Source organism: Donghicola eburneus (assembly GCF_900115865.1).
Classification (GTDB): Bacteria; Pseudomonadota; Alphaproteobacteria; order Rhodobacterales; family Rhodobacteraceae; genus Donghicola; species Donghicola eburneus.
In genome coordinates, this window is sequence record NZ_FOXY01000007.1 from 111,610 (window position 1) to 165,854 (window position 54,245).

At 60.4% G+C, this 54,245-nt stretch carries 60 protein-coding genes (2 of these 60 only partly in view); 34 read left to right on the forward strand and 26 right to left on the reverse strand.

Annotation, left to right across the window (positions count from 1 at the left end; all coding sequences use genetic code 11):
• On the reverse strand, positions 1–540 hold the 5' portion of the coding sequence (lgt, locus tag BM225_RS13465; protein ID WP_072704989.1) for a prolipoprotein diacylglyceryl transferase. Its footprint begins 330 nt before the window's first position; only the first 540 of its 870 coding nucleotides appear in the window; its start codon is at positions 538–540; its stop codon lies off the left edge, out of view.
• Positions 541–636: 96 nt separating this feature from the next.
• Here lgt and BM225_RS13470 point away from each other — a divergent pair, with 96 nt between their 5' ends.
• From BM225_RS13470 to BM225_RS13490, 5 genes are all read left to right on the forward strand, one after another.
• Entirely contained in the window at positions 637–882 is a 246-nt protein-coding gene (locus BM225_RS13470; protein ID WP_072704992.1) for an accessory factor UbiK family protein, read from the forward strand.
• A gap of 298 nt (positions 883–1,180) precedes the next feature.
• Positions 1,181–1,681 carry a type III secretion system chaperone family protein gene (locus tag BM225_RS13475; RefSeq protein ID WP_072704995.1) on the forward strand — a complete coding sequence of 167 codons (501 nt, stop codon included), beginning with the start codon at positions 1,181–1,183 and terminating at the stop codon, positions 1,679–1,681.
• A 60-nt stretch (positions 1,682–1,741) separates the two neighbouring features.
• Positions 1,742–2,554 carry a pyrroline-5-carboxylate reductase gene (gene proC, locus BM225_RS13480; protein ID WP_072704998.1) on the forward strand — a complete coding sequence of 271 codons (813 nt, stop codon included), beginning with the start codon at positions 1,742–1,744 and terminating at the stop codon, positions 2,552–2,554.
• Positions 2,547–2,885 carry a tRNA-binding protein gene (locus BM225_RS13485; protein WP_072705000.1) on the forward strand — a complete coding sequence of 113 codons (339 nt, stop codon included), beginning with the start codon at positions 2,547–2,549 and terminating at the stop codon, positions 2,883–2,885. The genes proC and BM225_RS13485 overlap by 8 nt, the downstream gene beginning before the upstream one ends.
• Complete coding sequence (locus tag BM225_RS13490; RefSeq protein ID WP_072705002.1) at positions 2,879–3,832, forward strand: 2-hydroxyacid dehydrogenase; 954 nt, start codon at positions 2,879–2,881, stop codon at positions 3,830–3,832. The genes BM225_RS13485 and BM225_RS13490 overlap by 7 nt, the downstream gene beginning before the upstream one ends.
• Before the next feature lie 26 nt (positions 3,833–3,858).
• Here BM225_RS13490 and BM225_RS13495 read toward each other — a convergent pair whose 3' ends face one another.
• Positions 3,859–4,452, reverse strand: coding sequence for a thymidine kinase (locus BM225_RS13495; protein WP_092464802.1), 594 nt, complete (start codon positions 4,450–4,452; stop codon positions 3,859–3,861).
• Positions 4,453–4,582: 130 nt separating this feature from the next.
• Here BM225_RS13495 and BM225_RS13500 point away from each other — a divergent pair, with 130 nt between their 5' ends.
• Positions 4,583–5,032 (forward strand): BrnA antitoxin family protein, encoded by a 450-nt coding sequence (locus BM225_RS13500; protein ID WP_177218629.1) that lies wholly within the window; start codon positions 4,583–4,585, stop codon positions 5,030–5,032.
• 24 nt (positions 5,033–5,056) lie between these two features.
• Here BM225_RS13500 and BM225_RS13505 read toward each other — a convergent pair whose 3' ends face one another.
• From BM225_RS13505 to carB, 3 genes are read right to left on the reverse strand one after another with little or no spacing between them, the layout of a single operon-like run.
• Complete coding sequence (locus BM225_RS13505) at positions 5,057–5,503, reverse strand: hypothetical protein (protein ID WP_092464804.1); 447 nt, start codon at positions 5,501–5,503, stop codon at positions 5,057–5,059.
• Positions 5,496–6,353 (reverse strand): hypothetical protein, encoded by an 858-nt coding sequence (locus tag BM225_RS13510; protein WP_092464805.1) that lies wholly within the window; start codon positions 6,351–6,353, stop codon positions 5,496–5,498. The genes BM225_RS13505 and BM225_RS13510 overlap by 8 nt, the downstream gene beginning before the upstream one ends.
• 53 nt (positions 6,354–6,406) lie before the next feature.
• Positions 6,407–9,739: a carbamoyl-phosphate synthase large subunit gene (gene carB / locus BM225_RS13515; RefSeq protein WP_092464806.1), complete on the reverse strand. Its 3,333-nt coding sequence runs from the start codon at positions 9,737–9,739 to the stop codon at positions 6,407–6,409.
• A gap of 245 nt (positions 9,740–9,984) precedes the next feature.
• Here carB and BM225_RS13520 point away from each other — a divergent pair, with 245 nt between their 5' ends.
• The 3 genes from BM225_RS13520 to BM225_RS13530 all read left to right on the forward strand — a co-directional run bounded on the left by BM225_RS13520 (position 9,985) and on the right by BM225_RS13530 (position 12,449).
• A complete protein-coding gene (locus tag BM225_RS13520; protein ID WP_072705013.1) occupies positions 9,985–11,106 on the forward strand; it encodes an aminodeoxychorismate synthase component I in 1,122 nt (373 codons plus the stop codon).
• Entirely contained in the window at positions 11,061–11,705 is a 645-nt protein-coding gene (locus BM225_RS13525) for an aminotransferase class IV family protein (RefSeq protein WP_072705016.1), read from the forward strand. The genes BM225_RS13520 and BM225_RS13525 overlap by 46 nt, the downstream gene beginning before the upstream one ends.
• Before the next feature lie 63 nt (positions 11,706–11,768).
• Entirely contained in the window at positions 11,769–12,449 is a 681-nt protein-coding gene (locus BM225_RS13530; protein WP_072705019.1) for an FAD-binding oxidoreductase, read from the forward strand.
• A 125-nt stretch (positions 12,450–12,574) separates the two neighbouring features.
• Here the strand turns inward: BM225_RS13530 and BM225_RS13535 are convergent, their stop codons facing one another.
• Positions 12,575–12,958, reverse strand: coding sequence for a hypothetical protein (locus BM225_RS13535; protein ID WP_072705023.1), 384 nt, complete (start codon positions 12,956–12,958; stop codon positions 12,575–12,577).
• 327 nt (positions 12,959–13,285) lie between these two features.
• Between BM225_RS13535 and BM225_RS13540 the strand changes: the two genes are divergently transcribed.
• The 4 genes from BM225_RS13540 (at position 13,286) to BM225_RS13555 (ending at position 18,468) form a co-directional block, all read left to right on the forward strand.
• Entirely contained in the window at positions 13,286–13,840 is a 555-nt protein-coding gene (locus BM225_RS13540; protein WP_072705026.1) for a GNAT family N-acetyltransferase, read from the forward strand.
• A gap of 112 nt (positions 13,841–13,952) precedes the next feature.
• A complete protein-coding gene (gene aspS, locus BM225_RS13545; RefSeq protein ID WP_072705029.1) occupies positions 13,953–15,734 on the forward strand; it encodes an aspartate--tRNA ligase in 1,782 nt (593 codons plus the stop codon).
• Between the two features lie 114 nt (positions 15,735–15,848).
• Positions 15,849–17,240 (forward strand): DUF1800 domain-containing protein, encoded by a 1,392-nt coding sequence (locus BM225_RS13550; protein WP_072705033.1) that lies wholly within the window; start codon positions 15,849–15,851, stop codon positions 17,238–17,240.
• A 4-nt stretch (positions 17,241–17,244) separates the two neighbouring features.
• The gene (locus tag BM225_RS13555; protein WP_072705036.1) at positions 17,245–18,468 is read left to right on the forward strand and encodes a DUF1501 domain-containing protein; all 1,224 of its coding nucleotides are present in this window, start codon (positions 17,245–17,247) and stop codon (positions 18,466–18,468) included.
• Here the strand turns inward: BM225_RS13555 and BM225_RS13560 are convergent, their stop codons facing one another.
• The gene (locus BM225_RS13560; RefSeq protein WP_072705039.1) at positions 18,469–19,191 is read right to left on the reverse strand and encodes a response regulator; all 723 of its coding nucleotides are present in this window, start codon (positions 19,189–19,191) and stop codon (positions 18,469–18,471) included.
• 149 nt (positions 19,192–19,340) lie between these two features.
• Between BM225_RS13560 and mce the strand changes: the two genes are divergently transcribed.
• Entirely contained in the window at positions 19,341–19,745 is a 405-nt protein-coding gene (mce, locus tag BM225_RS13565; RefSeq protein ID WP_072705042.1) for a methylmalonyl-CoA epimerase, read from the forward strand.
• On the forward strand, positions 19,745–20,038 hold the full coding sequence (locus BM225_RS13570; RefSeq protein WP_072705045.1) for a DUF1467 family protein: 294 nt from the start codon (positions 19,745–19,747) through the stop codon (positions 20,036–20,038). Before mce ends, BM225_RS13570 begins: the two co-directional genes overlap by 1 nt.
• A gap of 15 nt (positions 20,039–20,053) precedes the next feature.
• On the opposite strand, the gene BM225_RS13575 is transcribed toward BM225_RS13570, so the two are convergent.
• Genes BM225_RS13575 through BM225_RS13585 form a run of 3 tightly spaced genes read right to left on the reverse strand, consistent with a single transcriptional unit; the run spans position 20,054 to position 22,485 of the window.
• Entirely contained in the window at positions 20,054–20,746 is a 693-nt protein-coding gene (locus BM225_RS13575) for an EI24 domain-containing protein (RefSeq protein WP_072705048.1), read from the reverse strand.
• Positions 20,743–21,321 (reverse strand): nitroreductase family protein, encoded by a 579-nt coding sequence (locus BM225_RS13580; protein WP_072705051.1) that lies wholly within the window; start codon positions 21,319–21,321, stop codon positions 20,743–20,745. The genes BM225_RS13575 and BM225_RS13580 overlap by 4 nt, the downstream gene beginning before the upstream one ends.
• Positions 21,322–21,372: 51 nt before the next feature.
• The gene (locus BM225_RS13585) at positions 21,373–22,485 is read right to left on the reverse strand and encodes a class II histone deacetylase (RefSeq protein WP_072705054.1); all 1,113 of its coding nucleotides are present in this window, start codon (positions 22,483–22,485) and stop codon (positions 21,373–21,375) included.
• A gap of 65 nt (positions 22,486–22,550) precedes the next feature.
• Here BM225_RS13585 and BM225_RS13590 point away from each other — a divergent pair, with 65 nt between their 5' ends.
• Complete coding sequence (locus tag BM225_RS13590; protein ID WP_072705056.1) at positions 22,551–22,805, forward strand: DUF167 domain-containing protein; 255 nt, start codon at positions 22,551–22,553, stop codon at positions 22,803–22,805.
• Here BM225_RS13590 and BM225_RS13595 read toward each other — a convergent pair whose 3' ends face one another.
• Complete coding sequence (locus tag BM225_RS13595; protein ID WP_072705059.1) at positions 22,806–23,045, reverse strand: hypothetical protein; 240 nt, start codon at positions 23,043–23,045, stop codon at positions 22,806–22,808.
• A gap of 77 nt (positions 23,046–23,122) precedes the next feature.
• Between BM225_RS13595 and BM225_RS21615 the strand changes: the two genes are divergently transcribed.
• The 4 genes from BM225_RS21615 (at position 23,123) to BM225_RS13610 (ending at position 24,779) form a co-directional block, all read left to right on the forward strand.
• Positions 23,123–23,338, forward strand: a complete 216-nt coding sequence (locus tag BM225_RS21615; RefSeq protein WP_143095391.1) for a hypothetical protein — start codon at positions 23,123–23,125, stop codon at positions 23,336–23,338.
• A 16-nt stretch (positions 23,339–23,354) separates the two neighbouring features.
• A complete protein-coding gene (locus tag BM225_RS13600; RefSeq protein WP_245780495.1) occupies positions 23,355–24,056 on the forward strand; it encodes a M48 family metallopeptidase in 702 nt (233 codons plus the stop codon).
• A gap of 69 nt (positions 24,057–24,125) precedes the next feature.
• Positions 24,126–24,380 (forward strand): DUF6455 family protein, encoded by a 255-nt coding sequence (locus BM225_RS13605; protein ID WP_072705065.1) that lies wholly within the window; start codon positions 24,126–24,128, stop codon positions 24,378–24,380.
• Between the two features lie 33 nt (positions 24,381–24,413).
• Positions 24,414–24,779, forward strand: a complete 366-nt coding sequence (locus BM225_RS13610) for a YigZ family protein (RefSeq protein ID WP_072705068.1) — start codon at positions 24,414–24,416, stop codon at positions 24,777–24,779.
• A gap of 50 nt (positions 24,780–24,829) precedes the next feature.
• Here the strand turns inward: BM225_RS13610 and BM225_RS13615 are convergent, their stop codons facing one another.
• The 3 genes from BM225_RS13615 to BM225_RS13625 form a co-directional block, all read right to left on the reverse strand.
• Complete coding sequence (locus BM225_RS13615) at positions 24,830–25,417, reverse strand: hypothetical protein (RefSeq protein ID WP_072705071.1); 588 nt, start codon at positions 25,415–25,417, stop codon at positions 24,830–24,832.
• Between the two features lie 332 nt (positions 25,418–25,749).
• Positions 25,750–27,126: a 30S ribosomal protein S12 methylthiotransferase RimO gene (gene rimO, locus BM225_RS13620; protein WP_072705074.1), complete on the reverse strand. Its 1,377-nt coding sequence runs from the start codon at positions 27,124–27,126 to the stop codon at positions 25,750–25,752.
• Positions 27,127–27,269: 143 nt separating this feature from the next.
• Positions 27,270–27,863 carry a GcrA family cell cycle regulator gene (locus BM225_RS13625; RefSeq protein WP_072705077.1) on the reverse strand — a complete coding sequence of 198 codons (594 nt, stop codon included), beginning with the start codon at positions 27,861–27,863 and terminating at the stop codon, positions 27,270–27,272.
• A 125-nt stretch (positions 27,864–27,988) separates the two neighbouring features.
• On the opposite strand from BM225_RS13625, the gene BM225_RS13630 reads away from it, so the two are divergent.
• From BM225_RS13630 to gndA, 4 genes are all read left to right on the forward strand, one after another.
• On the forward strand, positions 27,989–28,792 hold the full coding sequence (locus BM225_RS13630; protein ID WP_072705080.1) for an ABC transporter permease: 804 nt from the start codon (positions 27,989–27,991) through the stop codon (positions 28,790–28,792).
• Positions 28,793–29,017: 225 nt separating this feature from the next.
• The gene (locus BM225_RS13635) at positions 29,018–30,196 is read left to right on the forward strand and encodes an aspartate aminotransferase family protein (RefSeq protein ID WP_072705083.1); all 1,179 of its coding nucleotides are present in this window, start codon (positions 29,018–29,020) and stop codon (positions 30,194–30,196) included.
• A 92-nt stretch (positions 30,197–30,288) separates the two neighbouring features.
• Positions 30,289–31,215 carry an ornithine carbamoyltransferase gene (gene argF / locus BM225_RS13640; protein ID WP_072705086.1) on the forward strand — a complete coding sequence of 309 codons (927 nt, stop codon included), beginning with the start codon at positions 30,289–30,291 and terminating at the stop codon, positions 31,213–31,215.
• 96 nt (positions 31,216–31,311) lie between these two features.
• Positions 31,312–32,727 carry an NADP-dependent phosphogluconate dehydrogenase gene (gndA, locus tag BM225_RS13645; RefSeq protein WP_092464807.1) on the forward strand — a complete coding sequence of 472 codons (1,416 nt, stop codon included), beginning with the start codon at positions 31,312–31,314 and terminating at the stop codon, positions 32,725–32,727.
• Between the two features lie 106 nt (positions 32,728–32,833).
• Here the strand turns inward: gndA and BM225_RS13650 are convergent, their stop codons facing one another.
• Positions 32,834–33,202 (reverse strand): hypothetical protein, encoded by a 369-nt coding sequence (locus tag BM225_RS13650; RefSeq protein WP_072705091.1) that lies wholly within the window; start codon positions 33,200–33,202, stop codon positions 32,834–32,836.
• Positions 33,203–33,294: 92 nt separating this feature from the next.
• Here BM225_RS13650 and BM225_RS13655 point away from each other — a divergent pair, with 92 nt between their 5' ends.
• Positions 33,295–34,071, forward strand: coding sequence for an alpha/beta fold hydrolase (locus BM225_RS13655; protein WP_072705388.1), 777 nt, complete (start codon positions 33,295–33,297; stop codon positions 34,069–34,071).
• On the opposite strand, the gene BM225_RS13660 is transcribed toward BM225_RS13655, so the two are convergent.
• The 3 genes from BM225_RS13660 to lepA all read right to left on the reverse strand — a co-directional run bounded on the left by BM225_RS13660 (position 34,056) and on the right by lepA (position 36,812).
• Positions 34,056–34,241 (reverse strand): CTP synthetase, encoded by a 186-nt coding sequence (locus BM225_RS13660; protein ID WP_072705094.1) that lies wholly within the window; start codon positions 34,239–34,241, stop codon positions 34,056–34,058. The genes BM225_RS13655 and BM225_RS13660 overlap by 16 nt on opposite strands.
• A 76-nt stretch (positions 34,242–34,317) precedes the next feature.
• On the reverse strand, positions 34,318–34,827 hold the full coding sequence (locus tag BM225_RS13665) for a PhnA domain-containing protein (RefSeq protein ID WP_072705097.1): 510 nt from the start codon (positions 34,825–34,827) through the stop codon (positions 34,318–34,320).
• Between the two features lie 185 nt (positions 34,828–35,012).
• Positions 35,013–36,812, reverse strand: coding sequence for a translation elongation factor 4 (gene lepA, locus BM225_RS13670; protein ID WP_072705100.1), 1,800 nt, complete (start codon positions 36,810–36,812; stop codon positions 35,013–35,015).
• A 306-nt stretch (positions 36,813–37,118) separates the two neighbouring features.
• Here lepA and BM225_RS13675 point away from each other — a divergent pair, with 306 nt between their 5' ends.
• Positions 37,119–37,433 (forward strand): hypothetical protein, encoded by a 315-nt coding sequence (locus BM225_RS13675; protein ID WP_072705103.1) that lies wholly within the window; start codon positions 37,119–37,121, stop codon positions 37,431–37,433.
• On the opposite strand, the gene BM225_RS13680 is transcribed toward BM225_RS13675, so the two are convergent.
• The gene (locus BM225_RS13680) at positions 37,421–37,873 is read right to left on the reverse strand and encodes a low molecular weight protein-tyrosine-phosphatase (RefSeq protein WP_072705106.1); all 453 of its coding nucleotides are present in this window, start codon (positions 37,871–37,873) and stop codon (positions 37,421–37,423) included. The two genes, BM225_RS13675 and BM225_RS13680, sit on opposite strands and share 13 nt — an antisense overlap.
• A 54-nt stretch (positions 37,874–37,927) precedes the next feature.
• Here BM225_RS13680 and BM225_RS13685 point away from each other — a divergent pair, with 54 nt between their 5' ends.
• Positions 37,928–38,626, forward strand: coding sequence for an NAD-dependent deacylase (locus tag BM225_RS13685; RefSeq protein ID WP_072705108.1), 699 nt, complete (start codon positions 37,928–37,930; stop codon positions 38,624–38,626).
• Between the two features lie 50 nt (positions 38,627–38,676).
• Here the strand turns inward: BM225_RS13685 and BM225_RS13690 are convergent, their stop codons facing one another.
• The 4 genes from BM225_RS13690 to meaB form a co-directional block, all read right to left on the reverse strand.
• A complete protein-coding gene (locus BM225_RS13690) occupies positions 38,677–39,171 on the reverse strand; it encodes a copper chaperone PCu(A)C (RefSeq protein ID WP_072705111.1) in 495 nt (164 codons plus the stop codon).
• Positions 39,172–39,219: 48 nt separating this feature from the next.
• Positions 39,220–39,567: a hypothetical protein gene (locus BM225_RS13695; protein ID WP_072705390.1), complete on the reverse strand. Its 348-nt coding sequence runs from the start codon at positions 39,565–39,567 to the stop codon at positions 39,220–39,222.
• A gap of 106 nt (positions 39,568–39,673) precedes the next feature.
• Positions 39,674–39,964, reverse strand: coding sequence for a 50S ribosomal protein L28 (gene rpmB, locus BM225_RS13700; protein WP_072705113.1), 291 nt, complete (start codon positions 39,962–39,964; stop codon positions 39,674–39,676).
• A 138-nt stretch (positions 39,965–40,102) separates the two neighbouring features.
• Positions 40,103–41,089, reverse strand: coding sequence for a methylmalonyl Co-A mutase-associated GTPase MeaB (meaB, locus tag BM225_RS13705; RefSeq protein ID WP_072705117.1), 987 nt, complete (start codon positions 41,087–41,089; stop codon positions 40,103–40,105).
• Positions 41,090–41,186: 97 nt separating this feature from the next.
• Here meaB and hrpB point away from each other — a divergent pair, with 97 nt between their 5' ends.
• Entirely contained in the window at positions 41,187–43,622 is a 2,436-nt protein-coding gene (gene hrpB, locus BM225_RS13710) for an ATP-dependent helicase HrpB (RefSeq protein ID WP_072705120.1), read from the forward strand.
• A 132-nt stretch (positions 43,623–43,754) separates the two neighbouring features.
• Here the strand turns inward: hrpB and glyA are convergent, their stop codons facing one another.
• Positions 43,755–45,050 (reverse strand): serine hydroxymethyltransferase, encoded by a 1,296-nt coding sequence (gene glyA, locus BM225_RS13715; RefSeq protein WP_072705123.1) that lies wholly within the window; start codon positions 45,048–45,050, stop codon positions 43,755–43,757.
• A gap of 165 nt (positions 45,051–45,215) precedes the next feature.
• Between glyA and BM225_RS13720 the strand changes: the two genes are divergently transcribed.
• The 3 genes from BM225_RS13720 to BM225_RS13725 are packed head-to-tail and all read left to right on the forward strand — an operon-like array spanning position 45,216 to position 46,707.
• Positions 45,216–45,977 carry an NAD kinase gene (locus tag BM225_RS13720; RefSeq protein ID WP_072705126.1) on the forward strand — a complete coding sequence of 254 codons (762 nt, stop codon included), beginning with the start codon at positions 45,216–45,218 and terminating at the stop codon, positions 45,975–45,977.
• Between the two features lie 41 nt (positions 45,978–46,018).
• Positions 46,019–46,186 (forward strand): hypothetical protein, encoded by a 168-nt coding sequence (locus tag BM225_RS22175; RefSeq protein WP_245780496.1) that lies wholly within the window; start codon positions 46,019–46,021, stop codon positions 46,184–46,186.
• Positions 46,156–46,707: a DUF4396 domain-containing protein gene (locus tag BM225_RS13725; protein ID WP_245780497.1), complete on the forward strand. Its 552-nt coding sequence runs from the start codon at positions 46,156–46,158 to the stop codon at positions 46,705–46,707. The genes BM225_RS22175 and BM225_RS13725 overlap by 31 nt, the downstream gene beginning before the upstream one ends.
• Before the next feature lie 51 nt (positions 46,708–46,758).
• Here BM225_RS13725 and prpE read toward each other — a convergent pair whose 3' ends face one another.
• Together prpE and BM225_RS13735 are read right to left on the reverse strand one after the other, a co-directional pair.
• On the reverse strand, positions 46,759–48,651 hold the full coding sequence (prpE, locus tag BM225_RS13730) for a propionate-CoA ligase PrpE (protein ID WP_072705129.1): 1,893 nt from the start codon (positions 48,649–48,651) through the stop codon (positions 46,759–46,761).
• Positions 48,652–48,940: 289 nt separating this feature from the next.
• On the reverse strand, positions 48,941–51,220 hold the full coding sequence (locus BM225_RS13735; protein WP_072705132.1) for an NADP-dependent malic enzyme: 2,280 nt from the start codon (positions 51,218–51,220) through the stop codon (positions 48,941–48,943).
• Positions 51,221–51,418: 198 nt separating this feature from the next.
• Here BM225_RS13735 and BM225_RS13740 point away from each other — a divergent pair, with 198 nt between their 5' ends.
• The 3 genes in view from BM225_RS13740 to BM225_RS13750 are tightly spaced (each overlapping or abutting the next) and all read left to right on the forward strand, a layout consistent with a single transcriptional unit that may run on beyond the window.
• A complete protein-coding gene (locus BM225_RS13740; protein WP_072705135.1) occupies positions 51,419–51,814 on the forward strand; it encodes a cytidine deaminase in 396 nt (131 codons plus the stop codon).
• Positions 51,814–53,118, forward strand: coding sequence for a thymidine phosphorylase (locus BM225_RS13745; RefSeq protein WP_072705138.1), 1,305 nt, complete (start codon positions 51,814–51,816; stop codon positions 53,116–53,118). Before BM225_RS13740 ends, BM225_RS13745 begins: the two co-directional genes overlap by 1 nt.
• Positions 53,115–54,245 carry the 5' portion of a phosphopentomutase gene (locus tag BM225_RS13750; protein ID WP_072705141.1) on the forward strand. It continues 81 nt past the right edge of the window, so the window shows 1,131 of its 1,212 coding nt (coding positions 1–1,131); its start codon is at positions 53,115–53,117; its stop codon lies off the right edge, out of view. Before BM225_RS13745 ends, BM225_RS13750 begins: the two co-directional genes overlap by 4 nt.

A 54,245-nucleotide genomic window follows, 5' to 3' on the forward strand; every position in this document is an offset into this window, starting at 1 on the left:
GCCAAGCGGATCGGTGGGAAAGATCATCGCCCACGGCACATCGGTCGGGCGGCCCCAAAGTTCGGCATTGATAAAGTTCGCGATCCGGCCCAGCAGCAGGCCTGTGGGCGCTGCCAGCGCTAGCGCATCGGCAAGGGGCCATTTGGGAATGTTGTTACGGGCGGCAAAGAGCCAAGCGGCCACGACAACCCCCGCAAACCCGCCGTGAAAGGCCATCCCACCATGCCAAACCATCAGGATTTCGGCCGGATGGGCCATGTAATAAAGCGGTTTGTAAAGCAGGACAAAGCCCAGACGGCCGCCCACAATCACACCAAGGATGATCCAAGTCAGCAGATCCTCGACTTGGCGCGGGGTCATCGGGGGCTGGTCGTTCTGCCACAGGCTCGGGCGCTTTAGGGCGCGCACGATGAGCTGCCAGCCGATGATCAGGCCAGCGATATAAGCCAGCGCGTACCAGCGCAGGGCGAACGCGAACCCGCCGATTTCGATCGAAAAGAGTTCGGGGGAAAAGTTGGGGTACGGTATAAGTGCCTGCATGTGCGTCTGTGTGCCGTTGTCTTTCAGGCGAAGTCAAGGTTGAGCCTGACGCCGTCACGCCCCATATAGAAGTCAAATGTAACGCCGGAGACACCAATGCAAACCAAGGGCAAGATTTTCGACGATCTTTCGCAACTGATGACCAACGCCATGGGTGTCGCCCAAGGCGCAAAGCAAGAGGCCGAGACCGCAGTCAGCTCTGTGCTGGACCGTTGGCTGGCCGAGCGGGACTTTGTCACCCGCGAAGAATTCGACGCGGTGCGCGCCATGGCCCAGAAAGCCCGCGAAGAGAACGAGGCGCTGAAGGCGCGTCTTGAAGCTCTGGAAAAAGGTCAGGGTTAAGAGTCACTTACCCGACTTTTGGGCGAAAATTGGATCAAGGGGCGGCGCATCGGTGTCGCCCCTTGACTCTTTTTGGGTCTAGTGGCAGCCGGCTTGCAAGTGGGCGGATTTGGGCGATTTTCCTGATCTATCCACAACTTATTGCGACTCGGCCTGCAGAAATCGCTGGACGAACGAATCAATAACCCGCACCATATGTCGTATAGAGAGCGGCGCTATGCCGCTTTTCCTTGAGCAGGCACCTAGCGCTTGGGGCGCTGCCACGTCCCAAAGCCATCTAAAAAATCGAGGTGACGGCATGGCGGTAACAGAAGAGTTTCTGAGCGACGATCTTCATCCGATCGACCTCGTGGAAACGTTAGCTGAAAACAGGGCTTGGGATTTCGACCGGGTCGGGGACAACCAGATCGCCATGGCGGTCGTGGGGCAGTGGCGCACCTATTCGATCACCCTCGCGTGGTCAGACTATGACGAGACCCTGCGTCTGGTTTGCACCTTTGAAATGGACCCGCCGCATCACCGGATGCCGCAGGTGTACGAGACGTTGAACCTGATCAACGATCAGGTTTGGTCTGGTGCGTTCAGCTACTGGGAAAAACATCGCCTGATGGTCTATCGCTATGGTCTGCTGCTGGCTGGGGGTCAGCTGGCGACGCCTGCACAGGTGGACTTGATGATCAGCAGCGCTGTGGCGAACGCAGAGCGCTTCTATCCTGCGATGCAGCTGGTGGCTTGGGGCGGACGCGAGCCTGCGGACGGCCTGCAAGTCGCCATTGCAGAGGCGTACGGCCGCGCCTAACCTGTCCCCAAATTCAGGCGGGGCGGGCTGGACCTGCCCCTGAGAAACGGGGATTTCCTTATGGATATGAAAGACGTGGCCGAACGCGGCCTTGTTCTGCTGGGATGTGGAAAGATGGGCTCGGCCATGCTGGCGGGCTGGCTCAAGGGTGGATTGCCGAACACATCGGTGTGGGTGATTGACCCGTTCCCCTCTGACTGGGTTCAGGCCCAAGGCGTCCACGTCAACGCCGATTTGCCTGCCAATCCCGCGCTGGTTCTCATCGCTGTTAAGCCCCAGATGATGGGCGAGGCTCTGCCGACATTGGCTGCGATGGGCAGCGATACGCTGTTCGTCTCGGTTGCGGCGGGGACATCTCTGGCCACCTACGAGGCCGCTTTGGGCGCGGACAGTGCGATCATTCGCTGTATGCCGAACACACCCGCTGCCGTAGGCCAAGGGATCACCGCGCTGATCGGCAATGCCAACGTTTCCGAAGATCAACTGGCCCTGTCCGAGGCACTTTTGCAGGCGGTTGGCCAGACCGTGCGATTGGAGAGCGAAGACCAGATGGACGCTGTGACCGCCTTGTCTGGCTCTGGTCCCGCGTACGTGTTCCACATGATCGAATGCCTCGCTGCGGCAGGAGAGGCCGAGGGGCTGACGCCAGAGCTGGCGATGAAACTGGCGCAGGCGACCGTGGCGGGGGCAGGGGCCTTGGCCGAAGGAGCGGATGAGACGCCCGCGCAGCTGCGCGTGAACGTGACCAGCCCCAACGGGACCACCCAAGCGGGGCTTGAAGTGCTGATGGACGAGAACGCTGGTTTGCCGCCTCTGGTCCACGCGACCGTCAAAGCCGCCGCTGAACGCAGTCGGGAGTTGGGCCGTGGCTGAGATCACCTATGACGATTTCGCCAAAGTCGACATTCGCGTCGGCCGCGTGGTCAAAGCCGAACCCTATCCAGAGGCGCGCAAGCCCGCGATCAAGCTTTGGATCGATTTCGGGCCCGAGATTGGGGAAAAACGCAGCTCTGCCCAGATCACCGTCCACTATGCGCCCGACGAGCTGGTCGGCCGCTTGGTCATGGGCGTGGTGAATTTCCCGCCGCGCCAGATCGGCAAGTTCATGTCCGAGGTTCTAGTTCTGGGCTTCCACGACGCCGACGATGCGGTCGTTCTGGCCACCCCAGACAAAGAAACCCCAATCGGAGCGCGCCTATGCTGAAGCTGTTTGTGACCCGCCCGTTGCCCGAAAAGGTCTTGGATGCCTTGGCCGAGCGGTTTGAAATGACTGTCCGTCCCAGCGAATTGCCTATGGAATTCGATGAAATGACGGCAAGTTTAAGTGATTATGACGTGGTTTTGTCCACGTTGCGCGATCTTTATAGCGCCAAGGTATTTGACGCCGTAGATAAGCCGCGCTGCAAGCTGCTGGCAAATTTTGGCGTTGGCTTTAACCATATCGACGTGGCTGCGGCCAAGGGCGCTGGCGTTCTGGTGACCAACACTCCCGGCGCTGTTACTGATGCAACGGCAGATATTGCGCTGACTTTAATGCTGATGGTCACGCGCCGCGCTGGCGAAGGTGAACGTTTGGTGCGCTCTGGTGGCTGGACTGGTTGGCATCCCACGCAGATGCTGGGAATGCACCTGACGGGCAAACGCTTGGGCATTCTGGGGATGGGGCGCATTGGTCAGGCCATCGCACGGCGCTGCCACTATGGGTTTGATATGACGGTGCATTACTGCTCTCGGACGCCCAAAGAGGCGGTCATGGAGACGTCTTGGCACAAGTCTGCGGCAGAACTGGCGGCTGCGGTGGATGTGCTGGTTCTGGCCGTCCCAGGCGGCGCTGAGACGCGGCATCTGGTGGATACCGAGGTGCTGAAGGCGCTGGGACCTGACGGGTATTTGGTAAACATCGCCCGGGGCGATGTGGTGGACGAGGCGGCACTGATTGCGGCGTTGGAAGCTGGAGACATCGCCGGTGCGGGCTTGGACGTTTACGAAAATGAACCAGCGGTTCCCGAAACGTTAATGGCCCGCTCGGACGTTGTTTTGTTGCCGCATCTGGGCACGGCGGCGCTGGAAGTGCGCGAGGCGATGGGGATGGTCGCGGTTGAGAACCTGATCGCGTTTGCCGAAGGGCGGGAATTGGTGAATCCCGTCTGATTTGGGTATTTTTACCAAGAAAGAGGTTAAGAGGTGATGGTCGCGTCGCCCGTGGCCTCTCGGAAATGGCGGCGGCAGAGACTGATGTAGGTTTCGTTGCCGCCAATTTGCACTTGATTTCCAGAGGTTTGGACGGTGCCGTCGGGGTTTTTGCGGATGACCATGGTGGCTTTTTTGCCGCAATGGCAGATTGTGCGGACTTCTCGCATTTCGTCTGCCAAAGCCAGCAATGCCGCCGATCCGGGGAAAAGTTTTCCAAGGAAATCAACGCGTAAGCCGTAGCACATGACCGGAATGGACAGATCGTCGACAATTCGGGCAAGTTGCCAGACTTGGGCTTCGGTCAGGAATTGAGCTTCGTCCACGAAAATGCAGGTGATCGGGCCGGATTTTAGGCGGGCAAGGACCTTTTCCTCTAGGTTTTCCAGTGGGTTGAAGGTATCCGCGTCCGCGCCGATACCGATGCGGCTGGCGATGCGGCCTGTCCCTGCGCGGCCGTCGATTTCGGCGGTCAAGAGATAGGTTTTCATCCCTCTTTCCAGATAGTTATGGGATGCCTGCAGCAAAACCGTCGATTTGCCCGCGTTCATGGTGGAGTAGTGGAAATAGAGCTTGGCCATGGCGCTTCTTTTAGCGTCTGGATCACGGCTGGCAAGCGTATGGCTGACGTACAGACGTTGCGTACGGTCGGGGCAGGGCGCTTTAACCGAATTTGCGGACTGTTAGGCATCCAAGTCGATGAGGTGTGCCATGCTGATCCCCGAAATCAAAACCCCCAAACAACGCGAACACTTTGGCTATCTGATGGATGTTCTGGCCCGACTGGAGTGGGACCTGCACCAGCCAATCATTAACGACAAACGCATCCCGTCTGACTGGCGGGACATGCTGAACCGGCGCGGGGCGGGGCGGAAGAAGAAGGTGACACTGTGGGTCGAAGAGGACGTTGTTCGGTTTTTCAAGAAACAAGGAAATGGCTACACCACGCGCATGAACGACGTGCTGGTCGCCTTTATGCTGTCGAAACTGTCAGGGCTGATCCACTCGCGGGATACGACCGAGGAATTTCTGGAAAGCGATATCCAGCGTAAGGACGAGATGCGGCCGCAGTTCGGGGATTATGATCGGGCCGAGGCGGATTTCGACGAGCGGTGCCGGATTGGGACTGAGGCTTGGCGGGCGAAGCAGGGGGAGTACTAATCTCCTCCCACAGTTGCTTTTGTCTTATAATTCAGCGACGCCGCATGCTGTTCGGTAGATGTCATACATGCACATAAATAAGAGCAGGATAACCCAAACTTGCAAAGCCATTAAACCGCTTCGCACGAAAATGTTGGCAGGCTCCATGCCAATGAAGAACAGAATGGCGAACGAGCCGAGAAACCCGGAGAACATGATGTTCATGTCATTTTTGATCTCGGACTTAAGTTCGTTGGCTGCCTCTTTTGCACTGTCACTGTCTGAATAGTTGTCTTTAATAAAGCGAGTGACAGAAGTAAGAACGCCAGCAGTTGAAGCTGTCATCACACTCAACAACACGCCGAGAATGGCTATCGCGTCTGGATCTGTGAGTTCTTGTATGAATTTATTATTTGCGATCCATTCCGGCCTGTAAATCACCATGCAGGCTAAGACTGCAGCGATAAAAAAGATAAAATTAACCTTAGCCATTCAATTTTTTCCAAAGCCAGTCCGCGATGCCCATAATTTTCGTGGGCTCCGCTTGTCGGGGCATCAATGTTTCCGGCGACGGAATTATAACCCGCTCATCGTGGCTACTGTATATGGTATGCCTACCATTTTTCATAGTTGCTTTGCCGCCGCCTTTTTCAATGTAGTCGATGGCATCTGAGATGAAACGTCCTTGTGGCCGAAGTTGGCCGGCTTTGTTCTTTAGAGAATATTCGCTTATTTCCGCATTCGTGGTTTGCTTGGCAACGCGATCGACTTGCTTGAGTTTGTCCAACGCCATTTCTGCCTTGAGGCCATTCGGGGGTAAAAATTCGAAAGATATCTCAGTAATATTGCCTTCATGTTTTTTCGCGAGTTTCCAGAAGTCTACAGCACGCGACATGAACTCTAGGTCTACATGCCAAGAGAGGCTCCGGCGCTCGCGAATGAATTGTGCGAAAAGTTGGTCTAGGATGTTACGCGAATTACCAACGTCAGATCGCTTTTCGAACAGGATGATTTGTTTATCAGGTGCTATATCGACTGAAATGAATGAAGCTTTGTAGCGCTTCGTTCTGGTCTGGGCAAATAGCTCATCTGGGCCGGATGCGACTGTCTCACTCACAGATTTTCCGATGAAGCCAGATATGATTGAAACGATCTGTGTTTCTTTTGGGCCGGGTACATAGTGATACAATGACCCTGCGTAGAAGAAATCAATACGGCGGGAAAATGCTTCGAGTAAGAATTCTTGTCTTGATAGTTTAGGTTCGCGATCTTTGCGATCCTTAGCCAGATTGCCGATAGTAGGCACGCTCAGCGAGAGACGAATAGCTTCAAACTTTGGCATAAAAAAGGGGCTCCGTTAGAACCCCTTTCTGATAGTTTCGATTGTGGTTGCGATCAACCCTGAAGCGATCTCACTTCGATATCGCCTTCTTCGCGGGCCTGCATGGCCAGTACGGCGGCGTGGGCGCCGGCGGCGGTGGTGAAGTAGGGGATCTTGTCATAGAGCGCCACCGAGCGGATTTCACGGCTGTCGGCGACGGACTGCGCGCCTTCGGTGGTGTTGAAGACCAGATCGATGCCGCCGTCCTTCATGATGTCGACGATGTTCGGGCGGCCCTCATAGACCTTGTTCACCAAGGTGGCGGGCACGTCATGGCCGGTGAGCCAGTCCGCGGTGCCTTTGGTCGCGACAATCTCGAAGCCCATTTTGGCCAGAAGCTGGGCGGCCTCGAGCATCTGGGCGGTCTTGTCCTCGGCCTTGATGGAGACAAAGACGCGGCCTTCGCGGGGCAGGATGGTGCCTGCGCCCAGCTGGGCCTTGAGGAAGGCGCGGGGGAAGCTGCGATCCCAGCCCATGACTTCGCCGGTCGAGCGCATTTCCGGCCCGAGGATGGTGTCCACACCGGGGAAGCGGGCGAAGGGCAGCACGGCCTCTTTGACCGAGAACCACGGCATGTTCGGGTCCGCGAGGGTCATGGGGTCGGCGATGGGCATCTCGGTGTCCATGTCCGAACCCTCGGGGTAGGAGGGGCGGAGCGGGAAGTTCGAGAGCGGCTCGCCGGACATGACGCGGGCTGCGATGGACGCGATGGCGCTGTCGGTTGCCTTGGCCACGAAGGGCACGGTGCGGGAGGCGCGGGGGTTCACCTCGATCAGGTAGACATCGCCGTCCTTGACCGCGAACTGGACGTTCATCAGGCCGACGACGTTCAGTTCGAGGGCGAGCGCGACGGTCTGGCGCTTGATCTCTTCGATGATGTCCTTGGGCAGCGAGTAGGGGGGCAGCGAACAGGCGGAGTCGCCGGAGTGGACGCCAGCCTCTTCGATGTGCTGCATGATGCCGGTGACGTGGACATCCTTGCCGTCGGACAGGGCGTCAACGTCGATCTCGGTCGCGCCGGAGAGGTAGCTGTCCAAGAGGACGGGGCTGTCGCCGGACACAACCACGGCTTCGGCGATGTAACGCTCGAGCTGGGGCAGGTCGCGGACGATTTCCATGGCGCGGCCCCCCAGAACGTAGGAGGGACGGATCACCAGCGGGTAGCCGATCTCTTCTGCGATCTTGAAGGCTTCTTCGTCGGTGGACGCGATGCCGTTGTGGGGCTGCTTGAGGCCGAGGCGGTTGACCAGATCCTGGAAACGCTCGCGGTCTTCGGCAAGGTCGATCGCGTCGGGCGAGGTGCCGAGGATCGGGATGCCTTCTTCTTCGAGTGCGTTGGCCAGTTTCAGCGGGGTCTGGCCGCCAAACTGAACGATGACGCCCTGCAGGTTGCCGTTCGACATTTCAACGCGCAGGATTTCCAGCACGTGCTCTAGTGTCAGGGGCTCGAAGTACAGGCGATCCGAGGTGTCGTAGTCGGTCGATACGGTCTCGGGGTTGCAGTTGATCATGATGGTTTCGAAGCCCGCGTCGGTCAGCGCGTAGCACGCGTGACAGCAGCAGTAGTCGAACTCGATGCCCTGACCGATGCGGTTGGGGCCACCACCAAGGATCACGATCTTCTTGCGGTCGCTGGGACGCGCTTCGCACTCGGGCTCGCCCATGACGGGGCTTTCGTAGGTCGAGTACATGTAGGGGGTCTGCGCTTCGAATTCCGCGGCGCAGGTGTCGATACGCTTGAACTGGGCGACGACGTTCAGGTTCTGGCGGGCGCGGCGCACTTGGGCTTCGTCGCGGCCGGTCAGTTTGGCCAAACGGGCATCCGAGAAGCCGAACATCTTGACGCGGCGCAGGCCTTCTTCGGTGACGGGCAGGCCGTCTTTCTTCAGTTCGTTCTCGACCTCCACGATTTCGCGGATACGGTCGAGGAACCAAGGATCAAAGGCGGTTGCGGCTTGGATCTGGTCGTTGGTCAGACCTTCGCGCATGGCCTGCGCAATGACGCGGATGCGGTCGGGGGTTTGTTCGGCCAGTTTCTTGGTCACGGCAGCGACGTCAGGCGCGCCGGGGATTTCGATCTCGTCAAAGCCGGTCAGGCCGGTTTCCAGCGAGGCCAGTGCTTTCTGCATCGACTCGTGGATGGTGCGGCCGATGGCCATCGCCTCACCAACCGACTTCATCGCGGTGGTCAGGTGCGGTTCGGAGCCTGCGAACTTCTCGAACGCAAAGCGCGGGATCTTGGTGACGACGTAGTCGATGGTGGGCTCGAACGACGCGGGGGTCACTTTGGTGATGTCGTTGTCCAGCTCGTCGAGCGTGTAGCCGACAGCCAGCTTGGCCGCGATTTTCGCGATGGGGAAGCCGGTGGCCTTGGACGCCAGAGCGGACGAGCGCGACACGCGGGGGTTCATTTCGATGACGACCATGCGGCCGTCCTTGGGGTTCACGGCCCACTGGACGTTCGAGCCGCCGGTTTCGACGCCGATCTCGCGCAGAACCGCGATCGAGGCGGTCCGCATCATCTGGTATTCTTTGTCGGTCAGGGTCAGCGCAGGGGCCACGGTGATCGAGTCGCCGGTGTGCACGCCCATGGGATCGACGTTTTCGATCGAGCAGACGATGATCGCGTTGTCCGCTTTGTCGCGGACCACTTCCATCTCGTATTCTTTCCAGCCCAGCAGCGATTCATCGACAAGGATCTGACCTACGGGCGAGGCGTCCATGCCGGTGCGGCAGTAGTGGATATAGTCTTCGCGGTTGTACGCCACGCCGCCGCCGGTGCCGCCAAGGGTAAAGGCAGGACGGATGATCGCGGGCAGGCCGATGTCTTCCAGCGCTTCGAGCGCGATGGCGACGCCAGCCTCTAGGTCATAGTGACCTTTTTCATTCTTGGGCGCGGTCACGATGGTCGCGCGGGGGTTTTCCAGACCGATCTTGTCCATCGCGTCGCGGAACAGGGCGCGGTCTTCGGCCTTTTCAATGGCTTCGCGGTTGGCGCCGATCAGTTCGACGCCGTGCTCTTCCAGCACGCCCATGTCCGCGAGGGACAGCGCGGTGTTCAGGCCGGTCTGACCGCCCATGGTGGGGAGCAGGGCGTCGGGCTTTTCCTTGGCGATGATCTTGGCCACGACCTCGGGGGTGATGGGCTCGATATAGGTGGCGTCGGCCAGACCGGGGTCGGTCATGATCGTCGCGGGGTTCGAGTTCACCAAGATGACGCGGTAGCCTTCTTCGCGCAGAGCCTTACAGGCTTGTGCGCCAGAGTAGTCGAACTCGCAGGCCTGACCGATGATGATCGGTCCGGCTCCGATGATCATGATCGAGTTGATATCGGTTCTTTTCGGCATATCGGTAATCCCCAGGCTGGCAGTTCGGGCGCGGAGGGTGCGCAAATTGTCGTGCGTTATAGACATCGGCGACCCATCTGCAAGGGGGGATAGGGCCTAAGATGCGCCTCGGTAAAGAGCACATGGCGTAGCAGCCGCAGTTATCCGGAAAAAGGACGGAAAAAATCCCGCAGGGGGCGTTTTCTTTTCTGTCCTTGCGCGTGTAATCCCCTAAGTCCCGCCTACGGATGGCACAGGAGACCGTTTTGGAGATTCGTTTCGATCATGGCCCCATGGGTGAGGGTACCTGTTTTCAGGGCGCGCGCCGCGTGATCGAGGCGTGGTCGGCGGATCAGGTGGCTTCGGCTCTGGCTTCGGTGGATGACGCTCTGGCGGGCGGCGCTTGGGTTGCTGGGTATGCCAGCTATGAGCTCGGCTATGCTTTGGAGCCGCGGCTGATGCCCTTGATGCCAGAGGGGCGGCGTGTGCCGCTGTTGCGATTTGGCGTGTATGACGCGCCTGTGGTGCGCGATTTGTCGGGCGGTGCTGCGGAATTGTCCGATGTGGCCCCTGTGTGGTCGGCGGACCGGTACGAGGATGCGTTCGACCGTTTGCACGCCTATATCGGGGCAGGCGACATTTATCAGGTGAACCTGACCTTTCCGATGACCGCGCGCTGTTCGGGATCGCCCGAGGCGCTGTACGAGGGCCTGTCGCGGGTGCAGCCGGTGAAGCATGGGGCTTTGGTCCTGCAGGACGGGTTGCCTGCGATGCTGTCCCGCAGTCCCGAGCTGTTCTTCCGCACCTCTGCGGATGGCGTGATCGAGACCCGCCCGATGAAGGGCACCCAGCCCCGTAGCGATGACCCCGCCGAGGATGCGCGCCGCAAGGCGTGGTTGGCGCAGGATGAAAAGAACCGTGCCGAGAACCTGATGATCGTGGACTTGCTGCGCAATGACGTGAGCCGCGTGGCTGTGCCCGGTTCGGTCAAAGTGCCCGAGCTGTTCCATGTCGAGAGTTACGCGACCGTGCACCAAATGACATCGCTGGTGCGGGCACAGCTGGCCAAAGGTGTCGGCTTTGCCGAGATCATGACCGCGCTGTTCCCCTGTGGATCGATCACCGGCGCGCCCAAGGTCCGCGCGATGGAGATCATTCACGAACTCGAGCACGGTCCCCGCGACATCTATTGCGGGTCGATCGGCTGGATGGCCCCTGACGGGCGGTCCGAGTTCAACGTGGCGATCCGGACCTTGCTGGTGGACGGCGCGGATGTGACCTTGAATGTGGGGGGCGGGGTCGTTTGGGACTCCACCGCCGACAGCGAATACGAGGAAGCCCTATGGAAAGCCCGCTACGCCCGCCTGCCGACCAAGGTTTCCGCCTGATCGAAACCATGCTCTGGACGCCCGAAGGGGGCTTCCAGCGCGGGGATGTTCACCGCAAACGTCTGGCCTTTGCCGCGCGGCGGCTGGGAATTGCGCCCGTCGGGGCCGAGGCGGCGCTGGCTGCGTTCACAGCTGACGGGCCGCAGCGCGTGCGCCTGACCGTTAACGCAGAGGGCATGCCAGAGATCACCCATGCGCCCTATTCGCCCCTGCCAGAGGGGACGGTGTGGCGACTGGCCGTGGCCGAGACGCGGCTGGATGCCGATGACCCGTGGCTGGGCGTGAAGACCACCCAGAGACAGCTTTATGACCGCGACCGCGCCGCGATGCCTGCGGATGTGGACGAGTTGATCTATCTGAACGGCGCGGGCCATGTGTGCGAGGGGACGATCACCAATGTCTTTGCCGATCTGGGGCAGGGGCTGGTGACGCCGCCCATCTCGGACGGGCTGCTGCCCGGTGTGCTGCGGTCCAGTCTGATTTGCGCAGGCAAGGTGCGTATCCAGCATCTGACGCTGGATGATCTGCTGAATGCGGGGGAGATTTACGTCGGAAACTCGCTGCGCGGTCTGATAACGTCTGTTTTACAAGGCGCCTAGGGAACGCGAGCGGGGCCCAGTGCGTTGCCTTTCCAACGAGATCTAGGAAAGGAATTGCGAGTTATGGGTACGATCCTGACATTGGAAAAGAACGAAGAAGTCACGCATGACACCCGTCATCTGGTGTTCACCCGTCCCGAAGATTTCGACATCGAGCCCGGTCAGGCCGTGGACCTGACGCTGATGCGTGACGGCTGGCGCGACGAGGCGCGTCCCTTCACGCCCGTGATGACCGAGGATGCCTCGAAGATCGAATTTGTGATCAAGACCTATCCCGAGCATGATGGCGTGACCGATCAAATCCGCTCGCTCAAAGCAGGCGAGCAGGTCGAGATTTCGGACCCGTGGGGCGCGATCCACGACGAAGGCCCCGGCACCTTTATTGCGGGCGGCGCGGGCATTACGCCCTTTATCGCGATCATGCGCCAGCGCGTGCAGGACAAAGGCACCATGGGCGGGGCGACGCTGATCTTTTCGAACAAGACCGAGGACGACATCATCCTGCGCGAAGAGTTTGAAGAGATGCCCGGCCTGAAGACGATTTTTGTCCTGACCGAGCAAGGCACTTTGCCTCATGGGATGTATGGCGGCGCGATCAACAAGGACTTCTTGTATGACTACGCGAACCCCAAGTGCGCGCCCTTTTACCTGTGCGGCCCCGACGAGATGGTCGACGAGTTGGAAGAGACTCTGAAAAATCTGGGCGTGCCGGAGAAGGCGATCATCCGCGAAGATTTCTCCTAAGGCTTATTCGGACTGCAACAGATTGGGGCCCTGCGGGGCCCTTTTTTGTGGGCGCAATTGTTTGGACAAAAAGAAGCCCTCTGGCTTGGCGGCCAGAGGGTTTGAATGTCGCAAGGGGCGGCGGGTTATGCCGCGCGGGGGCGCTCCGCGTTTTCGGTAATGGCGTCGATCTGGCGCATCAGGGTGCGCAGGGGGATGCCGTCGGTGACTTCGGATGCATAGAGCGCAGGCAGGGTGGCCAGCGGGCCGGTGATCGGACGGTCGCAGATGACCAGAGCGATCTCTGCCGCGTCGCTGTCAGAGGTTTTGTAGGCACGCAATTGACGAGCAGACGAGAAATAAAGCTGCACCGGCGCCTCTAGCCGGTCAGAGACCAGCTCTAGCACATGTGCGGGCAGCGGCGGTTGCCCGTCGGCGCCTGCGATGATCGCGATGGCGCGGGGCTGCGACTGGGCGCGGGCCGGTTCGATGAAATTCTCGGTGGTCTTCTGAAAGTTCGTATGAAGCATGTCGATAACCTGGGTCTGATGCCAAAACAGCGGCGAAACTCTAGAGGAATATGTAAGTCAGACTTTGTCCTGTTTTGGCGGCGGTCGGTGCCGCTGGTGAAAAGCATCACGCGCAAAATTGGGGCTGCGCGCTCGATTATATCGTGGTCTGGGAATATAACGCAGAGACCCCGCCGTAAGTTTCAGTCACCTTGACGTGAGGTTTCTGTGACAAAGACGAGAGTTGAATTGGTTCTGTAGGCTGCCGGAAATTTGGATATGGCGATAGGACCAATCGGCTGCTAGAGCCTGCTTGCGTTTCCATGTGCGAGAGAAAGGGCCCTGATCATGCGGGATTTTGCAACAGATGTGGTGTTGACCGACGGGGTTCTGGAATTGCGCCCGCTGCGGTCAAGTGATCGTGAGGGATTGTACGCGGCGGCCTCTGATCCCGCGACCTGGGCGCAGCATCCGGCCAAGGGGCGGGCAGAGCGGGCCGTGTTCGACCCGTATTTCGACTTTTTGCTGGGGGCAGGGGGCACACTGGTCGCGATAGAGGTCGCGACGGGTACGATCTTGGGCTGTTCGCGGTTCTACGATGTGCCGGACCAGCCAGAGGGGATCGCGATCGGGTTCACCTTTTTGGGGTGCGCGTACTGGGGCGGGGCGTGGAACCGCCGGATGAAGGCGCTGATGGTTGGCCATGTGCTGCAAAGCCGCCCCGAGGTCTGGCTGCACATTGCGCCGGACAACATCCGGTCGCAGATCGCCAGCGGGCGGGTCGGGGCGGTGCATCAGTACGATGCTGATCTGGATATGGGGCAAGGTCCGGTGCCCTATAAATGCTATACGATCACAGCCCAGAGTTGGGCTAACGCCACGCGAACCCCGATCGAGGCGTGAAACAAGGCCGCCAAAGGGGCGCTTGGGGCCCGAAATTGGCGGCTTCTCTTGACTTCTGGGGCGTGGGCATGTGTATCGGCGTCAACTTGATACCACCCGTCCGGAGAGCCTGATGCACACCTATCGCAGCCACACCTGCGCTGACCTGAACAAAGACAACGTTGGTGAAACCGTCCGCCTGTCGGGCTGGGTGCACCGTGTCCGCGACCACGGCGGCATTCTGTTTATCGACCTGCGCGACCACTTTGGCGTGACTCAGGTTCTGTGCGACCCCGACAGCCCCGTTTTCGCAGAGGTCGAGAAGGTCCGCAGCGAATGGTGTATCCGCATCGACGGCACCGTAAAGGCGCGCGACGAAGGTCTGGTGAACCCCAAGATTCCGACGGGCGAAGTCGAAGTCTTTGTCCGTGATATCGAAGTTCTGGGCAAATCCGACGAACTGCCCCTGATGGTGTTCGGTGATCAGGAATACCCCGAGGAAACTCGCCTGCGCTACCGCTATCTGGACCTGCGCCGCGAGAAGCTGCAGCGCAACATGACCATGCGCTCTGATGTGGTGTCCTCGATCCGTCGCCGCATGTGGGACAAGGGCTTCCGCGAGTACCAGACGCCGATCATCACCGCATCTTCGCCTGAAGGCGCGCGTGACTTCCTCGTGCCTTCGCGTCTGCACCCCGGCAAGTTCTACGCGCTGCCGCAGGCCCCTCAGCAGTTCAAGCAGCTGATCATGGTGTCGGGCTTTGACAAGTATTTCCAGATCGCGCCCTGTTTCCGCGACGAGGATCCCCGCGCAGACCGTTCGCCCACCGACTTCTACCAGCTCGACATGGAAATGTCGTTCGTCACCCAGCAGGATGTGTTCGACACCATCTCGCCCGTGATCGCTGGCGTGTTCGAAGAGTTCGGCGGCGGCAAGAAAGTGGACGCCCCCGCCGAGTGGGCGCAGATCAGCTATCGTGACGCGGCCCTGTGGTACGGCACCGACAAGCCCGACCTGCGCAACCCGATCAAGATGCAGGTTGTGTCCGAGCATTTTGCCGGTTCCGGTTTCGCGATCTTTGCCAAGCTGCTGGAGCAGGACGGCACCGAAATCCGCGCAATCCCCGCACCCACCGGCGGCAGCCGCAAGTTCTGTGACCGCATGAACGCATTCGCCCAGAAAGAGGGTCTGCCCGGCATGGGCTATATCTTCTGGCGCGAGGGTGCGGACGGTATGGAAGCCGCAGGTCCCTTGGCGAAAAACATTGGCCCCGAGCGCACCGAAGCGATCCGCCAGCAGCTGGGTCTGGGCGTCGGCGATGCGGCGTTCTTCCTTGGCGGCAAGCCCGCGTCGTTTCAGCGTGTGGCAGGCAAAGCGCGCGATGTGATCGGCGAAGAGCTGAACCTGACCGACAAGGACCGTTTCGCGTTCGCGTGGATCGTGGACTTCCCGATCTACGAGCAGGACGAAGAGACCGGCAAGATCGATTTTGAGCACAACCCGTTCTCGATGCCGCAGGGCGGTATGGACGCGCTGAATGGCGATCCGCTGAAGGTTCTGGGCTTCCAGTACGATCTGGCATGTAACGGCTACGAGCTGGTGTCGGGCGCGATCCGGAACCACAAGCCCGAGATCATGTACAAAGCGTTCGAAATCGCAGGTTACGGTGCGGACGAGGTGAACAAGCGTTTCGGTGGTATGGTTAACGCGTTCAAATACGGCGCACCGCCCCACGGTGGCTGTGCTGCGGGTATCGACCGTATTGTGATGTTGCTGGCCGAAGAGCAGAACATCCGCGAGGTCATCATGTTCCCGATGAACCAGCGTGCCGAAGATCTGATGATGGATGCACCGTCGGAGCCCACCGCAGAGCAGCTGATGGAGCTGAACCTGCGCGTTATTCCGCAAGAGTAAGCCGACCTCGGCACTATTGTGCCGAATTTGGAAACGTTCACGAGGCAGTGCGATGCGAATCGCGCTGCCTTTGTTCATTGTTGGAACAGTGAGTCCACTGCTTCGAGGTTCTGCATGGTGTTCGACCCTGCCTTGGCTGACATCCGTTTCGGAACGGGCGTGTCGCCCCGCTTTGCGCGCCCAACCGGCGTTGAGGATATGTTGCGCCGCCTAACCGGTCCCGACCGTATGGCCGAGGCATATCCCGTGCCGCGCTTTGACGGCGAAGCTGGCGAGGATATTCGCGAATTTCACCGCTTGTTGCAGGCCCGCAAAAAGGTACGCGGCACGGAGGCCGAGACTCCCGCGCGCCGTCAACTCAGCAAGCACCGCAAGAAGCTGCGCGCCGCCGAAATGCAGAGCGCCCGTCATATCCTGCTGCGCGGGATCATGTCCGAGGATGGTTTTCGCGAGCGGCTGGTGTGGTTCTGGACCGACCACTTCGCCACGGGGCCGCGCAGCCAATTGCATCGTGCGAGCATGGCATCCTATGTCGAAGATGCGATCCGGCCCCATGTGGCGGGGCGCTTTGCCGATATGCTGTGGGCGGCCGAAACCCATCCGATCATGCAGGTCTATCTGGACCAGCAAAAGAATTATGGCCCGAACAGCGCCGCCGCGCAGAAATCCAAGCGCAAGATCGGCCTGAACGAAAACCTTGGCCGTGAAATGCTGGAGCTTCACACACTGGGCGTGGGCGGCGGGTATACGCAGGCGGATGTGACCGCGCTGGCGGGGCTGCTGACGGGGCTGAAGGTCGAAAAGAACACCCGCGCGGTGTTCAAACCAAATGCGGCGGAGCCGGGGCCGTTCATGATCCTTGGCCAGTATTGGGGCGGGGCACCGGGGGATCGCGAGCGCGAACTGCGGGAGTTTGTCGAGGCGCTGTCCGTGAACCCCGTGACCCTGCGCCATCTGGCTTACAAGCTGGCGGTTTATTTCGTGGCGGATGCGCCGGACGAAGGCTTGGTCGAACATGTGGCCGCAGCGATGGTTGGGGCGAACGGTGATCTGGTGGCAGGCTACCGCGCAATGCTAGAGCATCCGGCCGCTTGGTCGCCGGCGCCGTCGAACGTAAAGCCGCCGATTGATTTCATGGTCTCGGCCTGCCGCGCACTGGATATTCATCCGGCGATGCTGGAGCGGATGAATGACAGCAACACCAAGGCGCGGTTCCTCGTGCCGATGTCCTTGATGGGGCAGCCTTGGTTCGATCCGAACGGACCTGATGGCTTGCCCGAGGCGGACTATCGCTGGGTCAGCCCCCAAGGTTTGGCCGAGCGCATCCAGTGGTCGATGACTGCGCCCCAAGCGCTGACGACCAAGCTGCCGGACCCGCGCAGTTTCGTCGAGACCGCACTGGCGGGACGAGCGCCCGAGCCAGTGAAATTTGCAGCCAAAGCAGCAGAAACCGATTGGGAAGGCATTGGGCTCATCCTGTCCTCACCCGCGTTCCAGAGGAGATAAGGCGATGAAAAGACGTGATTTCCTGATCCGGTCCACGCTGCTGGGCTGTTCTGCGGCGGCCTCGCCTTTCATGACGCCGGTGGCCTTGGCCTCGGCCCCGTGGGATGCGCGGCTGGTGGTGATTATTCTACGCGGCGCGATGGATGGTCTGGATATGGTGCGGCCCTATGGCGACCCCGATTATGCGGGCCTGCGCGGCGGGTTGACGGGCGGAGGTGTAGGCGAAGCCGACTTGGATGGCTTTTATGCTCTGCACCCGTCGATGGAGCCGTTGCGCCCGTTGTGGCAGCAGGGGGCCTTGGGCTTTGCCCATGCGGTCAGCACGCCCTATCGCGATCAGCGCAGCCACTTTGACGGTCAGGACCTGCTGGAGGCGGGGACCGTGGGGCTGGACACAGGCCGGTCGCGGGACGGCTGGCTGAACCGGCTGCTGCAGAGCGTGCCGGGGGTGAGTGGCGAGACGTCCTTTGCCTTGGGGCGTGACCAGATGCTGCTGATGCGGGGCGATGCGCCGGTGAGTACGTGGGCGCCCGAGTCGGATCTGAACCTGAGCCCGCAGGCACGGCTCTTGCTGGAGATGGTCAGCCATGATGATCCGCTGTTCAGCGGGGCAGTGACGGATGCAGTGCAGATTGCGGAAAGTTTGGGGCTGATTGACGTGCCCGAAACCGCGCTGGACGCGCAGGACATGGTGACCCAGCGGATGAAGGATAACCGCAAGCAGGCGGCCAACGGGCATATGCTGCTGGCTGATTTCGCTGCCGCGCGTCTGAAAGAAGAAGCGCGAATTGCGGCCTTTTCGTTGAATGGCTGGGACACGCACAAAGGGCAGAAGAACGCGATCAACCGTGCGGGCACGCAGTTGGCCGAGGTGATCGGCGGTCTGCATGACAACCTGGGTCCCGAGATTTGGGGCAAAACGGTTGTGCTGGCGATGACAGAATTCGGGCGGACCGCGCGGCTGAATGGCTCTGCCGGAACCGACCACGGGACGGGCAGCGCGATGGTGATGGCTGGCGGTGCCCTGCGGGGTGGTCAGGTTTGGGCCGATTGGCCGGGGCTTGGGGAGGCTGACCTGTATGCCAAGCGCGACCTGATGCCGACCCGCGATGTGCGCGCCCATGCGGCGTGGACGCTGCGGTCGCTGTTCGGAATCGAACAGAGTGTGCTCGAGACCAAGGTGTTCCCCGGTCTCGACATGGGCGGTGATCCGCGGCTGGTGCTGTAATCAGGCGACAGCCAGCGCATTCATCCGCTGTTGCAGGAGGGCGGCCAGATTGGCGCGCGCTGGGGCCGCGGGTTGGCCGCCTTGGATCGCTTGGGACAGCGACTCGACCGCATCCATCACTGGTGTGTCATCGGCGCTGATCGCGACACCTCGTAGGAATTGCAACGCATACCCGAGCTTGGAGCAAGTTTGGTCGCGGTCCTCGTCCAGCATGTGCACCACATGGCTGAGGTCATCGTAATAGGCCAAGCGGTCGGGGTTGATCCGCTCTTCGTTGATCATGCGCGGTCCTGTGGGGTGCCGGTTCACGGGCAGGAAGGACAGAATCGTCTCCTGAAACACTGACAGAGATTGCAGTGGTTTGGGGATAAAGGCATTGGCACCGGCTTGGAGCGCTGGGGCCTCGAGCCCTTGGTCGCCGGAAATCGCGATCAGGACGGGTGGGCGCATGGCGGTGTCTGTCAATTCTGCGATCAGATCGCAGCCGTTTCCATCGGGCAGGCCCAAGTCCACCATCAGGCAGTCAGGGCGATAGATGCTGAGGTGGCGGCGGGCCGAGCGCAGGGAATCAGCGCGGCGGATGCGCGCACCAGAGCGCATACACATCAGGCGCAGTGCCTCGCAGGTAAAGCGGCTGTCCTCGACCAGTAGCAGGCTGAGGCCGGTCAGGGGACGCGCAGGGGTGGGGCGGGTCATTCGGTAGGTCAGGTCATCGTCGTTCATCGGGCTTCTCCTCGACTCGGGCGGGTCTGGGTCAGAATACCGAGCGCATGGATAACGCATGGTTAATGGCCTGCGACCTTGGCGGCGCTTGCAATGTGCTGCGCTGCGGCGCGATAACTACCCGCGACCCAACAGGAGGAGACGACAGTATGATCGGACGTTTGAACCACGTCGCTATTGCAGTGCCAGATTTGCAGGCCGCCGCAGACCAGTACCGGAATGCCTTGGGGGCCAAGGTTGGCGCCCCCCAAGACGAGCCCGACCACGGGGTGACCGTGATCTTTATCGAATTGCCGAACACCAAGATCGAACTACTCTACCCGCTGGGCGACGATAGCCCGATCAACGGCTTCTTGGAAAAGAACCCCTCTGGCGGCATCCACCATGTCTGTTATGAGGTGGACGATATTATCGCAGCCCGCGATCACCTGAAAGAAACCGGCGCACGGGTTCTGGGTTCTGGCGAGCCCAAGATCGGCGCCCACGGCAAACCCGTCCTGTTCTTGCACCCCAAGGACTTTAACGGCTGCCTCGTGGAATTGGAGCAAGTCTGATGACAATCACCGCCGCCATCGTTCTATACGCGGTTTGCTGGTTCATGACCCTGTTTGTCGTTCTGCCGTTGAATTTGCGGACCCAAGGCGACGAAGGCGAGGTCGTGCCCGGAACGCCGGCTGGCGCCCCTGCGGACTTTCGGCCCAAACGCGTGGCTCTGATCACGACGATCTGGGGCACGTCGATTTGGGCGATTTTGGCTGCGGTGATTATCTTTGGCGGGCTGTCGATCCGAGATCTGGATCCGTGGAAGAGCGTGCGCCCGCAGCCGATCCTGACAGATCAGCAATAAAGCGGTCTGCCGCGGTTAGCGCGGCAGACGATGATACAGGTGGGTGAACATCGCGCAGCCCACCACGGGCACCAGCAGGTTCACCAGCGGGATCGACAGGGGCAGGGCCATCAGCCCGCCTGCGATCCACAGGGTCAGCGCATTACGGCGACGCTGCTTTTTGACGCCCGCGCGGTCGGTGCGGCGGATCGCGACCATCTGGAAATATTCCCGCGCAAGCAAGAAGCCGTTCAGCGCCCAGAAGATCAGCGGCGCAAAGGGCGCAAAGATCAGATAGAGCACCAGCGCCAGCAGGTTCGCGACCACGATCACCCCGAGAAAGCGGAACGAGTCGGTGATATTGGTCGCCAGCGAGATGCGCTTGGCGGCGGGTAGGCCGGTGTAGTGCTTGTCCTCGACCGCGTCAGCGACGTCATCCAGAAAAATGCCGGTCATGGCCGAGGCTACGGGGACCATCAGGAATGTCGAGAGCAGCAGCATCAACGGGATCGAGCCCCATGACACGACGTTGTCGACCCAAGTGACTTCGCCAATGAACGGCAGGGTCACAGAGTCCCCCAGCAGCCAGCCGACGATCCACATGACGATGGCATAGATGCCCGCCAAGAGCGCGATCGCGAGGCCGATCCCCTTGAGAAGGACCGACCGGAAGCGGGGATCGCTGAGCTGTGCGAGGCTCAGCGACAGGGCCTTGAGGATCTGGGTCATTCAGCGACCCAAGTGGTGATCTGGTCCAGATCGGGGCGCGGGCGATCCGGTGTGGCAGCCGACGGGGTGCCAAGGTGGATGATGCCAGCCACGGTCTCGTCTGCGGTTAGGCCAAAGACCTCTTCGCGGAACTGTTTGTCATGGCTGAACCAGTTCGACACCCAGTTCGCGCCAAAGCCCATGGCCATCGCAGCGTTAACCAGCGACAGGCAGACAGCGCCGGCGGAGTAGGTCTGCTCGATCGCGGGGACCTTTTCGCTTTCTTTGGTGTTCTGCACCACAACGACGGCGAGGGGGCTATTGCCGTAGACGCCGACGGGCTTGTCGATCTTGGCCTGCTCGATCCCAAGTTCGGGGCCACGCTTCGCGATGGCTTGGGCCACACGCTCCAGCGCGGGCTTTTCCAGTACGACAAAGCGCCAAGGCTCCAGCTTGCCATGGTCGGGGCTGCGGGCAGCGGCGGTCAGAATGGTGGTCAGTTCTTCGCGCGTGGGCGCGGGAGCCTTGAGCGCGGGAATGGGCGTGCTGCGGCGCGACAGCAGGAAATCGAGGGCGGCTTGGTTCTTTTCGGTCATGTTAACGTCCTAAACTTGTCAGGGTCTATGTCGGCAAGGTCGCGCAGCAGTTCAACCCTGAGGCAGCACATGCGCGGCGATATCGTTGATTTCCGCCTCGACCATGGCGTCATGACGAGGGCCGGGCTGGCGTGCGTCATAAGTTTCGCCCAAGGGGTCGGGAACGGTGATTGTGCTGCCTGACATCTCCTCTAGGACCGCGTGGCCGCAGAAGGGGACGTAAAATTCCGAGTAGCCCCCCTCGTGTGCCATCACGAGACGGCCTTCGCAATGCTCTTCGGTGGCTTCCATCAGGCTGCGAGTCATCTGGCGATAGGTCTCGGCGGTGCACATCATGCGGGACAAGGGGTCCACGATGGCCGCGTCAAACCCGCAGGCGACAATGATCACGTCGGGGCGGAAGTCGTCCAGCGCGGGGCGAACAATCTGTTCAAAGGCATAGAGGTACCCATGATGGCCAGTGCCGGGGGGCAGGGGGATGTTGATGTTGAACCCTTCGCCGGGGCCAGCGCCGCGATCGGTATAGGCGCCGGTGTCCTCGGGGTAGTTGCGGTCCTGATGCAGGCTGATGGTCAGCACGTCAGGGCGGTCGTAAAAGATCGCCTCGGTTCCGTTACCGTGGTGCACATCCCAGTCGATGATGGCCACGCGGCCCGCCAGCCCTTCGGCCATGGCGCATTCCGCGGCGATGGCCACGTTGGCAAGGATGCAGAACCCGTTGGGATGGTCGGGCAGAGCGTGGTGGCCCGGCGGGCGGGACAGAGCATAGGCATTGGCGGTCTGGCCAGTCAGGACCGAGAACAGCGCCCCTTTGACGAGTCCCGCGCTTTGGGCGCAAATCTCAAAGCCGCCGGGGCCAAAGGGGGCCTGATCGCCGATTTCTCCGCCACCGCTGTCGGACAGGCGTTTGAATTCTTGTAGGAAATGTTCGGGGTGGACTTGCCGCATGTCAGACCATGTGACCGGATCGGCACCGGACATCCGCAGCTCTTTGGAGAGGCCAGAGCGGTCGATCAGGTTTTTCAGGCGGCGCTTGGTTTCAGGTGCTTCGGGCAGACCACCAGCGACAAGCGGTTGTACCCAGCCGCCGACCGGATGAGTAAAGGCATAGTGCCCGCCCCCGTGCCAGAAACATGCTTCGTCCCAGAAAAATCCTGTCGCCATCGGTCTAACCCCTGAAAATTTCGGTCAGACTAGGCGGGGGCGCTGCAGAGTGCTAGAGGGCAAATATGGCTGATCCCGACCTGACCCATCTGGCCCAAGTAGGCACCGAAATCCCTGTGCGTGTGACGCCCAAGGCATCCCGCAACGCGATCAAATCCGAGGATGGCGCGTTGCGAGTCTATGTGATCACCGTGCCGGAAGACGGCAAGGCGAATGCCGCTGTGGTGAAGCTGCTCTCCAAAGCGGTTGGCGTACCTAAATCTCGGCTGGAGCTGGTAAGGGGGCATACCAGCCGCGACAAGGTCTTTCGCGTCCTGTGATCAGGCCTCGGCCCGGCGCAACGTATAGACCCCTTCGGGTAGGTCGAGCGCGGCACCAAGGTCGCGCAGTTGGCTCAGGCTAAAGGTGACTTTCATCACCTGATCGGTTCGCTGGTCATATTGTTCTAGTGTGACGCAATCCTCGAAGGCGTTGATGGTTACGTCCTCGGCCAGGGGGGAGGGGCCCTCGTCGACCAAGGTTACAACAGTCGCGTCAAACTCGTGCTCAATCGAAAACATGAAGCAATGCTATCCAGCATGTGGCAGCAATCAAGCCTTCCATGACATTTAGATGAACAGTTCTTGGGCAGAACAGGATGCAAATTGATGCAATCCTGCTTAAGTCTTTGGCAGAACGAGGAAAATTCACCTTTGCAAAAGCGCATAAGCGCGATGCTGCGGCTGCGATGCAACTATCTGCCTTAAAGATGAATTTTACGTTAATTTTCCATTCGTGCGGAAATCTACCTAGAAGTATCGGTAAGATTAAACGCACTGGAACAAACGCTTCGGCCACGCCATTCTTTCACTGACATGAGACATTTTATTTTGATTGCTGCACTGGCCCTGTTGGCTGGATGCGCTGTACCAATGGCCCAGATGCCGCCCCCCGCGAGCGGCGTCTCGACCGTGAGCCCCGAAATTTCGGCCCGTGCCGATCTGGTCGCCAACCGATTCGTTCGGGTGGTGAATCAGGTCGAACCCGTAGCGGAATCGATCTGCCGCGAGGAAACAGAGCGTTTGCTCTGTGATTTTCACATCATGGTCGATGCTGATCCCGATGCGCCTGCGAACGCCTATCAGACGCAGGATCGATGGGGTCGTCCAATCATCATCTTTACCGTGGCGCTGATTGCCGATGCCCAGAACGAAGATGAGCTGGCTTTTGTGCTGGGACACGAAGCGTCGCACCACTTGCTGGGGCACATCAAGAAAAGCTCCGAAGGGGCCAAGGCCGGTGCTGTGATCTTTGGAAATCTGGCCAGTGCCAGTGGGTTGCAAGATCAAGCGCTGGAAGAGGCGGTCAATCTGGGCGCGATGGTCGGGTCCCGCTATTATGCGAAACGTTATGAGCTAGAGGCTGACCGCTTGGGCACGCTGATCACTGTCGAGGCGGGGTACAATCCCATCCGTGGTGCGCAGTTCTTTACCCGCATTCCCGACCCTGGTGACCGGTTCTTGGGGTCGCACCCGCCGAATGCTCAGCGCCTTCAGGTTGTGCGGGAAACCGCTGCGGCTGTGGGTTATTGATCTGTGTCAACGTAGGCAGGGGCAACTAATGGTGCACTTCGGTTAAACCACATAGACCGGAGGCCCAAAATGTCTGTTTCTGAACGCTACGACCACCACGCCAAACTGGTTGCCAATATGGCTGATACGTTGGGTGTAGACCTACTGGAGCGCATGCAGCGCGGTGAACTGGATGGTGAAGATCTGCGCCAGATGGTTCACAAGTGCACCGGATGCACCAGCCCCTGCGACTGTGCGAATTGGCTGGATGCGAATGCCCAAGGTTCCGAAGTCGCGCCAAGCTACTGCCGGAACGCTGACACCTTTGAGCAGATGAAGGGCTAGGGTTTCGGTGCCCTGCCTGCTAAAGGCAAGGGTATGAACAAACTGGAAAATGTTGTCTCTGATCGCGGGTCGAAATACGCGGTCACGGGTGGGCCTGCCCGCAACAAGGCCGAAGCCGACGCGCTGCTCAAGGAGCTGAAGCGCGACAAGAAGTACGCGAAGGCGACCCACAACACGTGGGCGCTTTTGCCGTCTGACGGCGAACCTCTGAAAAACGATGATGGCGAGAGCGGCGCAGGCATGGTGATTCTGCGGATGCTTGAGCGTGACGACATTCGCGACACGGTGATCGTGGTGACGCGCTGGTATGGTGGCAAGCATCTAGGCGGCGACAGGTTCCGCCATGTCCAGACCTGCGTGCGCGCATGGATCGACACCTATGCGGGCACTACCGGATAAGGGCGACCCGGTGTGGGCCGGATCGCCAGAGTGCAGGCTTGCGTTGCAGCTTACGCCAGCTTGCGTTTCTTCCGGCGGGAGGCGAGGCCCCCCAGCAACATCAGTCCGGCCGCAGCCATGGGCAGCGCAGCGGGGACAGGGATGGGGGCCAGATCGCCTTCGCCAAAGATCAGAGCTTTGGCTTTGCCCATGGCATCGTCGACCGCGTCGATGTAGAACGCAAAGCTATCGCTCGGCGAGACGGTGAATTCGTAGAACCCGGTCTGTGCGTTGTCGTCGATGTTGCTGGTCAGCTGAATCTCGGTGCCATTCAGGATCAGGCCGAATGGATCCCACGAGGGACCGTCGACATCATAGCTGTTGTAGATCCATGTGGTCGAAAACTTCACGATCCCTTCGAAACCTGTAAAGGTCAGCGAGGTGACTTTGCTTTCACCGGTGTTCGAGTTGGACCCCATCAGCTTATAATAGAAGTCGAAGGCAGGCATGGTGTTGGTCTTGTCGATAAAGGTACCATTGCCGCCGCCATCGTCAAAAGTACCGGTTGAGCCGTAGGGGCCGTCGAAATCAACGGTGGCCGCCTGCGCGCCGGTTGCCAGAAGTAGGCACATTCCAGCAGCACTCAGAAACTTTAGCATAATTAAATCCTCAAATTGGAACGCCCCGTACATTTCAGGACCAATTTATTGTGCCATCAATTCCCGTCACGTCTTTACGGAATTTAAAGATTTTACGAAAAATTATCTGGCCGGCGTTCTCTCGGTATTTGGGATGAATTCACGTGTTTGAAAAGAAACAGGAAATCTTCCAACTTTTGAGCAAAAGTATGATCTCTGTTTGAAGTTATGTTTGTCTCCATTATGGCAACAGTCGGGCGTTTCTATCATTTACGCAGAAACTAACGGGTAAAATGAAAAAACGGCACCGAAGCGCCGCCTTTCCGTGATTCACCGATGGGGGTAAGTGCCTCTCAGACAGAGAGTTTTCCCCACAGATCGTAGTCACCGGCCTCGTCGACCTCGACTTTGACGATGTCTCCAACTGACAGATCGCCTGTGCCTTCGTCGATGAAGAGGTTGCCATCGATTTCAGGTGCATCCGCCCAAGTGCGGCAGGATGCGATGCCATCTTCGTCGATATCGTCAACAATCGCTTCCAGCGTTTTTCCAACCTTGGCCGCCAGCTTGGCCTCGGAAATGGCCTGCGCTTTTTCCATGAATCGCTCCCAACGGTCCTGTTTGATTTCGTCCGGCACGTGGTCAGGCAATTCGTTCGAGCGGGCGCCATCCACGTTCTCGTACTGGAAGCAGCCGACGCGATCCAATTGTGCTTCGTCTAACCAATCCAGCAGCGTTTGGAACTCTGCTTCGGTTTCGCCGGGGTAGCCGACGATAAAGGTCGAGCGCAAAGTGATGTCGGGGCATACGTCGCGCCATGCGTTGATCTCGTCCAGCGTTTTGGCGGCTGCGGCAGGGCGCGCCATCCGCTTCAGCGTGTCGGGATGCGCGTGCTGGAAGGGGATATCCAGATAGGGCAGGATCAGCCTCTCTGCCATCAGAGGGATCAGGTTGCGCACATGGGGGTATGGGTAGACGTAGTGCAGTCGGACCCACGCACCCAAGGACCCCAGATCGCGCGCCAGATCAGTGATGTGGGCGCGGTGGCCGCGCTCCTCAGCGTGTTTGATATCGACACCATAGGCGCTGGTGTCTTGGCTGATCACCAACAGTTCCTTGACGCCATTCTCGACCAGCTTTTCCGCCTCGCGGACGATGGCATGAGCAGGTCGGCTGACCAGACGGCCGCGCATGTCGGGGATGATGCAGAATTTGCACTTGTGGTTACAGCCCTCGGAAATCTTGAGGTAGCTGTAGTGGCGCGGGGTCAGGCTGACGCCGCTAGCGGGCAGTAGGTCGATGAACGGATCGGGGCTCGGGGGCACCGCGCCGTGCACAGCGTCCAGTACCTGCTCGTATTGGTGGGGGCCGGTGACGGCCAAAACTTTGGGGTGGTGGCCTGTGATATACTCTGGCTCTGCCCCCAGACAGCCAGTCACGATCACACGGCCGTTTTCGTTCAACGCCTCGCCGATGGCCTCAAGCGACTCCGCCTTGGCCGAGTCAAGAAACCCGCAGGTGTTCACAATCACCGCATCTGCACCTGAATAGTCAGGGCTGATCGCATAGCCTTCGGCCCGCAAGCGGGTCAGAATACGTTCGCTGTCCACCAGCGCTTTGGGGCAGCCCAAGGACACCATGCCGATGGTCGGCTGGCCGGGGCGGGCCTCGTCGCGGATCTGCGCGCGGGGGGCGATGTCAGGTCGCAGGTTCGGGGGGTTCTGGCTCATGGTCGGTCCACCGGCTAGCGGCCACAAGGCATCATGACCTTGCAACCAAAAACGACGAAAGGGGCCTGATCCAGCCCCCTGCTTCTTTTTGCTCTAAATACTCATTAACACGTCGCCACCCACAGGGCACCTACGCGCGATGATCAGCGGCGACGGTCCCGCTTGTTGTTCACGGGCTGGAACGCCACGCCGACGTGAGCCTCGCAGTAGGGTTTGCCCTGCTGCACGGGGTGGCCGCAGAACCAGAAGTCCGGGGTCGCCGGATCGCCCACGGGCCATTTGCAGGTCCGCTCGGTCAGCTCCATCAGCGACAGCTTCTTCGCCTTCTTCTCGACTTCGCTCACCTTGGCCAGAGCCTCGGCGGGAATCTCGTTGGCCGAAGGCTGCGGGGGCAGGGGCTGACCAGCAGGGATGATCGCCTTACGGGCAGGGGTGGTCACCGGTACAGGGCGCGGCTCGGGCGCAGGCGCAGCGGCCGCAGGGGCGGGCTCGGGCTTGGGCGCGGGTTTGGGCTTGGCTTCCGCCTTGGGCTTGGGCGCTGGTTTGGGCTCTGCAGCCGCCGCAGGTGCCGACGCGGCAGAGGCGCCTGCGTTGCGGTTCGACAGACCCAGACGGTGCACTTTGCCGATCACCGCGTTACGGGTCACGCCACCAAGCTCCTTGGCGATCTGGCTTGCCGATTGGCCTTCGCCCCACATCTTTTTCAGAAGCTCAACGCGTTCGTCGGTCCAGGACATACAGCTTTCCTTGATGGTCACAGGCGTCCGGAGGGGGACTGCCTTATAGAATTTGATCGAGGCCCTATTCTAATCATCCCGTGGCGCGTTACAAGGCACGCAAAGCATTCAAGGGAATTCGGACGATGTCACACATGAACGATATGGGCGAAAGACGCTTCGGGCGCGTGAATTGGCTGGGCCTGATGACGCTCGCCGAACGGGAATGTCGCCGCTTTCTTGCGGTCTGGAACCAGACGCTGGCTGCACCGATTGTCACCGCAGGCCTATTTCTAACGATTTTCGCGATTGCAATCGGCCCAACCCGCGGCGACGTGATGGGCGTACCCTTTGTGAACTTCATCGCTCCGGGCATCCTGATGATGACCGTGATCCAGAACGCCTTTGCGAATGTATCGTCCTCGATCGTCAGTGCAAAAGTCCAAGGAAACATCGTCGACACCCTGATGCCGCCCCTGTCGGCAGGCGAGATGGTGCTGGGATATTTGGCCGGAGGCATCGTGCGCGGCGTGCTGGTGGCTATCGTGATCGCCCTAGCGATTCTCTTGTTCCTCGGCACTGGCCTCAAACACCCGTTCGTCGCGCTGGCATTCATCATCGTTGGCTCGGCCTTCATGGGCGGTTTGGGTATGGTCGCGGCGGTCTATGCGCAGAAGTTTGATCAAATTGCCGCGATCACAAACTTCGTCGTCACGCCGCTCGCCTTCCTGTCGGGCACCTTCTACTCGGTCGAGGCGATGCCCGTCGGCCTCTACCAGATCACCCACCTCAATCCGATTTTCTACTTCATCGATGGGGTGCGCTGGTCCGTCCTTGGGGTGTCGGACAGCAGCCCGGTCTTTGGATTCTGCTTCGGCCTGATCGCGGCGATCGCGGTAAACATGCTGGCATGGTGGATGTTCCGCACAGGCTACCGCCTCAAGGCCTAAGCGAATCTTCTTTATTTTTGCCCTGCGTCACGCTATGCGCAGGGCATGATGACCCAACAGTTCATACCTGCTGCAACAGCCCTACGACGCCGACGCGCCTTTTTCGCGTAACGACAGCTGTCATCTTGTGCTTTTTTCGCACGCCTCTTTTTACAAAATACCCGTAATCGTTGACTTGAGCGGCCTCTCAGGCCACCAAAGCCTTCATCCACAAGGAAGAATGCCATGATCCCTTCGGTTCTGCCCACTTACAATCGTGCTCCGCTATCCTTCGTCAAAGGCGAAGGCAGCTGGTTGATCGAGGCTGATGGCCGACGTTTTCTCGACCTCGGTGCGGGGATCGCGGTAAACGCCCTTGGCCACGCCAACCCGGCCCTGACCGAGGCGCTGACCACCCAAGCCCAGAACCTGTGGCATGTGTCGAACCTCTACCAAATCCCGCAGCAGCAACAGCTGGCGGACAAGCTGGTCGATGCCACCTTTGCCGACACCGTGTTTTTCACCAACTCGGGTACCGAAAGCTGCGAGTTGGCGGTCAAGATGGCGCGCAAGTACTGGCACGACAAAGGCCAGCCGGAACGGCATGTGATCATAACTTTCGACGGCAGCTTCCATGGCCGGTCCTCGGCCGGTATCGCCGCCGCTGGCAGCGAGAAGATGACCAAAGGCTTCGCGCCCTTGCTGCCCGGTTTCCGTCATCTGCCCTTTGGGGATCACGACGCGATCAAAGAGGCAATGAAGCAGCCCGATGTGGCCGGGATCCTGATTGAGCCTGTGCAGGGCGAGGGCGGTATCCGTCCGCTGCCCGATGTCTGCCTCAAGGGCATCCGCGCGCTGTGCGACGAAACCGGCGCTCTGATGATGCTGGACGAAGTGCAGTGCGGCGTCTCGCGGACCGGCAAACTCTTTGCCCATGAATGGGCCGGCGTGAGCCCTGACATCATGATGGTCGCCAAAGGCATCGGCGGCGGCTTCCCCCTTGGCGCTGTCCTCGCAACCGAAGACGCCGCCAGCGGCATGACCGCAGGTACCCATGGCTCGACCTATGGCGGCAACCCACTGGGCTGCGCTGTGGGCAACAAGGTCATGGAGATCGTCAGCGATCCCGCCTTCCTCGAGGATGTGAACCGCAAGGCAGGCCTGCTGCGGCAGGGGCTGGAGTCCCTCGTTGCGCGCTTCCCCGATGTGTTCGAGTCCGTCCGCGGCCTTGGTCTCATGCTGGGCATCAAATGCAAGGTCACCAACGTCGACGTGGTCAAAGCCGCCTACGACGCGGGCCTGCTGACCGTGCCCGCAGGTGACAATGTTGTGCGCCTGCTGCCTGCCCTGAACATCCCTGACGAAGACATTGCCGAAGCTCTCAACCGCTTTGAGAAGGTCGCAACCGAAGTGCAACCTTCCTGACTTCATCTTTGTGAAAATACTCCGGGGGAGTCCGCGATACGCGGACGGGGGCAGCGCCCCCCTGGACCTCGGCCCCAAAGAAAGACACCGACATGAACCATTTCCTCGACATCCATAAAACGGATCAAGCCGACCTTCATAACATGATCGACCTCGCGGCGCGTATGAAAGCGGACCGCGCGGGCCTGCCCAAAGGTCGCCTGGACGCGGACAATGCGCTGGATGGCCGTATGGTCGCTCTGATCTTTGAAAAGCCTTCGACCCGCACACGCGTTAGCTTTGACGTCGGTATTCGTCAGATGGGTGGTCAGACGATGCTTCTGTCGGGCAAGGATATGCAGCTAGGCCACGGGGAAACCATCGCGGACACCGCGCGGGTTTTGTCGCGCTATGTCGATGCGATCATGATTCGGACCTTTGACGAATCGGTTCTGCTGGAACTGGCAGAGTACTCGGACGTACCCGTGATCAACGGCCTGACTGACCGCACGCACCCCTGCCAGATCATGGCGGACCTTCTGACCTATCAAGAGCACCGCGGTGATATCGCGGGCAAGAAAGTGGTCTGGTCCGGCGACGGCAACAACGTCTGCGCGTCCTTCCTGCATGCGGCTGGACAGTTCGGTTTCGACTTCACCTTTACCGGCCCCGAAAAGCTCGACCCCGAGGCAGAGTTCATTGGCTATGCCCGCTCCAAAGGTGTTCAGGTGTCGATTGAGCGGGATCCGTTCAAGGCGGTCGAAGGTGCCGATTTGGTTGTGACAGACACATGGGTGTCCATGCACGATAGCCAATCGACCAAAGAACGCAGGCATAATCTGCTGCGCCCCTATCAGGTCAATGACGATCTTATGGCGGCCGCCAAAGACGACGCTCTGTTCATGCACTGCCTGCCCGCACACCGCGGCGAAGAAGTGACCAGCAGCGTCATGGACGGTCCCCAAAGCGTGATTTTCGACGAGGCGGAAAACCGTCTGCATGCGCAGAAAGCTGTCGTGCGCTGGTGCCTCGGGCTCTGATCCTCTGCGCGCCTGCACAGGCCATCTTCACTTAAAACCGCTTGATGTTCGCGCTAACACCGTTAGATATCACACCAGTTATGATAGGAGTGATTAATGGCTGAGGCACAGAAGATCGGTTTGATCGGCTTGGGAACCATGGGCAGCGCGCTGGCGCTGAACCTGGCGGAAAAAGGCGCGCATGTCGTTGTCCAGAACCGGACCCACGCACGCGTTCCCGAATTCATCTCCGAGGCTGGTGATCTGGCCTCGAACCTAGAGGGTGCAGGCGATCTGGCCGATCTGGTCGCACGTCTGCCCCAGCCGCGGTTCATCATTCTGATGACCCCCGCAGGCGGCCCCACCGACGCTATGATCGAAGACCTGAAGCCGTTGCTGGCGCAAGGTGACACGCTGATCGACGCGGGCAACTCCGACTTCCACGACACCCGTCGCCGCACTGCGGACATGGAAGCTGCTGGCTTCAAGTTCCTTGGTATGGGCGTATCGGGCGGCGAAGAGGGGGCACGCCACGGTCCCAGCATCATGGTTGGCGGCACCGAAGACGCCTATGCGCCCGTCAAAGACATCATCGAAGCAATCTCGGCCAAGTTCGAAGGCGCTCCTTGCGCTGCACATCTGGGCCCCGATGGTGCGGGCCACTTTGTGAAAACCGTGCACAACGGCATCGAATACGCTGACATGCAGATGATCGCCGAAGTCTACGGTCTGCTGCGGGACGCTGGCTGGGATGCAGCCAAAATCGGCGGACTGTTTGGCGATTGGGGCAAAGGTGATCTGGGTTCCTACTTGGTCGAAGTTACCGAAGCTGTTCTCACAGCCACCGACCCCGAGAGTGGCGCGGCAATGGTCGATGTCATCGCGGACAAAGCGGGCCAAAAAGGCACAGGCCGTTGGACAGTGATCGAAGCTCTGAAGCTTGGCCAATCCGCCAGCACTATCGAAGCGGCCGTCGCGGCGCGCTCTTGGTCGGCAGAGCCCGAGGTCCGCAATGCAGGTGAGGCAGCTCTGGTCCCTGCTGGCACCGAGGCTGTGACCGTCGAGCCCGAAGACTTGAAGAACGCGTTCCTTGCGGCCCGGATTCTGGCCTACGCGCAGGGCTTCCGTGTCCTGCAGGCCGCATCGGACACCTATGAGTGGGATCTGGACATGGCCCGCGTCGCCGAGGTCTGGCGCGCAGGCTGTATCATCCGCAGTGTCCTCCTGGACGAGATCAGCAGCGCCCATCGCGCAGGTCTGCCGAGCGGTCAGCTTTATTTGGCGGATGGTCTGCTGCAGAAAGTCACCGGCGGACTGCCCGCCCTGCGCCGTGTTGTGGCCGCTGCCGCCATTTCGGGTCAGCCCGCTCCAGCATTGGCAAGCGCTCTGTCGTTCATCGACACCATGCGTCACGGACGTGGCACCACGAACTTGATCCAAGCCCAGCGTGACTATTTTGGCGCTCACGGGTTCGAGCGCGTGGATAGCGACGAAACCGGTCTGCACGGTCCTTGGGCTGGCCACGGAATGTAATTCTGGGTCTGGGGGCGCTGCTCCCGCGCCTGTTGCAGGCAGACTCCCCCAGAGTTTTACAAAGACAACGATTATGCCGCCTTGGTTTTCAGGGCGGCATTTTTCGTCAGATGAGCCCGCGCGAGAGTACGACGAGCAGGTAGATCGCGAGTATGACGATGAGGTTCATCGCGATGCCGCGCAGGATTTGGATGCGTTTGTTCCTGCGGTCTGGGGCGGTGCCGCGGCCAATATACTTCTTCAGAAGAGCCACATTTTGCGCAGCATTCTCTGTATCCACTTGTAGCGCAAGTTTCGGATGGCCCGCGAGGCGGCTTGCTTCGGCGAGTTCAGTCGCGGCGCGTTTGGCTTTGCGTGGCAGCTTACGACCCGCTTTGGCGGCTTGGACATCAAGCGAACGGCCCTTGATCCCAAGGCGGGATTGCATCTGGCTGGACAGATCAGCCTCGAGTGTCACGATTTCGCGCGGGTCCATGGGTCATCCTTCTCGCCATCCGTGGCGTAAGATGGTTTATCAGGGGATGAGACTGACTGGAATGCAACCGAGCTTTGGATATTTACACAAAGATGTTGAATTTTGACACGTATGGCGCGGGCGAGCCGTCCCTGATGATCGTTCATGGCCTGTATGGCTCTGCACGGAATTGGGGGGTGATTTCGCGCCGCCTGTCCGAAGACCGCAGGGTGATTGCCGTGGATCAGCGGAACCATGGAGAGAGCCCTTGGTACGACGCGCATACCTATCACGATATGGCGCAGGATTTGGCACAGGTGATCGAGGCAGAGATGCCCGACGGCGCCATCGTCCTTGGGCACTCTATGGGGGGCAAAGCTGCAATGGTTTTGGCCCTGACACGACCAGAGTTGGCTAAGGGGCTGGTGGTCGCAGATATTGCGCCGGTGACGTATACCCACTCGCAGATCCAGTTTGTCGAGGCGATGCAAGCGTTGGACCTGTCGCAGGTGAGCACGCGTGGGGACGCGAACCGGTTGATGCAAGAGACGGTGCCCGATGATGGTGTTCGGGCATTTCTTCTGCAGTCTTTGGACGTCAAGGAACGGCGGTGGCGTCTGAATCTGGATGTGCTGGCCAAAGAGATGGCGACAGTAACGGGCTGGCCAGAAGCAGAGATGCAGGGGCGCACCTATGCGGGGCCTGCGGTGTTTATCTCTGGCGCGAACAGCGACTATGTCAGTCCAGAGGGTCGTGATGCGGCCAAGGCCCATTTCCCCACAGCGAAATTTTTCAAGATTCCAGGTGCAGGCCATTGGCTGCACGCTGAGAAGCCACGCGAATTCGAAGCCGCCGTGAAAACGTGGATTGACGCTCAGGCGTTCTCGTAAATCTGCTTGGCGATAAACCAACTGATGGGCAGCGCCGCAACAAAGCCGACGGCTGAGGCGATCAGGATCGGGACCAACGTGTCATAGCCCATCACGAGAACGACCACGATAAACGTGCCCATCAGGGTGGTGGAGATCAGAGAAAACAGGGTTGTGGCTAGTCGGAACATCATGGCCTCCTCGGGCAATTGCGCGTCACCCGAGGATATTTATATGCATTATTCAGAATGTGATCTTTGATCTGGATCAGCGTTTCTTCACATACTTGGTCAAGATGACGATCCGCTGGCCCTCGACGCGGCCCTCAATGTGCTCTGCATTGTCTTGAACCAGTGAAATACGGGGGACAGAAGTGCCGCGCTTGGCCGTGAAGCCGCCACCTTTGACGGGCAGATCCTTGATCAATACGACCGTGTCGCCAGCGGCCAATTGCACGCCGTTTGAGTCGCGATGGATGGTTTCCTTGATCTCGTTCTCAACCCAAGCGCGCCGCTCTTCATCCAGCCAAACCTGATCGCTCAGATCGCGGGCCCAGTCATGGTCTGACAGGCGCTCCAGCAGACGTACTGCCAGAACCTGAGTGGCTGCATCCTCGGACCACATGGCCGAACCAAGGCAGCGCCAATGATCAGGCTCGGTCGTCTCGGCGATTTGAGCCGCACAGACATCGCAAATTTCGGTTGTGGCGCCTTCGGGACCTCCTGTGACGGCGTAGGCAGAGGTCGAGGTTTCGGCGGAACACAGGGCGCAGGGCATCGGCAAACTTTCAGGTTGGGTCTCGTTGCCCTCCCTTAGGCCAAGAGGCGCAGGTCGAAAACATACATCTCACCCGCGTCTTTCATCTTTGCCCAAATACTCCGGGGGAGTCCGCGGCAAGCGGACGGGGGCAGCGCCCCCCAAATCCCGCCCAAAGAAAAAGGCGCCCGAAGGCGCCTCTCCAATCAATCGTCCATCTTGAGCGCGTTGATAAACGCCTCTTGGGGGATTTCGACGCGGCCGAACTGGCGCATCTTTTTCTTACCGGCTTTTTGCTTCTCCAGCAGCTTCCGCTTACGAGTAGCGTCACCACCGTAACACTTCGCAGTAACGTCCTTGCGCAGCGCGGCAAGCGTTTCGCGGGCAATCACCTTGCCGCCGATTGCGGCCTGAATCGGGATCTTGAACATGTGGCGAGGGATCAGCTCTTTAAGCTTCTCGCACATGGCGCGGCCGCGCATTTCAGCGCGGGTGCGGTGGACCATGATCGAGAGTGCATCCACAGGCTCGTCGTTCACGAGAATCTGCATCTTCACCAGCGTGTCTTCGCGGTAGCCGGTCATCTGATAGTCAAAGGATGCATAGCCCTTGGTCACCGACTTTAGGCGGTCGTAGAAGTCAAAGACCACCTCGTTCAGCGGCAGGTCATAGACCGCCATCGCGCGGCTGCCCGCGTAGGTCAGATCTTCTTGGATGCCGCGGCGATCCTGACACAGCTTCAGCACGTCACCAAGGTACTCATCGGGGACCATGATCGTCGCTTTGATGCGCGGTTCCTCAATGCGGTCAACCTTCGACGGGTCGGGCATATCAGCCGGGTTGTGCAGCTCGATCAGCTCACCGTCGCGCATGTAGATGTGGTAGACCACGCTCGGCGCGGTGGTGATCAGCTCGATGTTGTACTCGCGCTCGATCCGGTCGCGGATCACCTCAAGGTGCAACAGACCAAGGAAGCCGCAGCGGAAGCCAAAGCCCAGAGCGGCCGAGCTTTCCATCTCGTAGCTGAAGGACGCGTCGTTCAGAGCCAGCTTTTCGATCGCGTTGCGCAGGTCGTCGAATTCGGCGCTGTCCACGGGGAAGAGACCACAGAACACCACAGGGATCGAAGGTTTAAATCCGGGCAGGGCGGTTTCGCAGCCCTTCTTCTCGGTGGTGATCGTGTCACCGACGCGGGTGTCGCGGACCTGTTTGATCGATGCGGTCAGGAAGCCGATCTCGCCCGGTCCAAGCTCTGCGATGTCTTGCATCTGCGGACGGAAGACACCCAGCTTTTCAACGGGGTACTGGCCGCCGGTTTTCATCATTTTGATCCGGTCGCCTTTTTTGATGACACCGTCGACCACGCGGATAATGACCACAACACCGAGGTAGGGGTCATAGTAGCTGTCTACCAGCATCGCCTTGAGCGGTGCGTTGCGGTCGCCTTTGGGCGCAGGCAGGCGGGTGACGATGGCTTCGAGCACATCGGGGATGCCGACGCCGGTCTTGGCCGAGATATGAACGGAGTCTGACGCGTCGATTCCGATCACGTCTTCGATCTGCTCGGCTACTCGCTCGCAATCGGATGCGGGCAGGTCGACCTTGTTCAGGACGGGCACGATCTCGTGGTCCGCGTCGATCGCCTGATACACGTTGGCCAGAGTCTGCGCCTCGACGCCTTGGGTCGAGTCGACAACCAAGAGCGATCCCTCGACCGCCTGCATCGAGCGGCTGACCTCATACGAGAAGTCCACGTGGCCGGGGGTGTCGATCAGGTTCAGCACATAGGTCTGGCCGTCCTTGGCCGGATAGTCGATCCGGACGGTGTTCGCCTTGATGGTGATCCCGCGCTCGCGCTCGATGTCCATGGAGTCCAGAAGCTGGGCCTTCATGTCACGTTCGGCGACGGTGCCAGTCAATTGAATCAGCCGGTCGGCCAGGGTGGATTTACCGTGGTCGATGTGGGCAACGATCGAGAAATTGCGGATGTTCGAGAGCTCTGTCATGCACGGCGATATGCGGTGGAAAACAGGTTTGGTCAAGCGACTCGATGGGGCCAGAGCCCCTGTTTTGCAGCTTTTTGATCGACCGAGCACACCTAACAGATTCGTTCATCGCGCCAGATCACACGGCTGTTGCGATCCCGATGCCCATTTCTGCGCCTGATCTGACGTCCGAAGGGATGGGTTCATCGGCAAATCAATGCCGATGACAACAATTCCATGGAACAAACGGGTAGCGTTTATTGAAAGAAAGCGGCGCTTACGGCATGCTCCTTGCGAATAGCAGTTTATAGCTAGGGACGAGCAGTGATGATCCGCAAAACCGTTACACTTCTGTGCACCGCCGGTCTTCTGGCCAGCGCAACAGCAACCGCCACGCTGGCAGGCCCCGTCGAACGCGCATGCCGCCAATCCGACCGCCCTCAGGCCTCGGCCTCGCTCTGTGGCTGCATTGGCCGTGTCGCCGACCAGACGCTGTCCCGCGCGGATCAGCGCCAGGCCGCAGACTTCTTCAAGGATTCGGACAAGGCGCAGGAGGTCAAAATGTCTGACCGCCGCAGCCACAAGGAATTCTGGGACCGTTACAAGCGTTTCGGCCAAACCGCAGAGCTTTACTGCTCTTGATCGCGCAGCGCGGCGATTAGGCCACGGGCAGCATCCTCGATCATATCCAGCGTGCCGTCGAAATCGCGGCTGTAATAAGGGTCCGGTACATCTGTGCCGGGCTTTTTGCTGTAGTCCGACAGCATGCGCACCGGCGTCGTGTTTCCCTTGGGGCGCATGGCCTGCACATCGCGCTGGTTGTTCTTGTCCATCGTGATGATCAGGTCGAACCGGTCGAAATCGTCTCGGGTAATCTGGCGGGCTCGCAGGGTACTCAGGTCATAGCCGCGCGAGTTGGCGACCGCTTGCATGGGACCGTACGGGGCTTCGCCCACATGCCATGGGCCGGTGCCTGCGCTGTCTAATGTAAGCTCCAAATCCGCTGCCATTGCCCGCACAACGCCCTCTGCCGATGGAGAGCGGCAGATGTTTCCAAGGCAGACGAAGAGGATGCTGGTCATGGCGGGTTTCCTTTGTCAGGGTTGAATAAAAACGGGCTAACAGAGGGCAGGGCAATGGAAAAGATCGTGATTCTCACGGGTGCAGGGATTTCAGCCGAAAGCGGGCTAGGCACATTCCGCGACGAGGGCGGATTGTGGGCGGCACACCGGATCGAAGACGTCGCTACTCCCGAAGGGTTTGCCCGCGATCCGAAGCTGGTCCAGAACTTCTACAACATGCGCCGTGCCCAAGCGCGCAAGGCAGAACCGAATGCTGCCCACTACGCCTTGGCCAAGCTGGAGCAAGAGTTCACGGGCGAAGTCATCATTGTCACCCAGAACGTGGACGGTCTGCACGAGCGCGCCGGAAGCCAGAACGTGATGCACATGCACGGCTTCCTCGAAGGGGCGCTTTGTGCCGGATGCGGACACCGCTGGCCCGCGCCGTTAAACATGAAGATCACCGACCGCTGCCCGAAGTGCAAAGAGGTCGCCACGCGCCCCGACATCGTCTGGTTCGGGGAAATGCCCTACGACATGGAAGATATCTGGGATCACCTGCGAAGCTGCGATTACTTTGTGTCCGTCGGAACCAGCGGGAATGTCTATCCTGCCGCTGCCTTTGTACAAGACGCAGCGCGCCATGGGGCCATCACGATCGAGCTGAACCTAGAGCCCTCTGCCGTGGTGTCTGATTTCGCCGAAAGCCATTGCGGCAAGGCCAGCGACATCGTGCCCGAGTGGGTCGAGAAAATGCTGTCCGTCAGAAAATAAGGGCGGGCCGTTTCCGGCGCCGCCCTTTGTGACCTAGCAGAAGGTTCGCCTTAGTTGCTGTTCATCTTACCGTGGTCCATTTTGCCGTGCTGCATGGCGCCGTGGGCGTCCTGACGCTCCAGATCGACGGGGATTTGGACCTCAATCTCGCCAGCCTTTTCAAAGACCAGCGTGACGTTCAGCATGTTCCCCTGTTCAAAAGGTGCATTGAGGCCCATGAACATGACGTGATCGCCACCGCGCGCCAGCGCGTGGGTGCCGCCTGCGGGTACGGGGAAGCCGTCTTCGTCCTGTCGCATCTGCATGACGCCGTTGCCCGCGTCGATATGGGTGTGCAGCTCAACCTTTTTCGCGGCGTCCGAGCGCGCGTCGATTAGCTGATCGTCTTCGGTGCCGGTGTTTTCGATCACAAAGAACGCCGCCCCGGATTTGGCGACAGGCGAGGCCGAGCGCGCATAGGCATCTTTGATAGCGATTTCAGCGCCTACAGACAGGGGCAGGGCGCAAACAGACAGAGCGGCAATCGCCTTGAGTGCGAAAGTCATAAGGATTTTCCTTGTTCGAGAATGGGATGTTTTGGTCTGAGGTTGGGATCAGGCCAGAACAGGCGGTCCACGGGCGCAGGCCTGCGGGGCGGCTGCGCTGTGGGCGTTCCACGTTTCGACAGGGAAAAAGGCGGCACTTTGGTGAGAAGGCGCAAATGTCTCTGGTTGCCATACAGCGACTGCCGCCAGCAGCGTCAGCGCGCACTCTGGGCAGTAGTGCAGGCTGGCGGGTTTCCCATCGGCGTCTACACCGACGGTCACAGGACCCGTGCCAGTACACAGCTCCATCTGCCCCACTGCGGGGGCCTGCCCGCGAATATAGCCCATGTGCACGGCGGTGAACGCCATGAGACAGGCCAGCAGCAGGCTGAAGATATGGAAACCGAGTTTTCTCATCGCCAAAGATTTACGCAGACCGTGAAGCCGCCACAAGGCTGGGCATAAAAAAAGACCCTGCGCCAATGGCCGCAGGGTCCCTTTTATTCGAGTGCTTAAAAGCAGATTAGGCGTTTGCGGCCTGTGCTTTTGCGATCTCTTTTTTCACCTTCAGAGCGGTCGACGACAGCTCGGTGTCTTTTGCTTTTGCCAGGAACGCGTCCAGACCACCACGGTGGTCGACGCTACGCAGAGCAGCAGCCGAAATGCGCAGCTTCACGCCACGACCCAGAGTCTCGGACTGCAGGGTCACGTCGTTCAGGTTGGGCAGGTAACGACGGCGGGTTTTGTTGTTTGCGTGGCTGACATTGTTGCCAGTCATGGGGCCTTTACCGGTCAGTTCGCAGCGGCGCGACATGTTACTTTCCTCGTTTCGATCTCGATGTCAGTGGCTGGGCGCCACTGCGCCCTCGAATATCAAAGGGGCGCAAATACCTACGCCCCCGGAATCCGTATCGCGGTCGTGTAGGTGAGTTTCAGGAGAACGTCAAGCGATTCACCCGTGACTTAGGCCCAATGTTTTCAACATTTCTTGCGCTGCAAGGCTTGGCGTCGTCTCGCCGGCTGCGACCTCTGTCCCAAGGGCCTGCATTTTATCGCGCAAGGGGCCGGGGGCCGTCAACTGCGCGAGCAGGGTTTGGCGGACCTCTTCTTCGAACCAGTAGCGGGCCTGATCTGCGCGGCGCTGATCAAAGAACCCCTGGTCGCGGCGCCAACCGGACAGGGTCTGCATCTCGTCCCACGCGGTTTGCAGGCCGTTTTCCTCTAGCGCGGAGACGCACATCGCTTTGGGAAAGCCTTCGGGGTCCTGCGGGCGCTTTCGTAGCAGGCGCAAGGCACCGGCGTAGTCGGCTTGAGTGCGGGTCGCGACGGGTTTCAGATCGCCGTCGGCCTTGTTCACCAGAATAATGTCGGCGATTTCCATGATCCCGCGTTTAACGCCCTGAAGTTCGTCACCGCCCGCGGGGGCCATCAGCAGGATGAACAGGTCGGACATCTCGGCCACCACAGTCTCGGATTGTCCGACGCCCACGGTTTCGATCAGGATGATGTCAAAGCCGCTGGCTTCGCACAGGGCGACAGCCTCGCGCGTGCGGCGTGCCACACCGCCAAGGTGCGATTGGCTGGGAGAGGGCCGGATAAAGGCCATGGGATCGCGGCTGAGACGATCCATACGCGTCTTGTCCCCCAGAATAGAGCCACCAGAGCGCGCCGAACTGGGGTCCACCGCCAGAACTGCCACGCGCAGCCCCAGCGCGGTCAGCATCATGCCGAAGCTTTCAATGAACGTGGATTTGCCCACACCGGGCGTCCCCGACAGGCCGATCCGCAGGCCCTGACGGCCACAGGGGCGCAGGTATTCCAGCAGTTCGGTCGCCTGTTCGCGGTGGTCTGCCCGTCCGCTTTCCACCAGCGTGATGGCCCGTGCCAAGGCCCGCCGGTCCCCCGCCAGAATGCGATCGCCCATGTCGGTGATTTTCATTGCCAAACCCTTCCTCCGTATCGCTGGCGTTTGTGCCAAGGGGGCAGGGCGCTGTCCACCCGTGGACGGGCGCTAACACCTGCGTCATAAGCACTATATGACCGAATTGCCCATTCACGCCGCCCTCGATGACTTGATCCAAGCCCTGCGTTCACGCGGCCGCGCCGTGCTGCAAGCGCCCCCCGGCGCAGGCAAGACGACCGTGGTGCCGCTGGCGATGATGCAAGCGGGCCTGACGGACGGGCGCATCGTGATGCTGGAGCCGCGCCGCCTTGCCGCCCGCGCCGCTGCCGAGCGTATGGCCGAGACCTTGGGTGAACCAGTGGGCCAAACCGTGGGCTACCGCGTGCGCGGCGAATCAAAGGTGTCCAAATCCACCCGAATAGAGGTCGTGACCGAAGGCATCCTGACCCGCCGCATTCAGCAGGACCCCGAACTGGCAGGCGTGGGCGCGGTGATCTTTGACGAATTCCACGAACGGTCGCTGAACGCCGATCTGGGACTGGCTTTATGTTTGGAAGTCGCAGGCGCGTTACGGGACGACCTGATGCTGGTGGTCATGTCCGCGACCTTGGACGCAGAGCCTGTGGCGGCCCTGATGGACGCGCCTATGATCACCTCCGAAGGCCGCAGTTATCCGGTGGAAACCCGCTGGCTGGACCGCCCCCTTGGCCCCAAAGCTCGCATTCCTGAGGCAACCGCCGATCTGGTCGTTCAAGCGGTCAAAGAAACCGAAGGCGGCATACTGGTCTTCCTGCCCGGCGAAGGAGAGATCCGTCGCGTCGAGGGGCTGTTGAATGGCCGCCTGCCAGATGGCTGCGTCGTGCGCCCGCTTTTCGGGGCCATGGACTTTGCCGCCCAACGCGCCGCGATCCAGCCTTCCACGTCGGGCCGCAAGATCGTGCTGGCCACGTCTATCGCCGAAACCTCGCTGACCATTCAGGACATCCGCGTGGTGGTCGACGCGGGCCGCGCTCGCCGGTCGCGCTTCGATCCAGCCTCTGGCATGTCCCGTCTGGTGACCGAGCGCGTCACCAAAGCCGAAGCCACCCAGCGCGCAGGCCGCGCGGGACGTGTGGCCGAGGGCACCTGCTACCGCCTCTGGACGCGCGGCGAGGAGGGGGGACTGCAACCGTTCCCCCCAGCAGAAATCGAGAGCGCCGATCTGTCGGGGTTGGTGTTGGAGCTGGCCCAATGGGGCGCGGACCCCCCCGATCTGCCCCTGCTGACCCAGCCCAACGCGGGCTCCTATGCCGAAGCGACCGCGCTGCTGAAAATGCTGGGTGCTTTGGACGACACCGGGCGGATCACCGAGCATGGTCAGAAAATCACCCGCCTGCCGCTGCACCCGCGACTGGCCCATATGCTGACGGTCGCCGGGCGCGATGCGGCGCCTTTGGCTGCACTGCTGGCAGACCGAGACCCCCTGCGAGGTGCCCCGGTGGACCTGTCCCTGCGCGTCGAGGCCATCCGAGATACGCGCCGGTTCATGGAAGAGCGAAATTATCAGCCCCACCGCCCGACGCTGGAGCGCATCAAACAAGAGGCCAAGCGCCTGTCCAAAGACGCTCCCGAAGCTCGCGGACTCAGTCTGCCCGAGATGGCAGCATTGGCCTATCCCGACCGCATTGGTGCTCGCCGCAAGGGCACAGCGCCGCGTTACCTGATGTCCGGCGGCAACGGAGCGGTCCTTGACGAAGCCGACCCATCCGCCAACGCGCCTTACCTCGTGATTACCGACGTGGACGGCGACCGCCGCGAAGCTCGCATCCGACAAGCCATCGAGATCCGCCAATCTGACCTGCGTGCCTTGTTCGAGGACCGCATCGCTTGGCAAGACATCTGCGAATGGTCCCCGCGCGAGGGCCGCGTGATCGTCCGTAAGCAGGAACGCCTTGGCGCGATCGCGCTCGACGACCGTATCTGGCAGGATCCCGATCCGGACCTCGTTGCCCGGGCGATGCTGGACGGCGTGCGCCAACTTCCGCTGCCTTGGACAGACGCTGCCCGCCGTTTCGCCGCCCGCGTGGAACTCGCCCGCCCTCAGGACCCGGGCCTGCCCTCGATGAAGGATGCCGACCTATTGGCTGATGCCGAAGAGTGGTTGCTCCCTTATCTCACCGGGGTGAAAACATCCGCGGCGTGGAAAAACTTTGACATGCTGCCCGCCTTACGCGCGCGGCTCGACTATGCTCAGATGCAGGCGCTGGATCAAAAGACGCCAGCCCATTTCACCACGCCCCTCGGACGGCAAATCCCGATCGACTATAGCGGCGAGCACCCCGAGATCGAACTGCGCCTGCAAGAGATGTTCGGCCAAACGACCCATCCGACGGTGGCAGGGCAGCCCTTGCGCGTGACGCTGCTCTCTCCAGCGCGGCGTCCCGTTCAAACGACGATGGATATCCCCGGCTTCTGGGATTCCTCCTACGAAGATGTGCGGAAAGACATGCGCGGGCGCTATCCTAAACACCCTTGGCCCGACGATCCGCGCCAAGCTGATCCGACGTTGCGCATGAAACCACGGTCGTGACTTGAGTATTTATCGCAAAAAGAAGGGCGGGTTTTCGCGTCTTTTTGCCTTCAAATACACAAATAAAAAGGCCGCCCCGAAAGGCGGCCTGAAAACCAATCGAGCGCGCGGGCGTGCCCGCGCTCCGCTAGATTAGAGGTTCGGGTACATCGGGAAGCGCGCGCAGAGTTCTGCGACTTCGCCGCGGACCTTGGCTTCGACTTCGCCGTTGCCCTCTTCGCCGTTTGCAGCCAGACCGTCGACAACTTCAATGATCCATTTGCCGATCTGACGGAACTCTTCCTCACCGAAGCCACGGGTCGTGCCGGCGGGCGAGCCCAGACGGATGCCGCTGGTGATGGTGGGCTTTTCGTCGTCAAACGGCACGCCGTTCTTGTTGCAGGTGATGTGCGCGCGGCCCAGAGCGGCCTCGGTCGCGTTGCCCTTCACGCCTTTGGGGCGCAGGTCAACGAGCAACAGGTGCGTGTCGGTGCCGTGGGTCACGGTGTCCACGCCGCCCTTGTGCAGCTCGTCAGCCAATGCCTGAGCGTTCTTGATGACCTGCTTCTGGTACTCTTTGAAGTCGGGACGCAGCGCTTCGCCGAAGGCGACCGCTTTGGCCGCGATCACGTGCATCAGGGGGCCGCCCTGAATGCCGGGGAAGATCGCCGAGTTCACTTTCTTGGCGATAGCTTCGTCGTTGGTCAGGATCATGCCGCCACGGGGACCGCGCAGGGTCTTGTGGGTGGTGGTGGTCGCAACATGCACGTGGGGGAAGGGGTTGGGGTACTCGCCCGCAGCCACCAGACCCGCAAAGTGCGCGATGTCCGCCATCAGGTAGGCGCCAACGCTGTCAGCGATTTCACGGAACTTCGCGAAGTCGAGCTGACGCGGGATCGCCGAACCGCCAGCCACGATCAGGGCAGGCTTGTGCTCGTTCGCCAGTTCCTGGATCTGGTCGTAGTCCACGTCGAGGGTCTGACGGGTCACGCCGTACTGAACCGCGTTGAACCACTTGCCCGACTGGTTCGGCTTTGCGCCGTGGGTCAGGTGACCGCCAGCATCAAGGCTCATGCCCAGAATGGTGTCGCCGGGTTTGATGAGCGCTTGGAAGACGCCCTGGTTGGCCTGCGAGCCCGAGTTGGGCTGGACGTTGGCAAACTCACAGCCGAACAGCTGCTTGGCGCGGTCGATCGCCAGGTTTTCAGCGATGTCGACGTACTGGCAGCCACCGTAGTAGCGGCGACCCGGGTAGCCTTCGGCGTACTTGTTGGTCATGACCGAACCCTGTGCTTCGAGCACAGCAGCCGATACGATGTTCTCGGACGCGATCAGTTCGATCTCGTCGCGCTGGCGGCCCAGTTCCTGACGGATTGCGCCGAACAGGTCAGCGTCGCGGGATTCCAGCGATTCAGTGAAAAAGCCATTGTCACGGTGAGGGGCGTTCATGGGTGCCTCCGAAGCCAAAGGATGTGATTGGCGCTGTTCCTATAGGAAAGTGTAACAAAGGCAAAGATCGTAAAACGACCTAGTGCATCTTGGCCGCGGCAATGCTGGCACTTCGGGGAAACTTGTGGTTGTTTCGGAACCGACCTCTCCTTCAGGAAACAGGGTATGACGATCCGAATTGCTTTTAGCGCCAGTTCCGCCCCGATTGCGCAATCCGCCAAAGAGGCTTTGGTGCGCCGTTATGGAGAGGTCCCTCTGGAGGAGGCCGATGTGATCGTCGCCTTGGGAGGCGACGGGTTTATGTTGCAGACCTTGCACGCGACCCAAGACCTGCCAGCGCCTGTTTACGGCATGAACCGTGGCACAGTTGGCTTTCTGATGAACGAATATTCCGAGGCGGATTTGCCCGGCCGTCTGGCGCGCGCCGAAGAAGAGATCATAAATCCCTTGGCCATGAAAGCTGTGACCGTTGACGGAGAAGAGCACGAGGCTTTGGCCATCAACGAGGTCTCTTTGATCCGGAATGGTCCTCAGGCGGCCAAGTTGCGAATCACGATCGACGGACGGTTGCGGATGAAAGAATTGGTCTGCGATGGCGCGCTGGTCGCCACGCCAGCGGGGTCGACCGCGTACAACTATTCGGCGCATGGTCCGATCCTGCCGATTGGCGCAGACGTTTTGGCGCTGACGGCGATTGCGCCGTTTCGTCCCAGGCGGTGGCGCGGGGCGCTCCTGCCCAAGCGGGCCGTCGTCCGGTTCGATGTAATTGATTCGGGGAAACGTCCGGTCATGGCGGATGCAGATTCGGCGTCCGTCACCAACGTCGCCTCGGTCGAGATCCACGTCGCGCCAGAGATCAAACACAAGATCCTGTTCGATCCGGGCCATGGCCTCGAAGAACGTCTGATCCGAGAACAATTCGTCTAAGGCCTCCGTTGGCTTCCTGAAACATTTTTCAGGAGAGCATTTTGGACAGTCTTGTGGCGCTTTTGTCGTCTCCGACATTTCTGATCACTTGGGGCTGCCTTGTGGTGGTCAGCCAGATCATTCTTCAGGTCGATCTTTATAAGAACAACAGCCATCTGATGTCGCTGATGAAGCTCGTGTGGAGCTTTACTCGGGGCCAATCGGTCTGACGATCTACTGGTTCTCGGGCCGCAAAGAGATTTCGGATGACGGCGACTATCGCCGCGCGTTTCGGTCCGTCGCGCACTGCTATTCTGGCTGTGGGCTGGGGGAACTGACGGGTCTGCTGATCACCGTCGGCATTTTTGGGGCGAGCCAGTGGGTGGTCGTTCTGGTGACCTTTATGCTGGCCTATGCAGCGGGCTATGCGCTGACAGTTGGGCCGCTGTTGCAAGACGGGGTCGGGCTGAAATCGGCGCTGAAGGACGCAGTGTTTTCAGAGACGCCCAGTATTTTTGTGATGGAGGTTGTGGGGATCACTGTCGATCTGCTGGTGGCAGGCAACGCCGGACCGCATCAGCCGCTGTTTTGGTCCTCGCTGGTTCTGTCGCTCGGTTGCGGTCTGGTGGCGGCGTGGCCGGTGAACCTTTGGCTGATCCGTCACGGTATTAAGGAAGGCATGATGGACCCGCGCATGACTGATCACGGGGATCATCATGAGCATCACCATGGCGAGCACGCCCACGGTTAAACGAAAATGGCCACCCTGTGATGGGGTGGCCATTGTTCAGTCTTCAATACCTTAGCTGGCCGGATAGCCGAGCGTTTTCAGAGACGTCGCAATCTCGTCGAGGATCGCGGGGTCGTCGATGGTGGCGGGCATCTTGAACTCTTCGCCATCTGCGATCTTGACCATGGTGCCGCGCAAGATTTTGCCCGAGCGGGTCTTGGGCAGGCGATCCACCACAACTGCCAGTTTAAAGGCCGCCACGGGGCCGATCTTGTCACGGACGAGCTTGACGCATTCCTTGACCACATCCGCGTGGTCGCGGTCGCAGCCCGAGTTCAGGCACAGGAAGCCAAGGGGCAGCTGGCCCTTCAGTTCGTCCGCCACGCCGATCACCGCGCATTCGGCCACATCGGGGTGCGAAGCCAGAACCTCCTCCATGCCGCCAGTCGAGAGGCGGTGGCCTGCGACGTTGATCACGTCATCGGTGCGCGCCATGATATAGAGGTAGCCGTCCTCGTCCTTCATGCCCGCATCGCCGGTTTCGTAATAGCCGGGGAAGGTGTTCAGATAGCTCTTCTTGAAGCGCTCTTCGGCGTTCCACAGGTTGGGCAGGGTGCCGGGGGGCAGGGGCAGCTTGATCGCGATCGCGCCAAGGGTGCCTGCCTCGACCGGATGACCGGCCTCGTCCAGAATTTGCACATCGTAGCCGGGCATCGGAACCGAAGGGCTGCCGAGTTTGACAGGCAGCTCTTCAATCCCCAGCGGGTTCGCGGCGATCGCCCAACCTGTTTCGGTCTGCCACCAGTGGTCGATGATCGGAACGTTCAGCTTTTCCTGTGCCCATTCGATGGTCGCGGGGTCCGCGCGTTCGCCCGCCAGATATACGGCGCGCAGTCCGCTCAGGTCGTACTTCTTGATGAACTCGCCGGTCGGGTCTTCGCGGCGCACTGCGCGGAAGGCGGTCGGCGCAGTGAAGAAGGATTTGACCTTATGCTCGTCGATAATGCGCCAGAAGGTGCCCGCATCGGGGGTGCCAATGGGCTTGCCTTCGAAGACGATGGTGGTGTTGCCGGTGATCAGCGGACCATAGCAGATATAGCTGTGCCCCACGACCCAACCCACGTCCGACGCGGCCCAGAAGACTTCGCCGGGCTCGACGTTGTAGATGTTCTTCATGGTCCAGTTCAGCGCGACTAGATGGCCCGCGGTGGGGCGCATCACGCCCTTTGGCTGGCCCGTGGTACCCGACGTGTAGAGGATATAGGCCGGGTGGTTGCCCTCGACCGGAACGCATTCCGCAGGCTCAACACCGTATTGGAAGCCGTGCCAGTTGTAATCGCGGCCCTCTTCCAGATGGGCGACTTCCTGTTCGCGCTGGAAAATCACGCAGAAGTCAGGCTTGTGCTGCGCCAGTTCAATCGCGCCATCGAGCAGGGGCTTGTAGTGGACCACGCGGCCGGGCTCGATCCCGCAGGAGGCTGCGATGATCGCCTTGGGTTTTGCATCATCGATCCGAACCGCCAGTTCGTTCGCGGCAAAGCCGCCGAACACGACTGAATGGATCGCACCGATACGGGCGCAGGCCAGCATCGCCTCAAGCGCTTCGGGGATCATGGGCATGTAGATGATGACGCGATCACCCTTTTCGACGCCCTTGGCGCGCAGTGCACCGGCCAAGCCAGCGACGCGGTTGCGCAGTTCGAAGTAGCTGATCTCGCGTTTGGTGTGGGTGACAGGGCTGTCATAGATGATCGCGGTCTGGTCGCCACGACCTGCCTCGACGTGGCGGTCCACGGCGTTCCAACAGGTGTTGACCTTGGCATCCGCAAACCACTCGTACAGGGGGGCATTGTCGTCGTGCAAAGCTTTGGTGGGCTTCTGGTCCCAGTCAATCGCCTCGGCCTGAGCCATCCAGAACCCCTCGGGGTCGTCCTGCCAGCTCTTGTAAATATCCTGATAGCTCATGCCGTGCTCCTCCAAATTCTCCTCCGTCAAAGTGCTAGGGCACCGAGGGGCGTTTGGGCAAGCGCGTTACCGTCAACATTGGGACGAATTTGCAAAATGCCGCAGGTGCAGCATCATGTGGTTTGCAAACCCTTTTCAACTTTTCAGCTGTGCGGTCAGAAATCTGTCAATTTGCAAACCTCAGCCCTGTGGGGCTGCAAATCCGCGTGTGTTCAGAGAATCACCTGACCCTAAACGAGAACAGCACCGGAGGGCCGGTGCTGTCCATTGGTGAATTCGGGCTATCGGGTTAACCGTAGTGCGCTACAGGTGTTCCCGCGATCGCAGCCATGTTCAGCAACCCGCGCGAACTGATCGAGTGGTTCACGATGTGCGCGCGGTTGCCCATGCCCATCAGGATTGGGCCCACTTCAAGTCCGCCGCCCTTCATCTTGAGGATGTTGCGCACGCCGGATGCTGCATCTGCATGGCCAAAAACCAGCACGTTCGCGGCGCCTTGCAAACGGTTCTGCGGGAATACGCGGGCGCACAGATCGGGGTCGAGCGCGGCGTCAATGTTCATCTCGCCTTCGTAGATGAAGTCGCGGGGCAGGCTGTCCAGAATGTCGATCGCGGCGCGGATGCGCTGGCCAGTATCACAGTTGGTCGAGCCAAATTGCGACTGGGCGCAGAGCGCGATGCGCGGGGTCAAGCCAAAGCGTTTGACGTGACGCGCCGCGCCGATGACGGACTGCGCGATCTCTTCGGGTGTGGGCTCCGAGCGGACGTGGGTGTCCGCGATGAATAGCGGGCCGTCCTCTAGGATCATCATCGACAGGGCACCGTGGGGGCGGTGCTTCTTGCTGCCGAGGATCTGCTCCACGTATTTCAGGTGCCAGCGGTATTCGCCGAACGTGCCGCAGATCATGCTGTCTGCTTCGCCGCGCTGCACCATGACGGCGGCAATCGCGGTGGAGTTGGTGCGCATGATCGCACGGGCCAGATCGGGCGTGACGCCGTCGCGGCACATAATCTGATGATAGGTCTCCCAGTAATCGCGGTAGCGCGGATCGTTCTCGGGGTTCACCAAATCAAAGTCGCGTCCGTGGCGAATGTTCAGGCCCATACGCTCGCAGCGCATCTCGACCACTTCGGGGCGACCGATCAAGATCGGTTTCTCGGTGGTTTCTTCGAGGATCGCTTGGGCGGCACGCAAGACGCGCTCGTCCTCGCCCTCGGCAAAGACGATGCTGCGCGAGGCCGAGCGGGCGGCGTCGAATACGGGGCGCATTAACAGAGCGGATTTGAACACGGACTGGTTCAGACGCTCTTTGTAGGCCTCAATATCATCCAGTGGTCGGGTCGCTACGCCGGTTTCCATCGCGGCCTTGGCAACCGAACTGGAGACGACGCCTACCAGACGCGGGTCGAACGGTTTGGGGATCAGGTAGTCCGCGCCAAAGGTCAGCTGCTCGCCCTGATAGGCGGCGGCAGCCTCTGCGCTGGTGGTAGCGCGGGCAAGGGCGGCGATGCCGTCAATGCAGGCTAGCTGCATCTCGTCGTTGATCTCGGTCGCGCCCACGTCCAGCGCCCCGCGGAAGATGAACGGGAAACACAGGACATTGTTCACCTGATTGGGGAAGTCGCTGCGGCCCGTCGCGATGATCGCGTCAGGGGCTACTTCGCGTGCCAAATCGGGCAGGATTTCGGGGTTCGGGTTCGCCAGAGCAAAGATGATCGGTTGCTTGGTCATCTTCGAGACCATCTCGGGCTGCAGCACATTCGGGCCCGATAGGCCAAGGAACATGTCCGCGCCATCAATCACGTCTTCCAAAGTGCGCAGGCCAGACTTCTGGGCAAAGGCTGCCTTCTGTGGGTTCATATCCACATCGCGCCCTTCGTACACCAGACCATGAATGTCGCAGAGCCAGACGTTCTCGCGTTTCACACCCAGCTTCAGCAGCATGTTCAGACACGCGATACCTGCCGCGCCGCCGCCGGTCGAGACGATCTTGATGTCTTCGAAATTCTTGCCCGCCACGTGCAGCGCGTTCGTGGCGGCTGCGCCGACAACGATCGCGGTGCCGTGCTGGTCGTCGTGGAAGACGGGGATGTTCATCCGTTCGCGGCAGATTTTCTCGACGATAAAGCAATCGGGGGCCTTGATGTCCTCAAGGTTCACCGCGCCAAACGTCGGTTCCAGCGAGCACACGATGTCAGCCAGCTTCTCGGGATCGCTTTCGTTCACCTCGATGTCAAAGGCATCGATGTTCGCGAACTTTTTAAAGAGGACGGCTTTGCCTTCCATCACGGGCTTTGATGCCAGCGCGCCGATATTTCCCAGGCCCAGAACTGCGGTGCCGTTTGAAATCACTGCCACCAGGTTGCCCTTGGATGTGTAGCGGGCGGCGTTCTGCGCGTCTTCCTTGATCTCGAGGCAGGCTTCGGCGACGCCGGGCGAGTAGGCGCGGCTCAGGTCGCGGCCGTTGGCCATCGGTTTGGTTGCGCGAATTTCAAGCTTACCGGGCTTGGGGTGTTCGTGATAAAACAGAGCTGCCTGACGCAGCGTTTCATTCTGTTGCTCTGACATGACGCGTCCCCTTTGGGAATTTTTGTTTAGCGTTAAACTATTTTTTGTCACGTTTAAAGGTGGCGAATTGTAAAACCTTCGCCGCACTGCCGCAAAAAGGCGGTGACGTGGCGTGGTTCCGCCGGTCAGGCACTTGCCAATTTCGATGCGACACGGTTCACTACCTTTGACCATTTGATCAAACGGTGGAGAGCTTGGATGTCCTTGCGCGATGACGCGATGAAAGTGCGTGAAAATGCCTATGCGCCCTATTCGAAATTCAAGGTCGGGGCGGCTGTTCGGGCCACCGATGACATCGTACATCAAGGCTGCAACGTCGAGAATATCGCCTATCCCGAGGGGACCTGCGCCGAAGCGGGTGCGATCGCGGCCATGTGCGCAGCGGGCGGCAGCCGCGACATCGCCGAAGTTTATGTGATCGCGGACAGTCCGACGCCCGTGCCGCCCTGCGGTGGCTGTCGCCAGAAACTGGCTGAGTTCGGCAAGGCCGATACGCCTGTGACGCTGGCGACTGTCGATGGCGCAGAATTCAAAACCACGATCGGGGATTTGCTGCCCGGCATGTTTGACGCCAGCCATTTGGTACGCACCTGATGGACACGCGTGGTCTGCTGTCTGACCTGAGGGCGGGCCGCGTGCCTGCGTCCGATGACCTGCGGGCCTTTGCTCGAGGGCTGGGTACGGGCGAGGTCAGCGATGCGCAGGCTGGTGCGTTCGCGATGGGTGTCTGCCTTGGCGCTTTGGGACAGGAGGGGCGTGTTGCCCTGACGCTCGCGATGCGCGACAGCGGTGATTGCCTGTCTTGGGATCTGAGCGGACCGGTGCTGGACAAGCACTCAACTGGCGGGCTGGGGGACTGCACCAGCCTGATCATCGCGCCTGCGCTGGTGGCATGCGGTGCCTATGTGCCAATGATCTCTGGCCGCGGGCTAGGGCACACTGGCGGAACACTGGACAAGCTGGAAGCGATCCCCGATTTGCGCACCGACCTGTCCGAGGCGCGATTGCGCCGTCAGGTTGCCGAAGTGGGCTGCGCTATTGTTGGGGCCACGGGCCGGATCGCGCCTGCGGACAAGCGGCTCTATGCGGTACGGGATGTGACCTCGACCGTGGATAGCCTTGATCTGATCACGGCCTCGATCCTGTCCAAAAAACTGGCGGCAGGGCTTGGCGCACTGGTGCTGGATGTAAAGTGGGGCACGGGCGCGTTCATGACATCGCCCGAGGCCGCGCGAGGCCTAGCGCAGTCTCTTGTGAGCACCGCAAATGCGGCTGGGTGCCCAACGACTGCCCTGATCTCTGACATGAACCAGCCGTTGGCCTCCGCCATGGGCAACGCTTTGGAAATTGCCGGGGCGATGGCGGTTTTGACAGGTGCTGCGCGTGGGCCGCTCTTTGATCTTTCCTGCGCTTTGGGGGCCGAGGTTTTGGTGTCTGGCGGATTGGCACAGACTGTCGCGCAGGGAGTGACCCAGATGCAAACCGCGATCACCAGTGGTGCAGCAGCCGAGGTTTTCGAACGCACGATCGCAGCCCAAGGCGGGCCACGCCGGTTCGCCAGCGAGTGGGCTGCCTTGTTGCCCGAAGCGACCGTGATCCAAGAGGTGTACACGCCCGAAGCGGGCGTTGTGACTGCCATGGACGGCAAGGCGTTGGGGTCTGCCGTAGTCGCATTAGGCGGCGGCCGGTTGGTCGAGACGGATCAGGTCGACCCATCCGTCGGAATATCGGACATGGTGCGGTTGGGGCAGCGGCTGGATCGCGGCGCCCCCATCGCTCGCATCCATGCGCGGACCGAGGCCGAAGCAGACCGCGCGGCGCAGGTTGTGCTTGCGGCGGTGCAAATCGGCGAAGCGGTCGACCCCGCGCCTTTGGTTGTCGAAAGGATCACGGCATGACCCGCGCATTTCTGGTGGTAATGGACTCGGTCGGGATCGGCGGCGCGCCGGATGCGGATCAATTCTATAACGGCGATCTTCCGGACACAGGGGCGAATACGCTGGCGCATATCGCCGAAGCCTGTGCCGCTGGCCGCGCCGAAGAGGGACGGAGCGGACCGCTGGCGTTGCCCGTGCTGGACGCGCTAGGCTTGTCTGCCGCAGTTCAATTGGCAAGCGGCGCACAGGCAGAGGGCCTTGGCGCAGTGCCTTCTGGTCTGTGGGGCGCGGCGACCGAGATCAGCCGTGGCAAGGATACCCCGAGCGGCCACTGGGAGTTGGCGGGGGTGCCAGTGCCCTGGGACTGGACGTATTTTCCCGACACCGTTCCTGCGTTTCCCAGTGATCTGGTCGCAGAGGTCGCCAAAGCGGCGGGTGCCGATGGTATCCTTGGCAACTGCCACGCCAGTGGGACAGCGATCATCGACAAACTGGCCGAAGAGCATATCCGAACCGGACAGCCGATTTGCTACACCTCTGCCGACAGCGTGTTCCAGATCGCCGCGCACGAAGAGCATTTCGGTCTAGAATGCCTGTTAAAGCTGTGCGCGGACATCGCGCCGACGTTGCACGAGATGAAGATTGGCCGCGTGATTGCGCGGCCGTTCATCGGGGATGCGGAAACAGGCTACACCCGCACGACCAACCGCAAGGATTTCGCGCTCGCGCCACCTAGCCCGACCCTGTGCGATTGGGTTAGCGGGGCAGGGCGCGAAGTGATCGGCGTGGGCAAGATTGGCGACATCTTTTCCATGCAGGGAATCACCCAACTGCACAAAGGCAGCGATGCGCAGCTGATGGACCATCTGGACCGGCTGGTCGATGACGCGCCTGAGGGCAGCCTGACCTTTGCCAATTTCGTCGAGTTTGACAGCCTCTATGGGCACCGCCGCGATGTGTCCGGCTATGCCCGCGCGTTGGAATGGTTTGATGCGCGGATCGGGGCGATCCTACCGCGCTTGCATGATGGGGATCTGCTGATCGTCACTGCCGACCACGGGAACGATCCTACGTGGCACGGAACGGACCATACCCGCGAACGCGTGCCCGTTTTGGGCTATGGCGTGGGAGCGAAGCCGATCGGACAG

What these genes read in the sequence shown, in the direction of transcription:
- rimO (WP_072705074.1), bottom strand. Translation starts at nt 27,126, where the DNA reads ATGAGCCAGAACCCCCCGAACCTGCGACCTGACATCGCCCCCCGCGCG.
- BM225_RS13695 (WP_072705390.1), bottom strand. Translation starts at nt 39,567, where the DNA reads ATGAGAAAACTCGGTTTCCATATCTTCAGCCTGCTGCTGGCCTGTCTC.
- BM225_RS13500 (WP_177218629.1), top strand. Translation starts at nt 4,583, where the DNA reads ATGCTGATCCCCGAAATCAAAACCCCCAAACAACGCGAACACTTTGGC.
- BM225_RS13665 (WP_072705097.1), bottom strand. Translation starts at nt 34,827, where the DNA reads ATGCCCTGCGCCCTGTGTTCCGCCGAAACCTCGACCTCTGCCTACGCC.
- BM225_RS13650 (WP_072705091.1), bottom strand. Translation starts at nt 33,202, where the DNA reads ATGGACCCGCGCGAAATCGTGACACTCGAGGCTGATCTGTCCAGCCAG.
- BM225_RS13530 (WP_072705019.1), top strand. Translation starts at nt 11,769, where the DNA reads ATGGGTACGATCCTGACATTGGAAAAGAACGAAGAAGTCACGCATGAC.
- BM225_RS13525 (WP_072705016.1), top strand. Translation starts at nt 11,061, where the DNA reads ATGGAAAGCCCGCTACGCCCGCCTGCCGACCAAGGTTTCCGCCTGATC.
- BM225_RS13660 (WP_072705094.1), bottom strand. Translation starts at nt 34,241, where the DNA reads ATGTTCCGACTAGCCACAACCCTGTTTTCTCTGATCTCCACCACCCTG.
- BM225_RS21615 (WP_143095391.1), top strand. Translation starts at nt 23,123, where the DNA reads ATGCAAATTGATGCAATCCTGCTTAAGTCTTTGGCAGAACGAGGAAAA.
- BM225_RS13555 (WP_072705036.1), top strand. Translation starts at nt 17,245, where the DNA reads ATGAAAAGACGTGATTTCCTGATCCGGTCCACGCTGCTGGGCTGTTCT.
- hrpB (WP_072705120.1), top strand. Translation starts at nt 41,187, where the DNA reads ATGACCGAATTGCCCATTCACGCCGCCCTCGATGACTTGATCCAAGCC.
- mce (WP_072705042.1), top strand. Translation starts at nt 19,341, where the DNA reads ATGATCGGACGTTTGAACCACGTCGCTATTGCAGTGCCAGATTTGCAG.
- BM225_RS13605 (WP_072705065.1), top strand. Translation starts at nt 24,126, where the DNA reads ATGTCTGTTTCTGAACGCTACGACCACCACGCCAAACTGGTTGCCAAT.
- BM225_RS13580 (WP_072705051.1), bottom strand. Translation starts at nt 21,321, where the DNA reads ATGACCGAAAAGAACCAAGCCGCCCTCGATTTCCTGCTGTCGCGCCGC.
- aspS (WP_072705029.1), top strand. Translation starts at nt 13,953, where the DNA reads ATGCACACCTATCGCAGCCACACCTGCGCTGACCTGAACAAAGACAAC.
- carB (WP_092464806.1), bottom strand. Translation starts at nt 9,739, where the DNA reads ATGCCGAAAAGAACCGATATCAACTCGATCATGATCATCGGAGCCGGA.
- BM225_RS13655 (WP_072705388.1), top strand. Translation starts at nt 33,295, where the DNA reads ATGTTGAATTTTGACACGTATGGCGCGGGCGAGCCGTCCCTGATGATC.
- rpmB (WP_072705113.1), bottom strand. Translation starts at nt 39,964, where the DNA reads ATGTCGCGCCGCTGCGAACTGACCGGTAAAGGCCCCATGACTGGCAAC.
- lepA (WP_072705100.1), bottom strand. Translation starts at nt 36,812, where the DNA reads ATGACAGAGCTCTCGAACATCCGCAATTTCTCGATCGTTGCCCACATC.
- BM225_RS13675 (WP_072705103.1), top strand. Translation starts at nt 37,119, where the DNA reads ATGATCCGCAAAACCGTTACACTTCTGTGCACCGCCGGTCTTCTGGCC.
- BM225_RS13540 (WP_072705026.1), top strand. Translation starts at nt 13,286, where the DNA reads ATGCGGGATTTTGCAACAGATGTGGTGTTGACCGACGGGGTTCTGGAA.
- BM225_RS13735 (WP_072705132.1), bottom strand. Translation starts at nt 51,220, where the DNA reads ATGTCAGAGCAACAGAATGAAACGCTGCGTCAGGCAGCTCTGTTTTAT.
- BM225_RS13470 (WP_072704992.1), top strand. Translation starts at nt 637, where the DNA reads ATGCAAACCAAGGGCAAGATTTTCGACGATCTTTCGCAACTGATGACC.
- BM225_RS13680 (WP_072705106.1), bottom strand. Translation starts at nt 37,873, where the DNA reads ATGACCAGCATCCTCTTCGTCTGCCTTGGAAACATCTGCCGCTCTCCA.
- proC (WP_072704998.1), top strand. Translation starts at nt 1,742, where the DNA reads ATGGATATGAAAGACGTGGCCGAACGCGGCCTTGTTCTGCTGGGATGT.
- BM225_RS13560 (WP_072705039.1), bottom strand. Translation starts at nt 19,191, where the DNA reads ATGAACGACGATGACCTGACCTACCGAATGACCCGCCCCACCCCTGCG.
- BM225_RS13550 (WP_072705033.1), top strand. Translation starts at nt 15,849, where the DNA reads ATGGTGTTCGACCCTGCCTTGGCTGACATCCGTTTCGGAACGGGCGTG.
- BM225_RS13490 (WP_072705002.1), top strand. Translation starts at nt 2,879, where the DNA reads ATGCTGAAGCTGTTTGTGACCCGCCCGTTGCCCGAAAAGGTCTTGGAT.
- BM225_RS13505 (WP_092464804.1), bottom strand. Translation starts at nt 5,503, where the DNA reads ATGGCTAAGGTTAATTTTATCTTTTTTATCGCTGCAGTCTTAGCCTGC.
- BM225_RS13720 (WP_072705126.1), top strand. Translation starts at nt 45,216, where the DNA reads ATGACGATCCGAATTGCTTTTAGCGCCAGTTCCGCCCCGATTGCGCAA.
- meaB (WP_072705117.1), bottom strand. Translation starts at nt 41,089, where the DNA reads ATGAAAATCACCGACATGGGCGATCGCATTCTGGCGGGGGACCGGCGG.
- BM225_RS13690 (WP_072705111.1), bottom strand. Translation starts at nt 39,171, where the DNA reads ATGACTTTCGCACTCAAGGCGATTGCCGCTCTGTCTGTTTGCGCCCTG.
- BM225_RS13745 (WP_072705138.1), top strand. Translation starts at nt 51,814, where the DNA reads ATGGACACGCGTGGTCTGCTGTCTGACCTGAGGGCGGGCCGCGTGCCT.
- BM225_RS13535 (WP_072705023.1), bottom strand. Translation starts at nt 12,958, where the DNA reads ATGCTTCATACGAACTTTCAGAAGACCACCGAGAATTTCATCGAACCG.
- BM225_RS13590 (WP_072705056.1), top strand. Translation starts at nt 22,551, where the DNA reads ATGGCTGATCCCGACCTGACCCATCTGGCCCAAGTAGGCACCGAAATC.
- BM225_RS13685 (WP_072705108.1), top strand. Translation starts at nt 37,928, where the DNA reads ATGGAAAAGATCGTGATTCTCACGGGTGCAGGGATTTCAGCCGAAAGC.
- BM225_RS13495 (WP_092464802.1), bottom strand. Translation starts at nt 4,452, where the DNA reads ATGGCCAAGCTCTATTTCCACTACTCCACCATGAACGCGGGCAAATCG.
- BM225_RS13595 (WP_072705059.1), bottom strand. Translation starts at nt 23,045, where the DNA reads ATGTTTTCGATTGAGCACGAGTTTGACGCGACTGTTGTAACCTTGGTC.
- BM225_RS13740 (WP_072705135.1), top strand. Translation starts at nt 51,419, where the DNA reads ATGTCCTTGCGCGATGACGCGATGAAAGTGCGTGAAAATGCCTATGCG.
- BM225_RS13585 (WP_072705054.1), bottom strand. Translation starts at nt 22,485, where the DNA reads ATGGCGACAGGATTTTTCTGGGACGAAGCATGTTTCTGGCACGGGGGC.
- BM225_RS13635 (WP_072705083.1), top strand. Translation starts at nt 29,018, where the DNA reads ATGATCCCTTCGGTTCTGCCCACTTACAATCGTGCTCCGCTATCCTTC.
- BM225_RS13475 (WP_072704995.1), top strand. Translation starts at nt 1,181, where the DNA reads ATGGCGGTAACAGAAGAGTTTCTGAGCGACGATCTTCATCCGATCGAC.
- argF (WP_072705086.1), top strand. Translation starts at nt 30,289, where the DNA reads ATGAACCATTTCCTCGACATCCATAAAACGGATCAAGCCGACCTTCAT.
- BM225_RS13575 (WP_072705048.1), bottom strand. Translation starts at nt 20,746, where the DNA reads ATGACCCAGATCCTCAAGGCCCTGTCGCTGAGCCTCGCACAGCTCAGC.
- BM225_RS13570 (WP_072705045.1), top strand. Translation starts at nt 19,745, where the DNA reads ATGACAATCACCGCCGCCATCGTTCTATACGCGGTTTGCTGGTTCATG.
- BM225_RS13625 (WP_072705077.1), bottom strand. Translation starts at nt 27,863, where the DNA reads ATGTCCTGGACCGACGAACGCGTTGAGCTTCTGAAAAAGATGTGGGGC.
- prpE (WP_072705129.1), bottom strand. Translation starts at nt 48,651, where the DNA reads ATGAGCTATCAGGATATTTACAAGAGCTGGCAGGACGACCCCGAGGGG.
- BM225_RS13630 (WP_072705080.1), top strand. Translation starts at nt 27,989, where the DNA reads ATGTCACACATGAACGATATGGGCGAAAGACGCTTCGGGCGCGTGAAT.
- BM225_RS13610 (WP_072705068.1), top strand. Translation starts at nt 24,414, where the DNA reads ATGAACAAACTGGAAAATGTTGTCTCTGATCGCGGGTCGAAATACGCG.
- BM225_RS13510 (WP_092464805.1), bottom strand. Translation starts at nt 6,353, where the DNA reads ATGCCAAAGTTTGAAGCTATTCGTCTCTCGCTGAGCGTGCCTACTATC.
- glyA (WP_072705123.1), bottom strand. Translation starts at nt 45,050, where the DNA reads ATGAACGCCCCTCACCGTGACAATGGCTTTTTCACTGAATCGCTGGAA.
- gndA (WP_092464807.1), top strand. Translation starts at nt 31,312, where the DNA reads ATGGCTGAGGCACAGAAGATCGGTTTGATCGGCTTGGGAACCATGGGC.
- BM225_RS13615 (WP_072705071.1), bottom strand. Translation starts at nt 25,417, where the DNA reads ATGCTAAAGTTTCTGAGTGCTGCTGGAATGTGCCTACTTCTGGCAACC.